The organism is Hungatella sp., assembly GCF_046966825.1.
Genome location: NZ_JBKVCZ010000001.1, coordinates 115,343 through 171,256, shown reverse-complemented (window position 1 = coordinate 171,256; position 55,914 = coordinate 115,343). Strand labels below are relative to the sequence as shown.

Genomic DNA, 55,914 nt, shown 5'->3' with positions numbered 1-55,914 from the left:
GGTGTCATGATGTACACCATCGCGGATACCGTCCTGCCATCCAGTTCCACATCCATCATCTGCTTGTCATAAAAGTTGGGATAGCCCTCATAGCGGTCGAGGGATGCCTCGTCCTGCTTCCGGATTTTCCAGAGAAGCACGGGGACGGAGCTGCCCTCCTTGGGTTCCACCGTGGCGACCGCGCCCCGGCGGCCTCCACGGAACAGCAGCTCATAATCCTTCAGTTCACTCTTGCCCACCACCTCGGCGGTGGGGCAGCGCAGTGCCATCTGCGGCAGATTCAGGTTACTGCCATAGGCAATATAAAGCGTGGGTTTTCTTCCCATGATTTCCTCCTTCTCAATGCTTCATGCGGATTTACATCCGCATGACAAAGGCCGGGGCTTCTTCGGAAACCCCGGCCTGTTCTGTCTGTCCGGTTGTCTGTTCCTGCGGGGCGGCTTCTGCGGCGGTTTGCGCCAGCCGCGCCTGCTCCCGTTCCTTTTCTCTTTTCTGCCTTAACCGCTCCTTCTGTGCTTCCGCCTGCGCCGGGTCGCGCCATGCGATGCATCCGGGCAGGTTGGCCAGCAGATGCTGGCGGGCGGTGGCAAATTCATCGCCGTTTAGACCCAGCCGCAGCAGCCATGTGCGGAAGGTATATTTTTCATTGGTGGTCTGGGTTTTCCTCCGGCTGGCGCAGCTCTGGTTCAGCGCCTGCGCCCCAATGGCGAGGCAGAACTGGATGTACGCCTTAATCTTGCCCGCGTGGAGCGTACCGTTGAACAGACGAAACTCCACCGTACCTTTCTGGAAGACAGAGTGCAGGTTCAGGCAGTGGTAGCGACTGCTGTCATAATGTTCATCACTGCGGCTCTCCCCGTCATACCAGATCCGCTCCACATCCTGCATGGTTCTCGGCCTGCGGGCGTTTAACTGGTCAAGGAACCGCTGCTCCACCGGCTGGCACCAGCGGTCCTGACGAGCCACGGAAACGCCCAGCGCCTTATAGATCAGATCCTCCTTGGAGGCCATGATGTTCGTGATGTTGCGCAGCGTCCGGGCGTCAAAGGGGGAGGCATCGATATGCACATGGATGCCGCAGCTTGTGTTGGTGATGGCTCCGGCCTCTTTCAGCTTGCGGATAATCTCCTGAATCGGCGCGATATCCTCATACCGGCAAATCGGGCTGACCATCTCGGTTCGGTATTCGCCGCTGGCGGCAACCTTGCGGCTTCCGTCCTTCCGTTGTGCGGAAATGCTGGAATCGCTCATAAATTTCCATTGGCGTCCCTGGCTGTCCAGAGCGGTGTAAGTGTCATAATAAGTTCCAAGATAACGCGCGGCAGTCCCAAAATATTCAGCGGCAACCCCGGCCGCCCGCTCCCTTGTGATGCCGGTCATCTCAATCTCAATGCCGAAGCGTTGGTCTTTTAAATCCATGCACAGTCGCCTCCCTCCTTATCTGCCGCCCGCCTTACCGAACAGCTTCGCCTTATATTCTGGGGCGTTCACCATCAGGTTGTAGCGTTCGTTGCCGCATTTGTAGAGGCACACGCCGCGCTGGGGATAGCGAATCAGGCTGTACTCGCTGTCCTCAAGCTGCAGGGTGTCCGTGTAAAACTTCGCGTCAATGTTGCCCGCGTTGAACAGGAACTGGTGCGTGGGGATGGAGAACAGGGGCTTGGTGTACTCCCGGACGCCGTCCAGATTAAAGTCCTCCAGATTCTGGCTGGCGATAATGACCGCCGAGTCCTTCTTGCGGACACGCTTCATGAAGTTGCGGACATATTCCACGGCAGTCAGGTTGGAGAGGAACAGATAAAATTCATCCAGGCTGGCTGCGGTGTTCCCTTCGGTTAAAAGTTCATCGCTCATGAAGGACAGCACGTTAAACAGCAGGGCATTTTTCAGGCTTTTGCTGGCCTGCAGCAGCCCCTTTACGCCAAAGGTCACAAAGCTGGAATCCGTGATGTTGGTATGGCCGTTAAAGAATTTACTCTCCGCGCCCACGCACATGGAGTTTAAGCCCAGCAGGATGTTCTGTAGCATTTCGGCGGTATAAAGCTGGCGCTTATCCTCGTCAAATGCCTTATACTCGGCTTCTATGAAAGCGTACAGATCGGACAGGATCGGGTAATCCTCCGGCTCCAGCCGGTCGAAGTCGCTCCGGTCGCTGACGCCCCATTTGGCGTACAGCTTCTGGAGCATGATTTCAATCACATCGATCTCCCGGTCGGTGAAATCCTTATAGGTGCGGAAAAAATCCTTCAAAAAACTGATGTGCTGGGAGAGCCGGGAACGGATACGGAAGGTCTGGGGAGCGTCTAAATCCTCCGGGCTGCCGGAGTCATCCCATGTTTTCGGCTCTAAAGGGTTGATGAGATATTCGCCGCCCATCAGGTCGATGAAGCAGCCTCCAAGGTTGTCCGTCAGATCCTCGTACTCCATTTCGGGGTCTAAGCAAAGGATTTTCATCCCGGATTCCCGCAGGTTGGTCAGCAGGAGCTTTAGCAGATAGCTCTTGCCCTGGCCGCTGTTGCCGAGGATCAGGATATTGGCGTTGGTCTTGTCATCGGCACGGCGGTTAAAGTCCACCAGCACGTTGCTGCCGAATTTGTCCCGCCCGATATAAAACCCTTGTGGGTCGGTCTTGCCGCTGTAATTGAACGGATACAGATTTGCCACACTGCTGGCAGGCAGGACGCGCTCAAACTGATCCCGGAACAGGTTCCATCCGGTAGGCATCACGCACTGGAAGCCCTGCTGCTGGCGCAGCATGAGCCGGTCAACATTTAACTTGGAGCGGATCAGCTCCGTCAGCACCTCGGTCTGCAGGAGTTTAAGCTGATCGAAGTCATGGGCGCACAGCTCCAGATAAACCGCCGCGTGTAGCAGCGGCTCCCGGTTCCGGTGCATCTGCGCCACAATGGTGGTCACGTCCTGCAGATTGGATTCCGCCAGTACCGTCTGCTGCAGGTCGTTGGTGTTGCTCCTGTCCATGCGGTTTTTATTGGCGGCGTTGCTGATGATTTTCTTTTCCTCCACCGGGGTGACATGGCGGGTGTAGATCCGCAGGGTGACGCCGTCTTTTTCCCCAAGGTGGGAGAGGATGGCCTGCTCATCGGTGGCGGTCGGATATTCCCGCAATGCCCAAACGCAGCGGTACGTGTTGCCGCAGATGAAATGGTCGGTTTCAAACTTGATGACGGAGGGCGCGATCATGTCCAGAAACTCCTGGATACGCACATCCTCCGCAGCCGCCGCAGGGGCGGATTTTGCTCTTTTCAAATGGATACCTCCTTCTTTCGGGCAAAAAGAAAGCACCGGAACCTGATGTGTCCGATGCCTGCTTGTGATTATTCTGTTTCTTTTTCTGTATTTTCCCTCTGGCGCTCGTCCGCGAGGATTGCTTTTATTTCCTCCCGCGTCAGGGTACTGCCGGACAATGCCAGAGAATCATAGGTAAACTGATTCTCAAATTCCTGCTCCATATGCGCCAGCAGTTCCTTCGGCATTGCGGCTTTTCTCTGCTGCAGCAATGTTTTTTTACGCTGCAGTTCCTTATAATCCATAGGCCATCCCGTCCTTTCGGACACAACATTACCACAGACCGGCGCACAAGGGAAGTGCTAATCCTCCGGGATGATCCAGCGTTCCCCATCGAAATCCTCGAACTTTTCCGTGGTCACGTTCTGCTCGTAATACACGGCGAGGATGCGCTTGATGTCCTCCCGGTCCGCCCGCTTTACGGAGAAGCCCTGCTCCTTGAGCGACTTTTCAATCCGGGAAAGGTAGGGGAATACTTCGGATTCCTTTTCCTCCTTCAGGCGGATCATAATCAGGAACTCACGGGCGGTCGCCATCTGCACCTGTATCCGGTCAAGGTGTGTCTGGTCTTTTTCAAGGAGCCTGCGCACCACGGGATTGTCCTCCTGCTCCATGCGGGAGCGGAGGAACCGCTTGTTGTCCTCGAAGCTCTCCCGGCTGTTTAAGCACAGCATCTCGATCTCAGCCACGCCCTTCAGCACCGTCATCAGGGCATAGATCCGCGCCCCCACGCTGGCCTCGGAAAGCACGGAGATGTTCGAGGGCTTGACGATGAAATACACCAGTTCGCCATGCCCGTGGGTGACCAGGCTGTACTCCGTGACAGCCTCCGCGCCGATGAGCTGGCGGGTGGAGGCTTTTTCGCGGGCTTGTTTTTTCTCTGTCTTTCTGCTCATTCCGTATACCTCCATTCGTAGAACTGCTGTCTGGTAAAAAAGAAAGCGCAGGCATACCGGATAAAATCCAGAATGCTGGTATCCTCAAAGCGGATCGTCAGAAAGGCAAACACCGCCGTCAGGACGATGGGCGGGAAGAACCCCGCCTGCGTCAGCGCCAGAATGGACACCACCGCACACACGCCGATGATGCCGATGTCCTTAAGCTGCCAAAGCCACAGCGTGGCCCTGGATTTTAAATTGTCAGGGTAAATATACAAAACAGTTCACCTCCAAGTAAAAACCGCCGAGGCTCCAGGGCTTCGGCAGTTTAATGGTTGTTGTTTATTTTACTCACTTTCCTTTGTGGTATCAGCGGCCTCCGCTTCGGTCAGCGCCTGCTCAATCAGGCCGATCACGAAGTCTTTCTGGCTCAGTCCGGTCTTTTTCAGATGTTCCTTAATCTTCCCGAAAAGTTCCTCCGATACCTGAAACGCCAGCGTCCTTGTCTTGCCATCCATCGTTTTCCCTCCCTTTTCAAAGTGTTCTTTTAACACCATCTCGACATACTGGCTCAGTGTCAGTTCCAGTGTTTCCTGCTCCGTCCGCGCCTGCGTGTGCAGGGATTCCGGGATCATGGCGCAGAGGTTTTTTCGTTTTTCCATATGCCCGTTTCCTTTCTCTTGATTTTACAAGCCAAGTATACCGGCAATGTGAGGGAATAGCTATGACGATACCCAACAAGAATTCTTTCCAAAGGGAAGCAGATGTACCAATGTTACATGACAGTCATCCCTCCCTGATTTTCCGCAGAAAATAAGCGATTCCATGCAGGACAAAGTCCACGCACGGAATCGCCACGCTGTTCCCCAGCGCCTTGTAACGGGCGCTGTCCGATGCGCCGGGAATGTCCGTCCAGTGGTCGGGGAAGCCCTGCAGCCGCTCGCATTCCAGCGGCGTCAGGCGGCGGATCAGGTTCTTTTGCTCCACCACACATTTATCCTGCCCCACATACTGATTATTGATCCCTTTTCCATCGTCCCGGCATAACGTCCCCACCACCTCCTGATAAGGCTGGCTGATTAAATCCGTGGCGTCTTTATACTGGCGCGCGCTCTGGGTTGCCGTCACATCATTTTCACGGAACTCATCGTTTCTCTGGCGGGAGAACACCGCGTGGCGGTCCATTCCGGTCAGGGTATAGGCAAGATCCGCCTGATACCCAAACCCGTTGCTTCCGTTTTCCGGCTGACGGTCTATGATATTCCCCGCAATGCAGAAGCTCTCCGATTCCTGTGCAATAAGCGGCACGTTATTTCCCCCTGTCCCATACCGGGCGGACATGGTCGGCGCCACCGGATGCGGACCGGTATAGCGGGAATCAATGCCATGGTTTTCATACAGCACCGGCTGGTTGTTGCCGCTCATCCCGGCGGCCGCCGTGATGGTCGGACAGATCCCCACGCCAATCTCCGCGCCGCCCTGCTGGGTTGCCATAACCAGCGGCTGATGCCCATGTTCCTGCGCCCGGAGCGTTCCGGCCACATCCTCTGAACACGCCATCGCCCTGCCGCCCTGATCGTTTAAGCACAGCACCGATGGGGCTGTCCCTGTTTTCAGCGTGGGGGAGCATTCCGGCTGGAACCCGATCCCTCTGGCATCCGCGCCGGCGTTTCCGCAGAACCCGGCTGTAAACACACAGGGATACCCCTGTCCGGCCTGACCGCCGCCGCTGGTAAGAGAAGGTGTACCTCCGGCGTAAGAAAACAATCGCCATCCCCCTTGCTCACCACGCCTGCCGCAAACAGAATCCCTGCCGGATTCCTGCCGCCGCCCCCGTCCGCCCCGGCAAGCATGGGAGAGACACCAGCCGGCGTGAACACTCCGCTCTGCTGGGTATCCCAGTTGGGCTGTGCAACCAGGGGAGGATGCCCGCCCATACCGGCGCGCAGGGTGGATGTGACTTCCTCCGTGATATCCATACGGTCCCCTCCCTGGTCATTCAGGCACAGCATAGGGGTCTTTTCCTGCTCCGCGATAAAGGTTTGCATCTGCATATTGCGGGTGGCAAGCAGAGCGCCGGAAACGCCGCCCAAATCAATGGTTTCCTCTCGCTGATTGATGTGAAAAGCAAAAATTTCCTTTGTTTTTTTCTCTGTTTTTATATATCCATGCCCGCCCCCTTCGCCGCCATACAGGGCGGGCCATGTGCCGCTTTCCTCAAAGATGCGGCGGCTCTGCACATCCCAGGGCGTCAGGCAAGCCCCGCCTGGAGCATCAGCGCCTCCCTGAGCTGGGGCGGCAGCTCCTTGCCCCTCGCCTCGGCCCTGCGCAGTATCCCCAGGCAGGCCGTCCTGCTTAAATAATATTTCGGGAGCGGTGAGTCCTCCAAAATCCGCGACAAGGAAGATTCTCTTGCGTCGCTGGGCGACTCCCCAGAACTGAGCGTCGAGGACCCTCCAAGCCATGCTGAATTCATCTCCCAGTATGGCAGCCCCAGCAGGTTCCCAGCGCCCGGAGTCAGGTCGAGGCACATGACAGGCGTTGTCCTTAATGCGGGCGATTTCTTCGAGTACCGCCCGGAAGTCCTCCCCGTTTGCGGAGGAGAAGGCTCCGGGGACATTTTCCCAAACGAGGTATCGAGGTCGGACAAGGTGATCTGGTAGGTTTCTTCGTTCATCCGCATCCCTCATTTCTTTCACAATCCTTACCTGCTCCATGAACAGGCCGGAGCGTTCCCCCGCAAGCCCCCGGCGCTGCCCGGCCACGGATAAATCCTGGCAGGGCGAGCCGCCGCAGATGACATCCACAGGAGGCAGCTCCCCTCCTTTTAGTTTCGTAATATCCCCCACGTGTTCCATGTCCGGAAACCGGATTTTTGTCACTTCGATGGGAAAGGCTTCAATCTCGCTTGCCCATACCGGCGTGATCCCGTTGTGAGTGCCTGCTAACGGAAACCCTCCAATCCCATCGAACAGGCTCCCAAGCGTCAGCATTGCATCACCATGCCGCGCCGCGGTTCCGGCTGCGGTCCCGGTGTTTCCTGTGGGATATCCGCAATCCTCCGCGCCGGAATGCCGAGCCGCTGTGCCGCCGCCAGTTCGGCCCGCATCCCTTGTGACATCCGGCTGCCGCACAGCCACAATTCGTCACAGGCTTCCAGCACCCGCATCCCCATCCGGATTCCGGCCTCGCGCTCTGCCGGGATATGGTCCGCAAGCATTTGCGGATAGAGCAGGTGGACCGCCACCGGGGTGACGTCCTGTTCCATCGCATAGCGGCAGGCCGCCTTGGCAAAAGCCACATTTTCTTCCACATCCCCGGCATAGGGGGATGCGATATACACCAGTTTATTACTGCCCATTTAGTTGCCCTCCTTCTTATTTTGCCACCGTCTGCACGATGGTCCGCGTCAGGTTGACCGCTCCCTGCGCCGCGTACACGGCTCCCATCACGTTGGCCCGCGTGCCGGTATCCAGACCGAACTGTCCGGCGATGCGCGGGATTTCTCCGGAGGAGAGCATCAGCCCCAATCCCAGCAGGGCATGATCCTTTACCACCATCAGTCCGGCAATCAGTATGGTTGCCTGCAGGAACGTGGTCAGGCACAGGCCGATGACCTGTTTGCACCAGCTCACGAAGCCATCGATATACCCTCGCGGGACGCTGAACATATACAGGCTGCCCACCGCAATCTGGATCAGCAGGATGCCGCCGCGTTTTAAGTTGGCAAAGAACACCTTGATAACCGCATAGCCCATCATAATCAGGATAAAAATCATGAGGATGGGGCTGGTGATGCTTCCCAAACCGCCCAACACCCCGGAGGATGCCGCCTGTTCCCATGTCCCCGCGTCCTGCAGCGAAGCCATGATTTCCGAGGCCACCGTACCGAAGTCTGTTCCCAGACCGGTAATCCCCGCCGTAAAGCTGCCCTGCAGGGATACGCAGAGTTTATACAGTTCCACCGGCACCGTGGTGAACAGGCTGACCGCCATAAATCCCTTGATGGCGTTTAAGGCGCTTTCCTTCACGCTGCCGCGCCCGGTCTGGTATTCAATGCCGCATTCAAAGGCCGACACCACAAGGCCGGTCGCATAGAGCGCCCATGCCAGATAGGAGAAAAATAACACGATGGACTGTACCCAGCCCATCTCGAACAGATCAGCCCCCATGTTGCCCATCTGCATAAAAAAGTCGCCGAGGAACCCTACGATTTGGCCGTAAATCCAATCGATGATCTGGCCCAGTACGGTGTCGGCGACAAAGTCCCATATAAACACGTTTTCTTCTCACTTCCTTCCTTGATTGGAATTCCCCATTCTGTTGTGTCCGTGGAGAAAATACGCGCCACGTTTGTAAAGACTGCAACAGAAAAACAGCAGCCGGAGTATCAGTACATTTTCTGCCCCATCTGCTGCTCCTGTACCGGCTCCTGAAACACCGACAAATAGGTTCCAACCGCCTCGGAGAGCTGCCTGTAATCGGTTTTCGTTGGCTTGTAAACATACCAGCCAGTTTTTCCATAGTCATCCCAGATATAAGGGCTGACTCCCTCCCGGAAGTTGGGGTTGCTGGTCTGTTTGATCCCCCATAAATCCTGAAATCGCAGTACCATGCTGTCGATTGGCCCTTCGTTCCGGTTGAGAAGCGTTACTTTCAGCCGGTCGTAATGGCCGGCGGTCCCGCCGGTCTGGAAATTGATTTTGACCCGGATATTGTCGGTCAGCCTGCCATAACAGGCGTTGCCCACGAACCGCGTGTCCGCGAACACCGCGTCATGGCCAAAGAGCTTTTGCAGCTCCTGTTCAAAAAAAGTCATCCTTTGAATTCCCTCCTTTTCACAGCGTCTGCCCCAGTTTCCAGTCTGCCGGGGCAGGCGGTTCGTTTCCCTCTGCATACTTCACTTCGCTGATTCTTTGCCGGGCATCATTAACATCGTCCATAAGATCAAACACTTCCTTATACGGTGTGTAAAGCATCGAACCTGATTCATCTACCTGGGCTGCCAGTTTTCCCTTCAGGTAAAGCTGCAGCAGGCCATGCTCCACGCCTTTATCTTCAAAACCCTTTGCTTCAGCCAGCCTTGATACTTCCTCAAAAAACTTACTTTTCATGCCCGAAACCGTATTGTTATTTTCTGTTTTTATGGGGCTGTTTTCCTGTTCCTGCGTTGGGATCAGTTCGATGCGGTTTTCGGGAGAGGCAAGAAGCACATCAAGGCGGCCGGCCAGACCCTCCATATGCTCCTGCCAGCCGACCCAGTCCTTTTCCTCAAACCAGCCGCCCCGGTTTTCGCCCTGTTCCGCTTGAAACTCTGCGTTCTCCTTTGCATACCGCAGCGTATCGGAGATGTAGTCACGGAGCCATTGAACCGATTCTTTGGATGCGGAAAAAGAAGTGACGGCGCTGAACTTCTTATCCTGCGCCGCCCATTCTTCCCCGTAATCCAGACCGTCCATATCCCGGTCAAGAAATTTTACCATAATCTCTGCCAGCGCCATCGGGCTGGTGTGGGACTGCCCGTCACATACATCCGGCGGTGCGTTCCAACTGTCCCTCTTTAATTCCGCAATCAGTTTTTCAAGCTCCAGCCTGCCGTCCTCCGGCAGATTTTTTCTGATCAGCCCCACGGCATCCAGTCCCGCGTCCGATTCAAACGCGGTAATTCCCCAACATCCCATTGGTTTTTCCTCCTTTTTCTCATAAAAAATAAGCCCTCCATATCCGGAAGACTTGACTTGACAATATCTGTATTCAGAGTTTACATACAACTGGCGGGGTTTCCCCGACAATAAAAAACGTCATGGCAGACTGGTGCGCTTGCAACACACCAGTCCTGCGCCAAGGTGGCTTCAGCACCCGGCACAACCGCAAAAACAGCGCCACAACAAGATTATTATACTGTATTTGTTATGGTGTTACAAGAAATAAATGCAGCGCGTGCATGGGTACGGCTTACAGCCTTCGCCTTTGTATGCGCTTTTGACGATACGGGAAATTCCCGACCATTTAAGGAAAGGTCGGGATACGATGAATATTTTTCAACACAGGGGCAGCTTTTACGGCTGCCCGGAGGACGGGGCTTGTGCGGATGCCCTGCGGCCGCTTTTCAGGCTGGCGAAACAGATCCGCCTGCGGCTTGGCAGACAGGGATATCTGCTGGATAACTACCTCACTCTCTTTTTTGAGGGGATCAGCGCCGGGGTTTCCCTGGACGCCGCCCTTCAGGGAACAGAAATGGGCGGCGAAATTCAAAAGCTGCTGTATCAGGTAATGGATGGCGCGGAAGCCGGACAGCAGCACCCTCTATACCAGAGAATACGGGAGGTATACGAACAGCAAAAAGACGCCCTGTCTTTTCAGGAGAAGCGCACGAACTCAAGCCTGCTCCTGTTTTTTCTGGCGGATGATATCATGGAATATTACACCTCCCTGTTTATCAAAGAGCTGGAAAGCGATCTTACAGGCGTGGATGACATGGTGCGCTTCCGGAGCCTTTATGAACAGATTTCCCGGCTGGCTGGCGAATCCTGCATGGAGGAACTCAATAAACTGCTTCAGCAGCGCTTTTTGACCGCGCCGGCGGCCCGTTCCTTTACCCAGGGACTTGCCTATGATCTGGCCCTCAGTCTGGCCTCCCGCGACCCGGAAACCAACAGGCAGATGTTCCAGCTCCTGCTGGATGCAATGCCCGGAAGCTGGGAGGAACCGCACACATGAAGGGCCGTGAATACCTTACAAAGGAGCAGATTGATATCCTCTTGAAATGCTATTATCTTAAGAAGTATACAAAGGCGGCTGATGCGGAGGGCCTTACCGTTTCCCAAGTACGGCGAATCCGGGAGAATGCCCTTCGCACCATCCGGCTGGCCTACAGCAAATCCCATATGCAGGGACTGCGGTTCAGCGGTGAAACGGTGTTACGGCACATGGCGGAACGCTCCGGCATGGAAACAGAGGAACTGTCAAACATTCTTGACGGCTGCATCGCGGAGGGGCTTGCCTCCGAAAGCAGGAAGTATTGGGAACGGATCCGTAAAAAAGGGGACGTGCCAACTGCCGCTGAACTGCTTGATTTTCTGTATGATAAGTTTGAGATAGAGATTGAAGGCTTTCTTTAATCGGGAACAGAACCGCAGGGGCAGCATCCGTTTTGGGTGCTGCTCCTGTTTTACGGTTCCTGAAAAACCTTGTGATTCCTCTATACCACTACATCCCAAGTATCTGCCACACATAAAGCGGGGCCGTCAGGGTAAACACAAGGCAGGCAAACAGGATGGCCGGAGCCGCCCATTCAAACTGGCCGTGCTTCCTGTAATCAAAGTACGCCGTGCCGAGCTTGGCAAAGAAAAACACGGCAAGGATCAGGTCGATGGCGGGAAACACCACGTTGTCCACCACGGTCTTGATCTGCTGGGATGCCGTTGTCCATGTCCCTTCGATGGCGCCGGCCACATCCCCGGAAGCCGCATAGGCAGGCACACAGAACACGCAGGCCGTCAGAGCGGCCGCACAGGCACACAGAGCAATTCGTTTCATTTTCATTTGATTTCTCCCTTCATTTTACGGGTTGTGAAAAAGAAAAGACCGCGAAGCCGGGGAACCGGTCTTGCAGCCCTTGTTCTTTTTCTGCTGTTAAATTGTTACATGGTCAGACTATGCTGTGGAGATTGCTCCAAAAGAAGCGGCGCCACCTCTATGATTTCCGGATGCTCCCGGAATTTCAGATCGCCGCGGTACCCTGCCTTCAGGCGGCTGAACACCCGCCCCGCCTCCAGAAGTTCTGGTGGCGCGCCGGGTGGAAATTCCTGATTCCAGCGCACCCAATCGCCGCTCTGAAAGCGCGGCTCCAGTTTGAGGATCACATAATCCTCCGGCACAAAGGCGGGGTAATGCTTCAGCACACCGCCAAGCCCAAAGTAGGGCTTGCCCTCCATCATCACCGTATTCCGCATCAGCGTCAGGGTATCTTCGAGCGAGGTACAGAACCAGCACTCGGTATCGCCCATACGCCGGATACGCCCATCCCGCAGGATGCTGTCCAGATGGTCACGTTTGGTGTAGTGATACAGGCTTCCCTCCGGTCTGGCAATCCGTTCATAAGACATTTGAGATACCTCCTTAGTCCGGATTCTGCGGCGCGATATGCCAGTCGCTCCACAGGTTGCCGCTGACTGTCACTGAGTCGGTGAGGTTCATGGAAAGCATCCCGGCAGGGGTCCAGCAATCTATCAGCCAGGTATAAGGCGTGTAGCTGCCGTCCGGATACCAAATGGGCAGGAAATGCGTTCGCCGGTTGTAGGTGCTGTAACGGTTTTCTTTGAATTCATGAGTCATGTTATAGCCGCCGCCCATCCGGTCGAGCAATCGCCAGAAGCCTTGATACTGAAACTCCGGGAAGTAGGTGACCGCATTCTGCGCCGCCGTGACCGCCGAACTTTGGCTGGTGCTGACACGGGTGGTGACCTTTTCATTGATTCCGTACCCGGATTTCAGGGTTCTGCCGCTGGCCGTTGGAGCCTTTTCATCCGGCGTAATATGCATGGATCCGCTTAGGCTGGCGGAGTAGCGGTCAAGATCAAATTCCCACCAGCCGTGGTCGCACCAATAACCATCATCATCGTCATCCCCGCTGTGCCATACCCAATATTCATACCACCAGGGCCTCCAGACGCCCCAGCTTGCCGAAGTGACCTGTGCATTGTTCGGTACGGATGGTCTTGTAAAACTGTCGTTCCGGTCATCCGCATTGGGGTCGGGCGGTGGGTTTTCATCCAAATCCACGATATTCACGTTGATGGTTCCTTTGCCCACGGAACCACCGCCGTGAACGCGTACCGTGATCGTCATGGTCTGCGGCTCATCCGGCGTTGTCCAGCGAATCCATGCGAGCTGGCTGTCGCCCTCCGGATAATAGACGTTATCCACCGTATAGCTGCGGCCCGCAACGTTGAAGGTGACAGACACCGCATGGTCCGGATCGCTCTGTCCGCCGCTGACATTGACCGGTGTGATGACCTCGGTATTGGTGCGGTACTCATAGTCAAAGGCGCTGACCTCCGGCGCTTCCGGGGGTGCTTCATTAAAACGTACCACGCCCAATCCCAAAGCTGTTTTGACTTCGTGGTTAGACCGGATTCCGGATGTCGGGCCATCCCATGCTGGATACCCTAAGTCCGGCACTTCCAAAAACATAGCCAGGGGCAGGTTCTGGAATGCTACAGACGGAAGTCTGGACCGGACTGCCCCGCTTGTCTGCTCATCGTATAATGCCGCCTCCGTGGCGGTCATGGCAATTTTTACTCCCTGAAACGTCACATAGGCAACAGGCTCTATTAACAGCCGGTATTCCCCATTGATTAATACATTGAAATCCATCCCCGTTAAATTTGCAATACTGCGGATGACCTGTTCATCTGTAAAGTATGACTTAATCTGTGCAATGCTTGCCTGTCCCAGACTTTGCGAACTCATGATTTTGGGCAGGGACTGCGCCGGATTGACATAAGTATATCCAGTCATGCTGGGAGACAAGACCGCTCCGTTGGTATACTCCAGCTTAGACACCTTTTGAAAATGCCCCAATCCATCCGGGTGTTTATTTGTTAAATCAATGGGAGCCGTCACAACAGCGTGATCGCTTAGCCTTACTACCGTTACCCTGACACCATCGTTCCCCGGAGTCCATTTGTTGGAATTGGTTCCCTGCCCCATTCCTCCGCCTCCGTTATCCACATTCCCTTCACCTACCGCATAGACAGGCTGACACGGCAGTACAGAAAGAAACAGTATTGCGGCCAAGAGGATTCCTCTTAATTGTTTCAAACACATCCTCCTTCCCAAATAAAAAGGCATAGTCCAAAGACCATACCCTTTTTTCGTGTTCTGTTATTTAATTGCCCATATCACCTATTTTATTCCCATTTTCATACATATCATTTGCCGTTGTCCCCTGTGCGTCCCCGGTTCCATCTACCCAGCCAAATCCCGGAAAATAAGTCTGCCCCTCTGAATTGGTTTCCCCGCCTTGAGGCTGACCGGGCGCAGGCTCCGGTTCGGTAGGCGTTACAACTTCTTCATGCTCCACCGGCGTGGGCGGGGTATCCACCCTGGTTCCGTCCGGCTTCTGTGTGGCATCCTTTTTCACTTCCTCGCTGGGTTCAGCGGGCTTGGTGGCCTCCGGCTGGATGCTCTGCTCCGTCTGGTCGGTCTGCGCCGGCCGGGTATCCACCGGCTGGCTGGACTCCGCGCCGCCTGTCGCCGCTTCCGTGTTCGGCTGAACGACCACCTTTTTTTCTTCTGTGGTTGTTTCTTCTTTTTCTTCCGTGCCTGATTCATCCGTGCGGGTGGCGAGGCTGCTGGGATCGACCACAATCTCCGAGGATGTGGGGCTTTTCTGCGGGAGCGTGTCCTCACCTGCAGGAGCTTTTCCAAACTGCAGGCTGATGGCTGCGATCAGTCCGATGCAGATCACCGCGCCGCCGCCAATGGCAAGATATTTCTTCGTTTTCTCTGTTAGTTTCATATGGGATTCCTCCTTTTCCGGTTGATGGTTCCTCTTGTTACGTCACAACATACTATACATTTTTTCAGAAGTCCAGCGATTTCCCTGATTCTTCCCGAAGTTTTTTAAAACACCTCGATATATCCGGCCTGCACCTTCAGGGTGATGTGCATGGAGGGCAGGAGCCTGCCGCCAAACCGTACCGGCGCCTCCAGCCGGATGACAGCGTCCGCCTCAAACCGCTGGGCATTTTGGGGATCAGATGGCGCCAGCGGCGCATTGCGGATGGTGACCGTCAGGCTGTCCACGGCGAATTCCATCGCCCCGCCGGAATCCCCAACATATTTGATATGTCTGCCGCCTCTCGATTCCGTACCGATGGTGCTGTCAAGGTAAGTATAGATATCGCTTTCGCTGACCGCAGTTTCCCAACCAGTATCACCGTCCGGCAGATAGCCGCCCGAATAGCCCTCGCGTACTCCGTGGTAAACTCCGGCATAATTGTCGTTGACCGTGGAGATAATGGCGTCCTCCACCGCTTCCTTTACCCCCGCCGCGATAATCTGGAGACGGAAATATTCACTTAAACCGCACAGGAGGATGACAAGCGCCAGCGTGACGCCGATCACCAGAGGGAAAGACACACCCCGCCGGTCTTTTATGATCTGTCTGATTTTTTCAGCCAACTGCATCCTCACCTCATTTCCAATAGACTTCTGATTTTCCGGTGGCCTGAGCCTGCAGGGTAATGGGAAAGGAGCCGAACCCGCCGAACAGGCCGATGTTCCGGCGCAGCGTCAGGGTGACCGTCACTTCCTCATTAAGCTGAATCCTGCCGCCCGTTGACCATGAAATATCCGGATCAATGCCGGTTTTCTCCCGTAAAACAGCGGCGCGGCGTGAGGTTTCCGAACCAACCCGGCCCGTAACTTCCGCCTCCCTTACCAGTTCTGTGGCAAAGGTGTCAAGCTGCTGTTTGGCTACGAACACGGGCAGTATCCGGATTGCCAGCGCCAGCATCAGTACAGCGCACAGCACCAGCACAACAACATCAATATATCCCTCGGCGCGCCTGTTTTTTACGATTCCACGGAAACGCTTCAGCACATGGTCACCCCCTGTTCCATCGCGGAGTTTGCGGAGCCGTCCTCCAACATGGGATAATCGCCCACGCCGAATCCCCGGTCGGCCATTTTCCACAAGGCATGATCCAGTTCTTCGTGATGGTCGTAGCTCTGTTCTTCCAGCCAGCCGTCCCTCAATACCTCCAGCGGATTTTCAAATTGGAGGAGATAATCCGCATAATCACCGAACGCGCCCTCAACGCTCAGTTCCTCATAGATAAACTTAGCGGCGGCAATTTCAGACGCCATCTCAATAAGGTCAGGCGCAGGTTTTGTTTTTAACTGCTGGATATAGGCTTCATAGTTTGCCTTTACCCGCTCCTTGAGTTTCCGTTCCTTTTCCATTTCCTGCAATCCATCCGCCTCCTTTTGCCCCGCCTCCAGTTCCTCTTTATCCGGGTAATCCATGAACATATGGCAGACATGGTTCTGATGCCGGACGCTCAGTATTTTTTGTGAGAGCAGTTCCTCCGCGTCCAGCCGCATGGAACACTCCGGATCGCCCGGATGCGCCAGGACACTTTCCCCGGCCAGCAGCCCCTTGGCCTGCTCCGGTGTGAGATATACAAAGCCGCCCGGCGTCATCATGTCAAGACAGTCATCCGGGTATTTCTGAATAAATTCCCGTAAAAACATTGGAATCCCCCTTTCTTAAAACATCCCGCCCAGGCTGGTCACCGCCACATAGCAGATAATCGCCAGATAGGTCAGCAGAAAGCACATCAGCATGGCAAAGGAAAACACCCGGATTTTCGGCGGGATCTTCTGCGCCTGCGCTTTCAGCCGCTGCAGTTCCATCTGTTTGAAGTCATGGGACAGCATCTGGAAATACACCGCGCTGTCATCGCCCCGCAGCACGCCGATCAGCCCCCGCACCACATCGGATAACATGGGGGAATTGAGCCTTGCCTCAAACCGGGTGAGCGCCGCCTCATAGTTGGAGGAGCGCATATCCGCCAGCAGGATATCCAACTCCCCGGTCAGAGCAGCCCCCGCGTTCTCTTTGAACCGTTCCAGCATCCCGATGACATTGCGGCTGGCTTTCAGTTCCTGTTCAATGGTAGCAACGAGCCGGGGCAGTTCGCCTTCAATCTCATCCCTCTTGGCTTTTAAGCGTTCATCCGCTTTCTGGCTCTCCTTAAAATAAATCAGCACCGCCATGATTACCACTACCGGCGATAATAATGGCAGAAGAAACACACAGGGGACGATGCCCAAAAGGACAGCGCCTGATTTGACAAACGCATATGCCTGATAGACCTCCGGGGTCAGATTCATTCCGCTGGCTTTCAGCACGTTGTTCATCCGGCTCCGTTTGTACTCATCCATCCGGATGTATTTTGCCAGCCGTACCGCCACCGTCATCAGGCAGGTTTCGATGGTTTTGGCCGCTTTCTTTTCCTGCTTTACCGTTCCCAGCATGGCTTTGGCCGCGCCGATGGTGGGGAGCCGTAGAAGGGAGGCCGCCAGAAAGAACAGGCCGAGGGCAAGAAACAGCCCGAATAAAAATAACAGTCCCGTCATATCCTCCTATCCTTTCCCGAAGCACATTCCCATGTCAGGGAACTGCCCGTGTCCTTCTGAAATCCTGCCCTGCCGGGGAACCTCTCTGTATTCCGGATATTTTTCCAACCCTGCGATAATGGCGTCACGGTTTTCCGGCGTATCTATATAAACCCCATCCGGGACACCTTCCATTCCATAAACCAACCGGATGCCATCTTCCTCAGCCAATACTGACGCCGCCTCGTCATCCTCACAGAGCATCCGGCTGTCATCACGTTCCACATGAAGAACGCCGGGAATATAAAAGCTGCTGTTATCGGCATAGGCAGGCACATAGCCTTTTTGTTGTTCTCCCATCCTGCTCACCTCCTGTACTCAATGGGACGGGTCAGCTTCACCACAAAGCCGGCCGAGAGAAAGATCACCGCCGCCGTAATGGCCAGAATAATCTGTCCCAGCGGCGTGTGCATCAGGACATGGTACCAGTCCTTGTTTAACAGATACATAAGCGGGATATTGCCTACCACAAAAATCACCATGATTAAAAATTCCTTGCGCGGCTCGGCAATCATATACTCCAGTTCCGCGTTGACATTGCGCATATCGGAGAGTTTTGCCACGATGGGAGTGAGGGTGGTTTTTAGGCTCCGGTCATGCTGGCAGTCGCACAGCGCATCGCACCACTCCCGGAACACCTCGTTGTCGATTCGTTCCCGCATGATTTTCAGCGCCGCCTCAATGTCCGGATTCACCAGCTTAATCTGCATCAGGAAATCCTGAAACACCTTGGAAACAGGCGGATTCAGATAGGCGGTGTTTTCCTCCACGGCGGTCACGATGTCCTCGGTACGCAGGTAGGCCGTAGTAATAACGGACAGCGCCGTTTCCAGCTCTGCGGAAATATCCCGCTTATAGTGGCTGGCGGTCAGCTTCACATACCAGAACGGCAGAAACAGAAAGCCTACCGCCATCACCGGGGCAAGAAAGAAATTCCCCAGCAGGATGGCAAGGGAGCCGCCCGCGCAGAACAGCGCAAGAGAGACCGCGCATACCAGTGAGAAGCGCTTTCCCCGCCCGGTCATTTCCAGGACGGCCTGCGCCTCCGTGATTTCCCGGCGCAGGGGGCCGGGTTTCTTCCTTCCTGCAGATTCCTTGATGTCATCCCGGATGCTGTGCTTTGGCCGGAGCAGGAAAGCAAACAGGCTGTCCGTAAACTCCACCGGCTTTAGGCCAAGCAGTAAAAATGCGCCGGCAATCAGTCCGGCGCAGGCTAACAGTTGAATGGCAGTCATGCGGTTTTTCCCTCCTTCCCGTCATTGGACATCCGGCAGAGCTGAATCAGCATTTCCTGCGGCATCCCGTTTTCCATCAGGCGGCGGGCAAGGCTTTCCGAGATGGGATTGACCTGCCTATGTTCGCCGGTGATGATAAATTTTCCGTTCTCCACCCGGTTTTCTTGAATCTGGTACTGGAACAGCGGGCGGAAGCTCCTTGTGCCGTCCGGCAGGATCTCACATTCCATGATTTCCATCAGGCGGCGGTCTTTGTTTTCAAGCTGCTTGCAGAAGGCCACGATGGGGTACGCCTCCGTCACAAAGCCCATCAGGGTGTCATCGCTCATGTCCACGGCCCGTTTGCACAGGGAAACCATGCGGCGGTAGGTGGCGTCGCAGCTCATGGAATGGATGGTGGTGACCACAGCCACGCCGGTCCTTGCGGCTTCCTGTGCCGCGTTGGCCTCCGGGCCGCGCATCTCGCCCACCACAATCACATCCGGGTTAAACCGCAGCGCCATGTCCAGCAGGGCAATCTGATCCACCCGCTGGCGCTCGTTCTCGGAATCCCGCGTCAGGGTATGAATGACGGAGTTTTTCACCCGGCCCTCCGAATCCCTGCGCACCAGCGCCAGTTCACGGGAGCCGTTCTCAATGCTGTAGATGCGCTTGCCGTCCGGGATGGTGGTTAACAGCCAGCCCAGCAGTGTGGTCTTGCCGGAGGAAGTCGCCCCGGCCACACAGACCGAGATACCGTAGCGGATGCACTCGGACAAAAAGTCCAGCATCTGCCCGGTGGCCGTGCCGCCCTTTACAAAGTCCTCTTTCTTCATGCTCTGGGGGTTGACGATTCTGATGGATGCCGCCACGCCAACATCCTCGTCCACGATAGGGGATTTCAGCACAGCGATACGGATGTTCTTGCTCAGATGCCCAAGGACGCTGGGACTGGCATCATCCAGCACCATGCCGCTGATATGCAGCATCCGGCGCACCACATTGATGGCGTGTTCCGGGCTGTCGAAGTGTTCCGTAAGTTTCTTGGTAACGCCGCCCGAATACTGCACCTCCACGTCATCCCATGCGTTGAATAGTGATAGGTAATCCTTTGAAGTTATCTCCGGATTTTCCCCCACTCCACACCGTGCATGAAACTTTCATTTCACACGGCGTTCCATCAATATTTACTTATTCTCACTAATCTCACAATTTCCAACTAAACGTCTCAAGTTATTCAGCTTCACGAAGTCTATTGATTTTCGTTTCAACAATTCAAGGTATTTTTCAATGGTTTCTACTTCTTTTGTATGAATCAGCTTATGCACTGCTCCAGTAACAAACACCAGATTTTTATATGCATCTGTGCCTCCCTCCGAACGCATGGTTTTATGATGTACTTCCATATCTGATATTTTCAGTTTTTCTCCTGTAATAAAACACCTTCCACGTTGTCCAACGTAAAGTGATATCCGGTTATCATTGTATTCCAGACTTTGGTTCTGAACAGGATTCTTCATGATATATTGCAATGTATCATAACTGAAATTTTGCAGATATTTATGGATTTTCTCCCTGCCGTTCACCGTGTAATTGCATATATCCTGCGAAAAACATACCGGTGGAGTTGTCTGCACGTAATGGATTGGATAAAGTGCCACCCGCTGTATAAATAGGGGCTTTACCTTACACTTTCCATAAAAGCGTTCATATGCCCTGCTTTTATTACCTCGTTTACTTCGTATACATTTCGTTCTGCAATAAAGGCTCTTATTGACATGAAAAGCGATTTCTGCAAAGTCTTTACTGATATGACTGGCTATCTTATAATACCCATGCAACCCCAGTACAGTAGCATTAAACTGCTGTACCCGTGCACCGATAGCATCATGTTGTAATACTTTGATTTTCTGTTTTAATTCTTTCTTGCATTTTTCTTTGCTTTTCTTTGTCATGTGGGATTTGACCACATATTTCTGACCTTTCTTCCAAAGCTTCAACTTAAATCCTAAAAATTCAGAATATCGTTTTCTTAGATTTACTATCTTGGACTTTTCCGGGCTGATTTCTAAGCCCAGTCTTTCTTCAAGCCACTGTTTTGTGGCTGCAAACATCTTTTCGGCAGTTTTTCTATCTTTACAGAGTAACTTAAAATCATCGGCATATCTGACGATAAATACTTCTTTTAAATTACCCCTTCTCAACAACTCATATTTTCTTGTCGGATTTTTATATGAGTGGTGGGTTTTATGGTTCTCCCACTGGCTTGCAATCCACCAGTCTAACTCATTAAGAACGACATTAGATAATAATGGACTGAGAATTCCGCCTTGCGGGACCCCTTTTTGTGGAACCCCTATTCCTTTAATTTCAGTCTTTAGCATCTTGGATATAATACATAACAATTGTTTATCCTGAATCCCCAGGCTCCATAACTGTTTCATGAGTTTCCCATGATTGACATTATCGAAAAATCCTTTAATATCAATATCTACTACATACTGAAAGTTATGCCGGTTGGTCAGTGCCAACACTCTGGCAATGGCATGATGAGTGCTCCGATTCGGACGGAAGCCATAACTATGTTTATAAAATTTGGCTTCACAAATCGGCTCAAGAACCTGCTTAATACATTGTTGTATCAGCCGGTCTTCCATGGTCGGAATCCCCAGTGGTCGTACTTTCCCATTATCTTTTGGAATTTCTACCCTACGAACTGGCATTGGTTGAAAATTTGACATTCTATTTCGCACATATGAGATTAACCTCTCCGGATTGTCTTTTCCAATATCCAGAATCGTAGTAGCATTGACTCCCTTGGTCTTACTGCCTTTATTCTTTTTGATGTTACGATATGCAAGCAATATATTTTCTCTGCTTACAATCAGGTCATATAGATTTGTAAATCTCCGATTTTCTTTTGCTTTGGAATACAGTTCATCATAAATCGCCTGAGTATCATAATACTCATTGTTTCTCAATCGCTGTTTCTTCCTTGATTTTCTAGTTGCCATAAGTCGGCTTTCACTTCCTTAATTGCGGAAATCCTGCCTCTCTTAGTCATACTCGAACCTTATGCAGTTTCATAACTGTTTGTAAGTTGTGTTTTACTGTAAATACTGACTTGTGGCTATCCCTCCACCGCTTATTATCACGGCTTCATCGGTACTGTGCCACTACTTTCATCAACATAAAAGCAGGTTATACAAAATGTTTTCCCTGCTAACGCTTCATAGGGATTAAGCCCTCCACGTTGCTGACTTACCACGTTCCGATAATCCTATCTTTACATATATACCCTTAGGTTCCTTCTTTAAGCCTGTCTGCTTTGACACCGCCTGTAACGGTGTAAGGAGTTTCATATCAACAAGTTTTACTAATCCTCACAGACCTTGCATTCTGCAAGCACAGCCGTTAGACTGTTTAGAGATTTAGACCCGTACACTCAAAGGTTCGCCGTCTACTGCCTTTTTACAGTAGAATTCTAACCATAGGTATTTTATAGACCCCGCCCTATCACTCCCAGCCACCTCTGGCTTGGTTTTGCTGTATCCTTTTTGACCTTAGCAAGTGCATACAGGCGACTTCAGCGAGCTTTATGACAATCTTGTGCTTAATCACAATCATGCCATTCGCAGTTTTAGGCAGGCGTTTCAAGGCGTTCCCCTATCATTCCACCTATCGGATTATCAGTTCTCCTAAACCGAACTTTGTTACATTCTTACGTTTAGTGCCTAACCTTTTCAGCTAGGAACGTGTCGCACCGTCGATTTCCTCAATGCCCTCGCCGTAGATGTATTTGGTCAGGAAGCCGAACTCCGCCATCTCGGAATAAATCCCGTCAATCAGTTCATCGGTGGTCATCCCCTCGACAGCAATCCGGTGATCCAGAATGTATTTGCCTGCAAAGCGGCGGATCTGTGCCTTGACTTCCTCGCTGCCATCGCCGGTGACCAGATTGCTGTATTCTTTGGAAAGGTATGCCTGCACCTCCCGCAGCACGGAGGGAAAATCCCGGCTGCCATTTTCTGCGGCAAAGAACAGGTCGTGGGTACGCAGTGTCCGGGCCGCCCTGCGCTGCGGGGAAGGATTCTCTGCCCCATCCGGCTGTTCTTTTTCGTTGGTTTCCGGATCTGCAACGGATTCCAGCTCATCCATTCCGGATTCTTCTTTCTGTGTTTTCCAAGTATCATCCCCCACAGGGTAGTCCGAGCCGAACTGCAGATTGGAAAATTTGTCCGTAAGTTCCGGAGCCGGTTCACGGCTTTCTGCCGGTGCTGCTTCATGGCTCATCCCAGACACTTTTTCTTCCTGAACACTCTGGCCGGAATCCCCAAAGAATGCGGCTTTGCTCCGCTTTTCTCCTAACATCCGAACACCTCCCCTGTGATGGATTCGATTGCTTTTCGGAATCCACGGCTGTCCTTCAGGCTCAGTTCCCGGAACAGATTCCCCTCCAGAACCTGCGCCGCCACTTCCTCCGAATGGGGAAGCTGGAACGCCACGCTGCCCAGCACCTGTTCGATGTGTCCGCTGGCCTCATTCGGGCGCACATTGCTGGCCACCTTATACTGCTTCTCCGCGTCCCATTTGTTTTCTTTCAGAAGCGGAAGCTGGCTGGACAGGTAGCTGATGGATTTCAAGTCGCAGTTCACCAGCCGCAGCACCGCGTCCGATTCCATCAGGGCTATGGCTGAGAGGATGTCGTTGGCGATATAGCTGCCGCAGTCAACGATGATGTACGGCGCGATGTTCCGCAGGCAGTTTAACAGTTCCTCGGCCTGACTCCGCTCATAGGGAGGATAGGTGTATTCGTTCTCACCCTTACGCATCCCAATCAGTGTCAGGTGTTTGAATTTCTTATGGGTGATGCAGTTGTGCCGCACCAGCGATTCCGACACATGGCTGGCGGCAAGGATACTGCCAAGGGAATGTTCTTCCTCCAGTTCATTGGGCGGACAGATGCAGGGGAGCATGGGAGTGTTCATATCACACAAAAGCAGCGCCACATCCCGGTGCTGCTGTGCCAGCCGCGCCGCCAGTTTGACCGCTGCGGTGGTCTTGCCGGAACCGGGACTGCCCCAGACGGCCAGCATCTGGTTTTCGTTCTCCGGCTCCAGATCCGGTTCATCTCCACCCGTATTCCGGCTGAAAATGCTGCGTTTCAGGAAATTCACCGTCATTCCACCTCGCTTTCCGGTGCATCGGTGGGTTCGGAACCCTCGCTTTCCGTAGATTCCGGCTCGGTCTGCCCGTCATCCGTTTCTTCCTCGGCAGGCGGATACAGTTCCAACAGCACAGATTCCTGCGCCGTGATAAACGCGGCGGCATTGGCCTGATCGCCGCGATAAACAAGAGCCAGATGCAGCTTGCCGTCCGCTTCCAGCTCCGCGAGAACCTTGGCCTGTTCCGGAGCTGCCAGCAGGGTAACCGTACCGGGAAGTTCCTTTTCCGCATCCTCATCGCCCTGTTCGCCGGTGTTAGCATCATAGCCGCTGTTGGCCGTGACCGCGATGACCTCCATATACTGCAGTTCGGCGGGAATCACGGTAGCGCCCTGCTTCTTATAATCCGGAGCGATGACGGAAACAATATCGCCGCTCTGCAGCTTGCCGGAGAGGCCGTTGGCAAAGGCTTTCACCGATACGGAGATTGCCTGCTTTTCTCCGGTCAGGCTGTAAAGATAGGCGTTTTCGGCGGCGGGTTCGTCCGCAATCTTGGACGCGATGATGTAATCGCCGGGAGCGAGATCCGCGGAAGCAAACTTTCCGATGGCGGTGTCGAGGTTTTTGACCACATCGTCCGGCAGGTTGTAGCCGCCCACTTCCACGGTTTTCACCTTGTCTGCAGTGATTTCTTCGCCGGTCTTTACCGGCTTCACCACCCGGACGATCTCGGTCTTTTCACTGATGCTCTGATTGAACAGCGGCGTGACGGCAAAGCAGATCACGAGGGACAGCACAATGCAGATTACGCCGATGACCGTTCGATTCTTGATAAATTGCATATTGTTTTCCTCCTTGTTTAGATGCCCTGCATTTGAAATCCGGTCTGTTGCTGCTGATTCTCAGCCATCCGTACCTCGCCGGTAACCTGCTGCAGGGTACACATCGGTTCCTCGTCAAAAAAGTGCAGAGACCCTAACCCCATCGATTCCTTTCCCTGAAAGGGCAGAGGCTGTGCGGATAAGACCGCGCCCACACAATCTTTTTCCACAGGCTCCTTTGAGATAAAGTTATGCGCAAAATCTTCAGGCTCTCCCGTACCGTAAAGGTTATAACAGTAAAGCCCGTCCGGGACACTGCTGTGATCCAGGGCGGCTCCGGTTCCCCAGACTTCCATTCCATCCAATTCGGCCCGTTCATAAAGCCATTGACCGGCATCCGTGCGTTCTTCCATATGTCCTCCTTCTTTCCCTTTCAGACAGGCGGGCCTCGCTTGGAAGCCCGCCCGGTCTGGTTACTGTGCCGAATACTTCTTATGGCTGCGGCGGTAGAAAAAAGCTGCCAGCGCGGCCACGGGAATAGCAGTGCAGAGGGTAACGATGATTTTCTTTTTCATAGGATAAGTCCTCCAATCTTCATGAAATAAGCGGCGGCAGAGCCGGCCGCGAGAAACGGTCCCACGGGGAAGGCGGTTCTTCCTTTCTGCCCGTGAAGCCTTCTGATACAGGAACAGGTAACGCCAAAGGCTGTAAAAGCGGCCAGTCCCAGCAGGGAAGCGGTCAGGCTGGCGGCCAGGCCAAACACAAGACCGGTGGAGGCCGCCAGCTTGATATCCCCGCCTCCGATGCCATCGGCGCCGCCGAAAAACAGGGCAGCCACAAGGTACGGCAGTGCGCCCAGGATACCCAGCAGGTTTTCCGGTGTAAAACACAGGATTGTCAGCGCCGCGATGGAAAGCTGCAGACTGTCTGGAATCTCCCGGCTGCGGATGTCACAAAAGGATACCGCCAACAGCAGAAGGAGAAATAATCCCGCCTGCACGGACAGCAAAACCGGGGCGAATGCCGCTGTACTTTCCATCAGCAGGACTGCCGGATTATCCGGCATAGTTGAACATTTCCTGAATGCGGCGGGTCAGGGTGGGGAGGACAGTATCGTTGAACAGGGCGTAGAGACCGGCCAGCAGCAAAGCGCCCAGCACTACGCAAAGCAAAATTTTGACAGCGGTGTCCACATACCCCTCCCCGGTATTTTCAGAGAGTTTCTCCTTGGCCTGCAAGGCTTTCATCGTGACAGCGGTGCGGAACTTGATAACCTGATTTCTGATTTTCTTCATTGTGATTTCCTCCATAATTTAAGATTTTTGTTTTTGAAGTTACATTCCGGTCATCTGCTGACCGGGCTGAGGCGCTTCCTGCGCGGAAGCTGTCTGCGCAGGCGCATCCGCCTGCGCCATCGCAATGGCCTGATGGTAGGCATCCAGCACAGCTCCATGGAGCTGCTCCCTAAATTCGGCGGTTACGGGGAAACAGACTTCCTTATAACCGTCCTGTGTCTTACGGCTGGGCATGGAAACGAACAGGCCGTCTCTACCGCCCTCGACGACTTTGATTCCCCGGACGGCAAAGCAGCCGCCGATGGTTGCCGAGGCATACGCCCTTGTTCCTCCCTGTGAGCCGGGCGGGTACATGGAAGTGATGCGGATATCCAGTTCTGTCATGGTGGTTCCTCCTTTTTTTCTTCTGCCTTTTCATGGGAAAAGCGTCCTTTCTGTTTCTTTTCAGTAAAAACAGGTGGACAATGCCGCCTGCTAAAACTGCATGATTGGTCCTTGCGTCATCGACTGTCCAGGCGGTTCAAAATCTACCTGCCTAAAGCCGATACGGTCAACGTAGTGGAAGGTGCTGCCGGATTCATCATAAAGCTCCAGCACATCGCTCATGGAAATGATGTGTCCGGTATAACTGGCCGGGTAGTCAAGGTAGAACTTGGTATAAAGCGCGGCCAGGTCATTGGTTTCTACCGCGCCGTCATACACCTGCTGGTAATTTTCCAGATCAGGCGAGCCGAAGTTTTTGCACAGTTCGTCATAGCTGACGAATTTCATCCGGATATCCACATCAGGCTTGAGCTGCCAGATACGGCAGTTCTTTAATACCTCCATTTCGCGGGCGTCCCTGGGGGCGCTCATCAGCCGGTCAAACATCCCGTCTGTCCACTGGACCTCACGGATATTCCGCTGCTTTGTAAGGAAATCAATTAATTCCGGCCCCTCAAACATGGGATCAACCACAGCGCGGCCATCCGACACACGGCCCACCCGGTTTCCGTAGTAGACGATGATGCCGCTTTCAATGCGAATCGGTTTCATAGCCGTTCCCTCCCTTTATGTCATGGTCATGCCTCCGTTTTTTTGTCCCTGACGGAATGCTTCGAGTTCTTCCTGTGATGGATAAACCAGTTCTCCCTTTACCACCTCCATAACCGCAAAGTCATCCCGGTCACAAATCAGCACCCGGTACTGATAGGGCTTCTGCATTTCCATATAGCCCATGACCTCCTGCGGGGAGCACAGCCAGACGCCCGCAGCATACCGTCCATCGGGCAGAAAACTGTAACCGGAGTATTGCGGCGCATGACTGGAAAGATCTAACGCGCCGGATGGGCGGATCTGCGAAAGCTGCAGCTTGGCCTCATCGGGCAGAAGCTCCGGCTTCAGCGTCCCCATCACATCGCCGCGCAGGAACCGGCACTGCTCTCCGGTGGACAGGGAAACCAGAAATACCGACCGCCCAATGGGATTGGGATTCGCCCCATTGCCGCCTGTGCAAAAGAAAAGCTGCCCCGGATGATCTTCGGGCAGCACAGACTGTGGCAGGACAACCACCTTATTTTTCAGGGAAAATCCAAAGCCGGTCTGGTCACAATCCTCATGTGTAAAGATTCGCATCGGTTTATCCCTCCTTTTTCTGGAGCAGAGTGCTCAATTCGCCAATCAGTTCCAGCCTTGTGGCATCCGGCATGGATTTGAACGCCGCCCGCACATAGGCTTCCACGGCTTCCGGGGACTGGTCGCCAGCTTCCACGATGTCCACCTTGCGCACCGTCACCCTGCCGTCCGCAAGGCCGAGACGCACAATGTCACCGTATTCCATCTTTGCCGCGTCCCGCAATGCCTTGGGAATCAGCACACGGCCTTTCCCATCCACCAACTTATAAATCGGTTTATTTGTCAAGATATCCTCCTTCCTCCAGCGCCTGCCTGACATCTTCAAACGGAATCCCCAAATCCTCCAGCAGTCCAAGCAGGGGATGGGTTACCGTTTTAAACGGTTCCTCATGGCCTATTAGCAGGACACCAGGGAGTGTTTCCACTGTCAGGTCGCTGTCTTTGGGAATCCCCGCCGCTTCCAGCATGATGTTCGGGATGGAAAGGACGTTCCCTTCCGGCGGTGCCGGTGTCATTTTCTTTTCTGACTGATTCATATTGCCTCACTTTCCGAGCCGGTCGGCTCTGCTATCGCATAGCGGTCATCCTCGTCCTCATCATATAGGGAAAACAGATGAAGCTGCCTTGGCTCTGTCCGTTCCTGTTCTCTTGGATCGTAATTGGTGATGATGACCTCCGGGAATTCACAGCCCCCGTCATAACGCTGGGCCAGGTTGTTGATGCGGGTGACGGCTGTGATGGTATAACCGGCATACAGTTCCCGGATAAATTCGCAGTCGTTGTAGCTGACCATCCATTTCCCCTTACTCACAGCCAGCGCATCCCTAAGCCGTGTGTGATCCTCTTTCCGGAACACCACGGCATAGTGACCCTCCGTTTCATAATAAGGCGGATCGCAATAGAAAAAGGCGTTCTCCCGGTCATACTGCCGGATCAGCGCCTCAAAGTCTTTGTTTTCCACCACGGTATCCGAAAGCCTGCGGGATGCCTGCCAGATGGCCGCAAAGCATTTCCGCACATCAAAGGGCTGGCAGCCATACGAGGTACATCCGCTCCCATAGCTGTAACGGATGAGCTTAAAAAATGCCGCCGCACGCTTGACGTCCGTCACCTCCGCATTCTCCTGCAGAATCGCTTTTATTTCCTCGTACTCCGGCGGCGGCAGGGAAATCTCGGCCAGCTCCAGTTCCTCGTTCAAGAACCGGGTGTCGAATTCCTGTTTGTCGAGGAAGTTACGGATTACGGTAAACTCATCACGGCTGTTGATGGGCAGGAACCCCAGTTCACGCAGGAGCGATCCCGTCCGGTTCTTCACACAGTAGAACAGGTTGGCCAGATTGGAATTGTAATCGTTGTAGACCTCCATGCACCTCTGGTCGGGCGGCTTCCCGAACAGCACCCAGCCACCGCCGCCGAATACCTCAATATAACGGTCAAACTTAGCCGGGAACATGGTATAAATCAACTTGCGGAGGGCCTTTTTACCGCCCACCCAACTAATAAAGCTGTTGATGCCGCATCACCTCCTTTGCCTGCGGCGGTCGTTATCTGTCATTTCATCTCCATGCCGGAATAGGAAGGTTCCTTCTTCATAACGCCGCAAGCTGTTCCAGCGCTGCCTGCTGAAATTCCGTAAGGCTCATATCCCAGTCGATAAATCCCCAGTCATCTGGATAATAACCGCCATGTTCATCCAACGGAAACGGCCCCCGGCACAGGATGGTTCCCCAGTGGTTGACCATCACAGACCGTTTGATCTCGGCAAAGCTGCCGTCCAAATCATCAGAATCCCGTACATCATAACAAAAAAGCCCCTCCGGGACAGTGTCACGGTCGAGGCGCATATTGGTGAAAAGGACGGGCTTCCCGTCAATCTCCGCCAGCATATATCCTTCTTTTGTCGCATCAAATACTGCCATCGCATATTCCTTTCTCTGCTTTTACTGCATGGTCATTCCGGGAGTCGGTCTGGTATACTCCGGCACAAAGGGTTTCTCATTGCGGGCGATGGAGCCGTAGGGTGTGGCGACAAAACCATTGCCCTGCAGGTAACGCTCCCCATAGCCTTTAAAATCGAATCTGGAAAATGCCGGATCGTTTACATCGAAATCGGCTTCTTTCAGGACATATTCCGCATAGGCTTCCGGGGAGAGAATAATGGGATCGTAATCATAACAGTCCAGATTCTCTGCAATATCCAACTGCATATCGAGGTCATTGCAGACCTCCAGCTCCAGCACAGCCTTATATTTCACCAGTGTCCGCCTGTCCGGAAACGCCTGTATCTTCCCTGCTAACGTGTTCAGCCTGCCAATGTCCTCGTCACCAGCAAGCTGGTATTTCAGGGAGGGGAGGATGCTCTCTGCCTCGGCAATCACACAGGTGTCAAAGGTGCTTTCTCCAAGTGAAGCAAGCGCCAACCGCATGGCCTGCTCATCGGCGGGTAATTCCAGCCACACGCCGCTGTCCATAACCGGAACGTTGTTCACGCTTTCCAGCCGCAGGGAAATCAGACCGCTGTGTCTGTCCGGCTGTTCCGGCAGATGAACGCCGTCATAGACCTCCTGCCAATCCTTCGAGCTGCAGTATACATAACCCTGCGAGGTAAAGGTACCCTGCTCATTACGGCGGAGTGCCTGACCGACCTTTTCCTCATCCAGCAGGTCGAACACCTCGTCAGGCAGGTCCTGAATCAGATCCAGCATTCCACTCTGCATACAGATTGCGCCGAGATCATAATCATTGATGACGCCGGGATGAAACTCAAAACTATCCACGTTGTAGGCGGCATTGATCAGTTCCTTCATACTCATGGGGTGGTCGATATCGGCGTCCTGCCGGAGTTTCAGAATCCCTTCATAGGCTCCAAGCTGCGTTTCATTCATCCGGCCTGCCTTAACCGCCAGCAGATTTAATTCCTCCAGCGTTTTACTGCCCGATAGAGTCAGGGCGGATCTGACAAAACTGAGAAACCCTCTGAAGCCATGCAGTTCATAACCGCCGCCCTCCGGCACATGGGCGCGCTGCAAGGCATCGTCTACCTCATACCGGCTGGCTGGCAGTTCTAAATCCGCGCCGTGATAGCCACGCCGCCCCCGGTATTGATTGGCTATGATAGTCACCTGCATCTACATTCCTCCCATTCTTATCCCAAATCCCTGTGACTGGCCGGATTTCAATTCCTGCTCTGTTTGAATCACAAAATTGTTTCCAGGCTGCCAAAAGCACACATACATCTCACCGTTGTCCACTTCGATGGAACGCTGTTCAAAACCCTCTCCAAACCCATCACTGCATTGTCCCGCCCATTCCTCCTTCAGTTCCTCTAATTCTCCCTCCGACAGTTCCCCATACGCCTGCACTTCCAAAACTCCCCACAGCTTTCCGTCCCATTCCTCGACCGTGGGAGTCATGGAGTAAACCTTCCGCTCCAGCAGCTTATTGTTCAGATAGGGGGCAAGCACCCGTTCCCCCTCGAATTCCAGCGACTCCTTCTTCAGGAAATCCCGCAACAGTTTCTCGTACTCACATAAATCATAAGCATCTATTTCCTGTGGCTGGTCAGAGTACCCCCATTCATGTCTGGTAAACAGGTTCGCGGCCAGAGGGCTGAACAGCTTAAAGGAGGACAATTCCTCCGGAAGCGGCTGTATCGTATTCCGCTCATTCACCACCAGCCCGCAGGTGGTCTGTATGGCACCTTCTTCCTTCATCATGGCTTTTCCAAGGGCGGTAAAATTTAAAAACCTTGCTGTGAATTTATCAACATAGTAACTGTCACTAATCTCCAGCGCTCTATGAGCGAAGTCCGCCGGTTCTTTAAACTCCTTCGGTTCCATAACAATCCGATAATCCCCCAGAGTCTCCACAATCTGAATCGCTCTTTCCATTGTGCTGGGGGCTTCCGCTTCCAGTGCTGCAAATAGTGTTTTTTGCTGCGTTCTTGTACCATCTAATTTCATATTCAGCGCTGCGGCAAAACGATTCAGTTCCGGTATGGAACTGCCACAGGGCAGACGTTCCTTCAGCCCCTCCAGCTCATCCAGAACATGAAATTGCCGGAAGTCCTCCAAACTGGATATTCTAAGTTTATTCCTTAAATAATCCAGTCTCATATCCGGCACAGGCAGATAGAATGAATCCACTTTTTTATCCTTGTAACAGGACACCTTCAGCAGACTGTTTTTCTCATAATTTGGATCAGGCAGGCATTTTCCATCATAGAGCGGCTCCAGCGCCTCGCCGGTTCTGAAGGCATAGCCTGATTGTGTGAATTGTCCGGCGTGATTTTCCGCATACGTCCGGCCAAATACCTCATAATCCAAAGCGGCGGCGAGTTCTTCCGGTATCTGGTCATAATCCTTCTGAATCAGATATTTCCCCAGCTCTGCCTCTGTCCGGACATCCGGATAAAACGCAAATTTATTCAGGTTGCAGGACAGGTTCACAAGTTCCATCAGGGTATACGGCTTTTCAATCTGCACAGCGGCTCCGAAGATTTCCCGCTCCTGTTCCGTCATGCCCTCCATCCGTCTGGCGAGGAAATCGAGTTCCTCCAGACTGTGGTATGTGGCTGGTTTCCCTGTCAAAAAGTCCGCCAGACCATCTACGGGGGACTTTACATCATGGATTTCTATTTTCGGGTATTCCTTCGCTTCCTCCAGCTTGGCATAGGCTTCGCCAAGTTCAGCGGATGAGGATGGCAGCTTTAACCACACGCCCTGATCTTCGCCATCGGTTAAATAGATTTCAAGCATTCTTTACCCTCCGTTTCCTTCAAAATGACAGCCGGGCCATAGCGCCGGATCAGGAACGCGGTGATAATCAGCCAGAAGGCTTCATCACTCACCAACTCCGGATCGGTCAGTTCCGAAAGGCTGATGTGTTTGGTTCCTTTGTATAAGTCTTTTGCTGTATGAAACAAAACATAGCCGTCCAGATCCACACCGTGAATATGGATGGATGAAAAATCAATCAAATCCGGACGCACCGCCGCCTCGGCTTTGCTCCAGAGGAACATATCTGCGGTCAGAAGGTACAGGGCGGCGCACCACGCAGACTCATCCTGCATCTTTGTACGTTCCTTCCACTGTCGTTCAAAGCATCGGAAATGCCTGCGGTCAGAGAATAACGTCCGTGGTCTGGCCGACAGGCGCGACACGCGGCTCACAAAGGGGCGTTCCCGTACCTCTGCGGTAAGTACGCCCAACAGCTCATGAAAGGGGACACAGCCCGTCACAAGCCGTTCACGCAGGCAGACGCAGCCAGCAGGGTTTGTATCTTTTTTCTTTCTGCCTTGCTGTGAGCAGCAGCTACCGTCATCGCCACAAACGCTGTATTCAAAGCGGCTCACCGTCATTCCGCTTCTGCGGGGTGTGAAGCCAGGAATCATCTGCATCTCAAACTCGGTATTGGCATATGGTGTACTGGCCATAAATTTTGCAGTCATGGTTCTCAGTCCTTTCTCTCAAAATAAGTGTTCACCTTCAATCGCTTTAAAAATAAAAAAACCGGTTATATTCTCACATGAAGAACATAATCGGTCTTACTTATTTCTCTTTTTTATTCATTTGCAGTTCCATCATCTACTGCATTTTCATGCCCCGTGTAAACAACGCCTGCATGGATTCTTCCTGAACCATCCGGCATTTTTCCTTTGCCTGCTGAACCAGCTCCAGCGCTTCCTCCAATGCCGCTTTTTCTGTTTCCGAATCGACCGTGGATCTCAGCGCTGTTTTTATTGTCTTTTCTGCCTGTGATAAATCGGTTCTCACGCGTTCATAATGCATCATTGTATCAGCCTCCCTGAATGTGGTATCTATATCCATTTTACTTTTAGCCGCATCCTGGCGGGCTTTATCCAAACCACATAGTTTCCAGCCGATCCAGCCACGCCATATCCATCTCGCCTGCCTCACAGGTGACTTTCTCCATGGTGTATCCCTTTTCCTGCAGTCCTTCCCGGATATTCTGCAGACAGTAATTTGAAAAACTTTCCGCTTCAGCCTCGTTTTCGTCATGGCACGAGAACGTATACTCCACTTTTACCTTGTACCCGGAAAACGTAAAATCCAGGTTACTGGTGATATTTTGGGAAAGTGTGCTGTCTTTCTCGAATGCGCTCCTGATGTCATTGACTATTTTTTCTTTCATCCCTTCAAACATCAGGCGATTGCATTCCCCGTCAGCAAAACCGGTATGGAATAATACGGCGGTGTTTACTTCGTAATCTTTCATTGGCATAATTCCTCACTTCCATCTGGTATTACCCTTCATTTTGGGATATAAAAATAAATCCTCTTAGATTCGTTTCGGTATAAAAACGTCTCTGTTCCTCTTGTAATCTGTTATTCCATTTTCATCTGTGTGGTCTGGATGTCTGGAGCCTCTAAAAGCTGGGCATCTAAAAAGAAATATCCTGTCATCCGCTTCATACTTTCAAAATCCTCAAACTCCGGCATGCACACGGATACCGTCATCGCATCCAGAATCCGGTTCTTGCCCTGTTCACGGGAAAGCTCCAGATAATTTCCCCAATAACCGTCCGCGCCAGTATGGATTTCCTCATAGCGCCCATCCACATTGATCAGGTATTTTGCGGTATCAACTCCAATTTCTTTTTCCATGACATCCTGACCCTTGTACATACAGCCGTCCACATAGGTGTCGATTGTTTCCTTCGGCGCCATATAAAGCGTCATAGTACGGGACATCTCATCCGGGTATTCCTCTATTGGTTCTTCCGTTAAAACAACCTTTGCCACAAAGTTGCGCGGCGGTTTGCAGTCCGCCACCAGACTTGCCAGCTTCTTCCCCTTAAATTCTTCAAAATACATTGGATCGCCAAATTGAAATCGTTTCGGGCATGTCACAGAATAGATTTCCTTTTTCATGGATTCCGTTCCTCCTTCTATGAATCATCAACAGAATTTGACTACAACCAGATAAAAGCCATGTTCTCCAAAAATGAAGAGCATGGCTTGCTATCAAGTGAAATCCACCATATAGGCCGTCCTGCATATTTTCCGGTATTCATTCCCTTTCAGCGCATCTCCTGAGTAACGGCGAACCTTCCGGTTCAGATACCGCCTGTTCAGGGAAAGTCGGTGTTTCAGTTCTCCCCTATAGCTGTATGATCCGTTTCCTCTCGACCAGCAATTTCTTTTCTCTCTGGCTGTCCCGGATCTTGGTTTCTGTAATGGCATTGTTTCCTCATTCCTCCTTTTTTGATTGTCAGTACAGCATTATACCTTTTTCTTTCGCAAAAGCTACCCCAATAACCAACAAACAATTGATGACTTTCCATTAAAAATGGACAATAAAAAAACTGGCCTCCAGGTCATCCCCAGCCTCCAGTTACAATCCTAATCTATGTCAACGCTATACACACTTTACCTTTCTATCTGTGTATGCAGTTTCTATTTCCCTCACTTTTTAACGCTATGCACATGATACACATAAAAAATCCTTACTCCATTTTACGTCCAGAAGCAGGACGTTGGGCGCTTCCATCAGGATGCGAAGCAGGTATAACCGCCGTTTCTCTCCTCCCGAAAGTTTGTCGATCACCGTATACTGCACACTGGAGGGGAAGAGAAAGCGCTCCAGCATCTGAGACGCGCTGATGCTGCCGTCCTTTGTCTTCACATACTCTGCGGCACCGCGAATATAGTTGATTACCTTGACGCTTCCGTCCATAGCTTCATTTTCCTGGGAGAAATATCCCATCTTGACAGTCTGTCCGACGGTCACATTACCCGCGTCCGGCTCCAGCCACCCGGCTATAATCTTCATCAGCGTGGATTTTCCGCTTCCATTGGGACCGATGATGCCGATGCGGTCATTTTTCAGGAAAATATAGGTGAAATCCTTCATCAGAACCTTGTCGCCATAGGCCTTGCTGATGTCCTCCAGCTCCACTGTCGTGCGGCCCAGCCGGCTGGAAACGGAGTCCAGCTCCACGTTCTGATCCGCCTCCGGCCCCTTCTGGTCCCTCAGTGTTTCAAACCGTTCAATATGGGCCTTCTGCTTGGTTGACCTGGCCCGTGCGCCGCGCTGCATCCATTCCAGCTCCACCCTTAAGAGGGACTGGCGTTTGCGTTCCGTGGCCTGTTCCATATCGAGGCGCTGGGCCTTCAGTTCCAGATAGCCCTCGTAATTGGCCTGATAGCTGTATAATTTGCCCTTGTCCAGCTCCACGATCCGGTTCGTCACACTGTCCAGGAAATACCGGTCATGAGTTACCATTAAGAGCGCTCCGTTAAACCGGCGCAGATACGTCTCCAGCCAGTCCGCCATGGCGCTGTCTAAATGGTTGGTCGGCTCGTCCAATACCAGTAAATCCGCCGTGGAAAGAAGGACGCTTACCAGCGCCACCCGTTTTCTCTGGCCTCCCGAAAGGGTCTCCACACGGTCGTCAAAATCCGTGAATCCCAGCTTTGTAAGCATCGTCTTTGCCTGGCTCTCTAAGTCCCACACATGAGCGTGTCCCTCATTTTCACGGACAATGCTTTCCAGGATCGTATCGCCGTCATGAAACTTCGGATTTTGAGATAAAAACCGGATATCCAGATTACGTCCGCGCACCACGCTTCCGTCGTCCGGTTCCTCCAGCCCCGCCACAATCTTCAATAGCGTCGATTTCCCCGTTCCATTGATCCCGATAAGGCCGATCTTCTCACCCTCATTGATGCTGAAGCTGGTATCGTCAAAGAGCAGCCGCTCGGTGTATGATTTTGTCAAATGTTCTATCGTTAATAAATTCATCTTTGTAATTCGTCTCTCCGTTCCTTATTCATCGCTGTATAGAATCCACGCTTCTATTCAATCACCAGTTCCACCGGGCAATGGTCGGAGCCAAGTATCTCCGTATGGATATCCGCACTGACCAGCCTGTCCTTTAACGATTCTGATACGCAGAAATAGTCAATTCTCCAGCCTGCGTTCTTGGATCTGGCGCTAAACCGGTACGACCACCAGGAGTAAATCTCCTCTCTGTCCGGATAGAACCAGCGGAAGGTGTCGATGAATCCGGCCTCCAGAAGATCTGTAAACTTGCCGCGCTCTTCGTCTGTGAAGCCCGCGTTCTTCCGGTTAGTCTTCGGATTCTTCAAGTCAATCTCCTTATGTGCCACATTTAAATCACCGCAGAAAATAACCGGCTTCTTCTCTTCCAGCCCTTTTAAATACTGAAGAAATGCATCCTCCCACGTCATACGGTATGGCAGGCGCGCCAGCCCGTCCTTGGAATTGGGAGTGTAGCAGGTGACAACGTAATAATCGGGAAATTCCGCCGTTATTACGCGGCCCTCATGATCGTGTTCCTCTATTCCGATGCCGTACGCAACAGATAGCGGCGCCTCCTTCGTAAACATGGCAGTTCCCGAATAGCCTTTCTTTTCCGCGTAATTCCAGTATTGATGGTAGCCCGGCAGATCCAGTTCAATCTGTCCCTCTGAAAGCTTGCTCTCCTGTATGCAGAAAATATCCGCCTTCACTTCGTGAAAATAATCTAAAAAACCTTTACCTACGCAGGCGCGAAGGCCATTAACATTCCATGATATCAATTTTTTCATTTAACAGTCTCTCCTTAGACAATAGATAATGTAAGTATAGCATTTTCCAGGACAATAGAAAAGATTAATCTTGGTGGAAATTTTCACATGAGGTCTTCCGCCAGATCTGATCCATAAGAATCATTCTCAAGTTGATTCCGCTCTGTCGGAATGATATACTGCCACTGAATACATGAAAAGGAGGACTTATCTATATGAGGCATTTAAACAGGCTGGCTGCGCTCGCGCTGTCAGTATCCATGGGCATTTCCGGCTGCGCGTTTGCACCGGCATCGTCTGCTTCTTCCGAGACAGTCTCTTCTACATATGAAAAAGATATGGATAATGGAGAAACCTTCTCCGCCGAATCAGCAGATAGCGAAGAAACTTCAATTGATGATACCGGGGCAGCTTCTCTATCGCCTTCAGAGCAGTCCAGTGAAACGGAGGAAGAAAACGATTCAGAAACAGACTCTGAGAGAGCGGCCGCATTTGCTCAAAAAATAAAAAAGGCTGTTGCAACAGCTGATCTGGAAGGTTTTGCAGATCTCTGCGGCTATCCGGTCTACATATCCCTGGAATCAGGGGACGGCCGCGAGCTTGAGACACGGAATGACCTGATCGCCCTCGGCTCAGAAACGCTGTTCACCCAGAAGATGAAGGACACCATCGCCGCCGTACAGGAATCGCAGCTTGACTCCTACGGCGCTGGCGTGATGATGGGCGAAAACGGAACGGTTGTGTTCAATGATGTAAATGGAACGATGATGATTACGGGAATCAATTTGTCTGACTGATGTGAGAAGGAACAGGGCGCGGGGCACGCTGTCCCCCGGAGATTTTTCATTCATAGGACTAACTTTCCTATGGATGAAATAATGGGTGCTCAGATAACCGGCACCCATAACTGAATATCACTTTCTCCCTTTTCGTCCAACCGTTCCCCATACCTTGCAAAATCATACCGTCTGCCGTCGTCAAACCGACAGGTGGATTCAGGAAACCACTCCCCATAGATGTATTCCACTACCGGCTGAAGGCTGTCCTCATTCCTTCCGCGGAAGGAAAACACAGCATAACGGCCGGCCGGGAGTGTAAATTCCTGCATTCCCCTGGGAACCGTGTGTTCTTCGGCGACCTCTGCTCCCGCAATATACCGGAACACCTTATCCATTCCCTGGCAGGGATAATAAGAGTAGTCATTTACCCCAATCAGAAATTCCTCGTCCGCGCGGCCGGAGATACGGCCCTTTTTTGCATGAAGCCGCCTCCAGCACCTGCCGATTACAGAGAAACCGCCCTTTGTGGAACCGCAGAAGCCGACGATGGATATCGTCTTCGCCTCCGTCATGGCTACCTCGAGTATCCTGTCCCCCCGCAGTTTTTCCCGGCGGGAGGTATCGTATTTCAGCTGCAGCGGGAAGAAATCACCCTTCTTCCGGTATTGGGATGGACTGTGTTTAAAATACTTCTGAAACGCCCTTGAAAATGAGCGCTGCGTTTCGTATCCGGAAGCCAGCGCAATTTCCAGAACAGGCTCTTTCGAAAACACCAGCATCCTGGCCGCCTCAGTCAGCCTGCGCCTCATAAGATAGGTATGCATGGGAAAACCGGTAACAGATGCAAACATGCGGTGCAAATGATATCTGGAATAGTTGAAAGCCGCAGCAATACCTTCTAAATCCAGCCGCTCCTCCATCAGATGTTCTTCGATATAGTCAATGACTGCAGCTATTTCTTCTATATTATTTGGTGTGTGATTCATCTCGTCACTCCATTTGTCACTCAATTTGACCCCCGTTCTGCTCCCCATCTTACCATTCCTGTCGACCGTCTCATCGTAATTCGCAGCCCCCAATTCACTTGCCATAATCCCCGCCTCCTGTCTTTTCTCTATCATACCAGAAAACAAGAACATTTTTGTCACATTTCTTGCTGCCTGCATGCTTTCCGACAGTCCAGTTTTTTCCATTTCCCTTCCTTTTATCTCCCGTTCACGCCTTCTGGCTGTCGGGCTTGCAGCCGGAGGCAGAAAATAAGCCGGAAAATTCTATCAGAAGAAATTTACCCGGCTCTATAAAACTGCTTGTTTTATTTATTTTCTTTTTTTGTCATCCATTTCTTCCGCTCTACGAAACGTCCCATGACAAAGGCCATGATGCCGACGCCGATCCCGGTCTGAATGCAGAACAGCAGGCTTTCCACCTCGCCCGGGAGTTCGCCCTGAATCAGGGTTTCCATTACCGGAGTGAACCACGGCTCATACTCTTCTCCACGGATTTCAGCCACCATCTGGCTTCCCGCATCATCAGATCCGCCGAATTCTGCGCCTTTTAACGCGAACAGCGGAATAATTGCGATCAGGCAGGCAATGACCAGTAAAACGATTACAATGATTTTTTTATTCTTATCCATCTTATTTTGCCTCCTTTGCAAATCCGATACTGGAAAGCTCCGGCCCGGCGTAGGATTCCAGCGCTATGATGATAACAGTAGTGAGAAGTCCTTCAATGATGGCCAGCGGCAGCTGTGTCGGCGCAAACACGCCTAAAAACTTCGCCGCAGACAGAGCCACACCGCCCTGCTCTGCAGGATAGGCAAGCGCCAGCTGAAGGCTGGTTACGCAGTATGTAAACAGATCGCCAAGGGTAGCCGCAAGAAATACGGATACGTAGCGGTTTACCTTTAACTTTCCGCATAATTTATAGATCCCAAAAGCCACGAACGGACCAGCAATCGCCATAGAGAAGGTATTGGCACCCAGCGTGGTGAGTCCCCCATGTGCCAGTAAAACCGCCTGGAAAATCAATACGATAATTCCAAGGATGCTCACTGCCGACGGCCCAAACAGGATCGCCCCGAGACCGGTTCCGGTCATGTGGGAGCAGCTGCCCGTAACAGACGGAATCTTCAGGGACGAAATCACAAAAATAAACGCCCCGGCCATGGCAAGCACAGTGATGTTCTTTCTGTTTTCACCCAGTGTACGGCGGATGGAAAAGAATCCGGCGGCCAGGAACGGCACACAGACAGCTCCCCATACCAGGCAGTAGCCCAAAGGCAGATACCCCTCCATAATGTGCATCGCATACGAAACCGGCATAACGCCGAACGTAAATGCAAATGCCACTGCAAGTGTCATGATTCTTTTTTCTTTCTTCGTCATCTCTATTCTCCCTTCAAAAAAAATAAGCACCTCATCCGATGATTCCCACTCATCAGACCGGTACTTTGACGACAGCCTCTTCTTCGCTCTTATCCCCTGTCTTCACAGAGATCCCCGGTTTTCCGGACGCAAAAAAAGGCTTCGGCCTCCGGTCATCGCTCGTAACCGGACGCATCGTATCGCAACAGGCAGGTCTTCTGACTCAAGGTTCATCACAGCAGCTCATCTTCCCGGTTACCCAGTGATTTATCGAGCCCTGCTCCTCTTTTACAGCGGCGGGACCGTAAGGGATTTTCACCCTTTTCCCTATTATCCTGCGGAGAATTTCACAGGCACCTCTTGCGTAATTCTATTGTATTGTACACGAAAACAGCTCCGGCTGTCAAATACATTTGACTCCGTCTGCTCTCATTTTCAAACTGCCTGCTTCCTGCTGCCGGCACAACAGCCGTTCCAGTTCCTCTGCATCTTTTGCATATGAACCGTCAGGCACAAGCCCATGGGCCGCCAGCCGGCTGCACACATCCATCAGGACCGGCTTTCTTAAGTTCGCCTGCGATACCACGCTTTCATCCTGAAAAATGCGGCGCGGCGAGTCGTCCGCAATCAGACGGCCTCCGGCAAATACCAACGCCCGGTCCGCCCATCTCCAGGCGAAATCCACATCATGGGTTGAAATCAAAAGAGTTTTCCCCATATTCCACAGCTTATCCAGAACCGCCTCGAATACTGCCGTATTCAGAGGGTCCAGTGAAGCCGTCGGCTCATCAAACAGGAAGAGTTCCGACTCCATCGCAACAATATCCGCGATACAGACCCGTTTCTTCTCACCGCCGCTAAGATAGTGAGGCGGCCTGTCTTTCATCTCTACTAAATTCATACAAGCAAGGGCCTCATCCACGCGCCGTTTCACCTCCACGGCCGGAAGCTTTAAATTCATGGGCCCAAATGAAACCTCCGCGGCCACCGTTGATGCGATAATCTGATTATCCGCCTCCTGAAACACAATTCCAACGTGCTTTCGCAGCTCGTTCCGGTTCTTTTTTGTAATTTCGGTACCCCGGTATAAAATTTTCCCGGAATCCGGTGACAGCACTCCGTTCAAATTCAGAAAACACGTGGATTTTCCTGCTCCGTTGGAACCCAGTACCGCGATCCGCTCACCCTTTCTGACCGATAAGTTCACATCCTGCAGGGCCGTTTTCCTGCTGTCATAGGAATAGCAGAGATGCTCTGTCTCCAAAATCACATCTCCTCTGTTCTCATCCACATACTCACCACCTTTTCTCTCATTTTCTCTGTATCACTCCGATGTCGGACTACAGTAAGATCCACACCGCCGCAATCAGCAGTAAGTATCCTGCTGCCGCTGCCGCCTGGCTTCCCCTGATCCGCTTCTCTTCCTCCAGGAAACAGAGATCCCCGTCGTAGCACCGGGACAATAGAGAGTCATAATACGTGTCCGCCTTTTTCAACGATGCCACCAGCAGATTGCCGGCGGTACTTCCGAAGGTACGGCAGGATGTCCTAAAATCGCAGGTTCCCAGCCGGGAAACAGCGGCCTGCTTCATCTGACTGTGGGTGTCGCTCAATACGAAAATAAAGCGGTAAATCAGATACATCAGTTCCACAATCATTTTCGGTACGTGTATGCGCTTTAAGACTCCGATCATCTCACTGGCCGGCGTGGCAAGCGTCATCATGTACATGGCACTGACCGCCCCCAGCGCTCTGGTAAACAGCAGCACAGCCTGCAAAAGCCCGGCCTTCGTCACATAGAGCGAAAACCATGGAACGCTTATATACCAGTCGCCGCAGGGCCTGCGTGAAATACCTATGGCAATCGCCACAGTCCCCATAAAAAGAAAGGCGAGAGGAATCGTAAGCAGCTTTAAATACCGTGCAGGCGATAAGCCTCCCGCAATAACCGTAATGCAGGCCATGGTAAAGATTACAAATACCGACACCGACAGCTTGTCCGCCGCGATGCACAGACAGAGCGCCGCCATCCCCACCGCCATCTTAAGCCCCGCATTCCAGCTTCTGAGCCGCGACTCATAGGCATAGAAATCAATCGAATGCGCCGCATCGTGTTTATGACCTCTGTAAATTGGTTTCACCTCCCTTGATCTATTTACCGGCATTGGCCGATATGACCCATTATATAACGGGAGGAGGCGTATGGCAATTGAATCGCTCCTATTTTTTCAGCAGTAAGACACATTAAAAAAGGAGCCTTTTTATTTCGGCTCCTTTTTTTGCAGTCATCCTATTCCCCCAAGATATTATAAAAACGGCATTTTGTTTCTATAAAATCTATAGATTGAAGAAGCATTTCATTTTCCTTCTCCAGATTCATACCTTCTTCCAACTCTCTCCATAAAGCTACGCTGGCAGCCACACTGCCTCCCGGTGTCGTAAAAGCTTCAATGTCAAATCGTCCGGAATAGCCAATATCTTTTAAAGCAGAAAAATACTCTTCCCAATGAAACTTCCCCACTCCCGGAAGCCTTCTGTTATTTTCTGCAAGGTGAAGATGTCTTAAATACTTACCTGCTGTTAGAATTGCCTCCTGAATAGAATTTTCCTCTACCGACATATGGAACCCATCCAGCATCAATCCAACATTTGGATTCTCCACTATTTTGCAAAACCGAACGCCCTCTTCAGCAGTGTTAATCAGGTAACCTTCAAACCGGTTTAATGGTTCAATGGTCAGTATTATTGAGCTGCCACGAATCTCTTTTACCGCATTCTTAAAGCAAAGTGCTGTTCGTTCAAAAATCCGCCGCTTTTCAGTCATAGGAAGTGTCTCTACCCTGTAAGAGGGCCATTTCGTATAAAAAGTTCCTCCCAACAGACAGATATCCGCGCGCTCCATCATTTCCAGAATCTGATGCATATATCTTATTCCATTTTCCCTGACTGCACAGTCATCGGAAGCCATATCACAATCTTTAGGAAACCCACAGCTAAAAACAATTTCCACGCCCTTCTCTCCAGCATACTGCACCAGATCACGAAGCCGCTCATAATCTCTTAAAAATGGGTCCGGTGGCAGTTCCACACACTTAAATCCCAAAAATGCAAACCGTTCAATAATAGGATAAAAGTATGTCACCGGCTCACTTTGTCCAAACAGAAAATGAATGCCCGTTTTTAATTTTACCAATATACCTTATCTCCTTTCTTTCAGCATATTTAAACGCTTAATCGGAAAGGCCAAAGTTCTCTAATCCATTTTCCTTAATAAAATTCCGATACCATTCGTTCATTGTGTCTTCACTCTGTGCCCGATTCTTTAATTCATCCGTCACCTCGCCAGAGGTTACAATCTGGCCCTCATAAAGATTTTCTCCGCCTTTCAGTTTCTTTCCTTCTGTCAGCATTCTGGCCGCCGCCTGTACAGGGAGATAGCCTTCCATCCATACATTCTGGAATGCACATACATCAAGATACCCCTCTTCCAGGAGATTTAAGGCTTCCGCTCCTGGATCATAAGCCGCCATAACAGTTTCTCCACCACTAGCCTGTTTTACTTTTCCCATATTAGTTGTTTCCAACGCAGATAATCCAACCATTGCCTTTAAATCCGGGTTAGAAGTGTAGATATTTTCCCAGTTATTATAATTTAAAGTTGTATCCTGGTCCGTTTCGTATACACCAATAAATTCCATTTTAGTTCCGTCATACGCTTCTTTTACCTTCTCTGCCCGAGTAGCATGAGATGCCGGTCCAAGTACGCACACGCCAAGCGCAACCACTCCTTCTTCTCCGGTCTTCTCCCTTACAGCAGATCCCAGGTCATACGCAAGTTTTGCTGTATCTACTCCAAAATAAGCCGCTCTCTGTGAAGTTGGCGCATCCGTATCCGTCACAATTACAGTAATTCCCTTTTCGACCGCTTCTTTAATCGGTTCATCCCACACAGTAGGATCTCCAGCAATGATAACAATTGCATCGCAGCCTGCTGCCACCAGAGACTCAAACATAGAAATCTGCTCTGTATTATCAGTATCAACCGGCCCTGTGTAGGTAAGCTTCACACCATAGTCTTCCGCGGCCGCCTTAGCCCCATATTCTATGGAAGACATAACATCACCGGAGGTCGTATGGACAACAAAACCAATATGGTAATCATCTGTTTTCGGTTCTTTAGCTTCAGACGCCTGCTCGGTTTCTTTTGACTTTTCACTTGTCTCTTTTGCTGATGTATCTTTCGCAACACTCTCTGTTGTCGATTTTGTATCCCCTTCAGTGGATACAACGGAAGTACACCCCGTAATACCTAAAACTACTGCCATACATAACGCTGCCGCATTTCTCTTTTTCATAGTAAATCTCCTTTCCCTCTGCATCTTTTGTTTTCTTCCTCTATAAAACTCTTTCCTTCCTACCTCTCCGATGAGCCTGATTTCGCGGGCCTCCTTTCCACCATCGTATCAATAAAAATTGCAAGAATCATGGTAATTCCAATAAATAAGGACCGCCAGCCAGACTGCATACCCAAAAATACCAGACCATTCTGAATAACGGTAACCAATATGATTCCTATAAGGGATCCCCACATACTGCCGCTTCCACCGCCCATTTTTGTTCCACCAATTACAACAGCACCAATTGCTGACATAGCATAATCGCCTCCTGTCGTAGTATCTGCGGAAGTGAGATTTGAAAGAGTGAGAACTGCTCCCAAACCACTTAAAAAACCGCTGAGCGCCATAACCTGTATCCGCAGCATTCGGGTTCTGATTCCCATTTTCCCCGCAGCCGATTCATTATCGCCCATCAATATCAAATGACGGACGAATCTGGTATTTTTAAACAGGAATAATAGTATTCCAAATACCACCAGTGAAATCCATGCAATCATAGAGATACCAAACACACGGATTCTGGCCATAGTCAAAAAGGAACCTCCCGGCAGACCGCTAATAGTTTTTCCCCCATTTAAAAGCAAAGACAATCCCCTATAAACCGATACCGTTCCTAGTGTAACTACAATCGTGGAGAGCCTGAATGTTACTGCAAGAATCCCATTCAATGCACCGAGTGCTGTAGCTGCCAACAATCCAATTATTACTGCAATCCAAGGGTTCACGCCTGCCTTTGTCATGAGAAGCGCCATCAGTGCCATAGTTACATTCAGTACCATCCCTACGGATAAATCAACTTCGCCAGCACAAAACACAAATGTCATACCGTATGTCAAAAGTCCCAGAATACTCATCTGTTTCAAAACGACAGCAATATTCTGTCCTGACATAAATGACGGGATAAAAATAGAAAATCCCAAGAGTACAGTGAGCATCGCCAGGAAGACCCCGACTTCTTTTTTTATGGCCTTCTTATCTGTCGTTTCTGACTCTCTTCCATCCGCTGTATGGTTTTTAAGTCTGATTTTTTCAGTTTCATTTGTTCCCTGGCTGCCTGCAATATATTTTAGAATTTCTCCTTTCGTTGTACCTTCCCCTACAGTTTTAATATGTCTGCCATCACGAAACAGTAAAATCCTATCACTTAATGCAGTCAACTCATCAATCTCCGATGAAGTCAGGATAACTGCAAATCCCTGGGCTGTCAGACGGTCGATCAGTTGATATATCTCCTGTTTTGCCCCTACATCGATCCCTCTGGTGGGATCGTCCAGTATAAGAAGTCTGGGTTTTGTAGCCAGCCATTTAGCCAGCAGAACTTTCTGTTGATTGCCGCCAGAAAGTTCAATGGCAGTATCTTCCACCGACTTACACACAATATTTAGCTTTTCTACATATTCTTTTGCAATTCTACGATTGTCCTTATGCTGGATCAATCCACGTCTGGAAGTTATCCGGAGAAGACTCTGTGAAATATTATCTTCAATAGACCATTCTGTCATCAGACCTGTATCCCGCCTGTCTGACGGCACCATGGCTATATGCCTGCTCATCGCCTCCAACGGTGTTTTGTTGACAATCTCCTCTCCCTCCAGAATTATTTTCCCGCTATGAAAACGTCTTAGACCAAACAACACTTCTAAAAGAGCTTCATACCCGCATCCCGCCAGCCCGGAGAGCCCCACAACCTCACCTTCGCTTACAGAAAACGATATGTCATCCAGTTGTCCATTTACTGATAAATGCTCTGCCTCTAAAACGAGTTTACCTGCCTTTGCTGGATTTCTACTGAATACACACTTTGTATCACGTCCAAGCATCAGCGCTATGATCTCGTCAATTGATGTATCTTCTTTTCTTAATGTCTGCACATAACAACCGTCGCGCATTACGGTTATCCGATCCGCAATCTCAAATACCTCATCCATTCTGTGAGATATATAAATTATGGTAATACCTTTTGCAGTTAGTTCCCGTATCAGCTTAAATAATATCTGAGTTTCATACATATTAAGTGCAGAATTCGGCTCATCAAGAATAAGTATTTTGGCTTCTCCTGCCAATGCCCGGGCAATCTCGATCCACTGACGCTGCCCGATTGACAGTTGTTTTACCGGTACATTAATATTGATGTCCAGTTCCATCTCTTGCAGAATTTCCGCTGTACGGTGACGCATCCGTTTATGTTCCAGTATACTGCCTCTGCATTTTTCTCTTCCGGCAAAGATATTCCGTTCTGCATCTTGAAGGGAGAACAGGGATAGTTCCTGAAATACAATATTTACACCGCACTTTCTGGCTTCCGCAGGATTTCTGGGTTGATATTTTTTCCCTTCCAGATACATATCTCCCGAGTCATACCGATAAACTCCAGCAATCAAATTCATGAGCGTTGATTTTCCGGCACCGTTCTCCCCGCAAAGCGCATGTACTTCCCCCTTTTCAAGAGAAAAGCTGACATTATTTACTGCTTTCACCTGATGAAAGTTCTTACATACATCTCTGAATTCGAGAATTTTATCACTCATAGTCCGCCTCCTCTCATCTGGCCCGTTTTCGGGTTATCATCTGCATTGCAATCGCCAGAATCAGAAGCAGCCCTTCTGTCGCCTCCTGCCATGCTGTACTGATGCCAAGAAGCATCAGCCCGTTCTTGATGACCATAATCAGCACGATTCCTCCTAATGTTCCCCATACAGATGCGCTTCCGCCTTCTGTGGACCCGCCTCCCGCCACAACAGCGGTAATTGCCAGCATTTCGTAGCCACTTCCTCCTTCTGACGTAGCTGATGCCATAAAAGCCAGTGATAATACTCCAGCCAAGCCTGCAAAAGCTCCCATGAGCGCTTCGTTCTGTATTCTTCTTTTCCTAACCGGAACTCCGGTATACCTGGCGGCATTTAAATTGCTGCCAATTGCCAGGAACTCACGACAGACTACACTGTGTCTCAGCCACCACGCAGAAAGAATAACCACTGCAAAAGATACATATACAGTATTGTTAATATGAAAAAGAGTGCCCGTCCCAAAATTAAAGAAGGAACTTTTCCCCAGGTTTCCCACACTGTATCCACCGGTCAACACCAATGTCAGTCCCTTATATACATAAGAAGTTCCAAGCGTAATAATAATGGCAGGCAGTCCTAAAAGCACTCCGACATACCCGTTAAAAGCACCGCACAAAGCCCCAATAAAAATCCCAATCAACGCAGCAGCCCACGGGTTAGTCCCTCCTCGCAGAATCATTAAAGCCATACAATTCACAACCAGGTTATAAATTGCACCTACTGAAATATCCATCTCACCTGTGGCGACTACAAATGTCATTCCTGTAGAAATAACAATCATAATTACCATTTGACGAAGCAGTCGAAAGAAATTGGCACTTGTAGCAAATGTTCTCGTGGTACATGAAAAAAGAATACATACCAGAAGTATGCCGGCCAGAACCATCATAGCGCTTTTATTGCGGATTTTTATTTGTTTGGTTTTCTTTTGATTCACCTGACATCTCTCCTCGGTATAATCCCCTTTTTATATTGAATATGAGTGTAACCACAAGTTTGAGTTCTTGTCTTCAAAACACTTCCCTTACAGGTAATAAAGAAATCTTTTCCATCTTTTCCGCCCCAACAGAAATTAAGCGCTGTGTCGATCCCACTTGTTACCAGAATCCCTAATTGAGTACCATCTGCTGCATAGATATGAAGTCCATCCGGCCCACAGCAAAATACGTTTCCTTCTTCATCAATCTTCATTCCATCGGGCACAGTATCATCACTTCCCAGCTGCGGCGTTCTGGCAAATAATCTCCCGTTAACAAGCGATCCATCATCTTCTACATCAAACATCATAATTTGATAAGTCGGCGAATCGTTCACATAAAGTGTTTTTTCATCTATGGAAAAGCACAATCCATTGGGATTTTTAAATGTATCTGCCCCTGTCCGGATTTCGCCTGTATCAGGATTTAGTATGTATACCGGCCGTTTATCTGATGGTATCGGCCGTCCGACTCCAGCCGGGGCATCCTGCCTTCCATAGTCTGGATCGGTGAAATAAATCAATCCGTCACTGCGGCACACAACATCATTGGGGCTGTTTAACTCAACTCCGTCACAAGATACCGCCAACGTCTCGTATCCGCTTCCATCCGGATTACATCGGCTCAAATGGCTTACCGCATGTTCACACACCACCAATCTTCCCTCAAGATCAAAACATTGGCCATTTGCTTTCTTTCCATTATAAAACAACACTTTTGAACCAGCCTTTTCATTCCACTCCATAGTATTGGAAACAGGGATATCATTAAACAGAAGCATGTCCCTTTCGTAGTCCCATACGGCGCCTTCCGTAAGATGCATCCCAGAAACAATCGTTTCAATGTCCTCCTCAGAATTAATCAAACGATATATTCTCTCATCCATAACATTTAATGTTACTTTCATGTTTTCCCTCCTATCATCTCGTACGTTTTTTTGACGGTATCGCCTTCTCATATTCAGGCCACAGTTTCATAATAGCCTGAGATATAAAAAAGGAGTCTTGCGGAAAGCCAAATAAAGAAGCACCTTTCTGTTCCCACTCACGGAGACTCTGTTCTGTCATGGAAGGCCATGCAAGAAACGGTTTTCGACAACTCACACATACGGAAGCTGCATGATTCATCATTTCTGCGATGCAGGGATCATCCTGTTTCCCTTTTAGACCCATGCCAACTGATAAATCTCCAGGTCCCAAAACAATTAAATCCACACCGTCTACCTTTACAATCTCCTCAATATTATGAAATCCCTCTTCTTGTTCTACAATCATCATCTTAAGTGTTTCCCGATCAGCCTTGTCCACATATGCACTCTGCCCCATTTGTCCATAATGACCAGCTCTCTGAGGATTCCAGCCCCTCACGCCTTTCGGAGGATAGGTGCAAGCCGCCACCGCTTTTTTTGCATCTTCTGCAGTGTTAATAAACGGAAAACCGATGATATCCGGTCCCATATCCATCACCGGACGGACCAATGCCGCATCCGTATAAGGAAGTCTGATCATGGCTGCAGCTCCGCCTGCATGGGCACCGATCATCAGGTTCTGCATCTCCGTTCTTCCCATAGCACCATGCTCCCCTTCGATCCATACAAAATCATATCCTGCCATTCCAACCAATTCACTGACAGCCGGATCATTCAAAGAAACACATACACCGCAGACGATTTTCCCTTCTTCCATTTTTTTAACTAATCTTTCCAAATGCATTCCCATTTTCCTCATCCTCTCCTTTTCACCTGTGACGTTTTTAGCTACATTTGTTATTTTGTACTATTTACATACTAAAATTATAATGATATTATTATAATAATTAAACAACTATATTGCCTATTATTATAAATATCCCGCCACTTTGTACAATATATTTGTTTTTTCTTTTATATTAGCCACAGAAAGGATTTTTTATGATTTTATCCCATATTCAACTGAATGAAAATCTTGAGGAAAAGATTCTTCACATGACCCCTGACTTTCCCTATATTTGCTGCTATGTCGAGATGGATAAGTATCCGGGGGGATATATTCCATGGCATTGGCATGATGAAATTGAGTTAATTTATGTACAGAGAGGTACCGTCGAATATCATATCAAGGAAAAGACCGTAACGCTTTCTGAAGGGGACGGCTGTTTTATGAACTCCAATGTACTGCATTTGCTGAAACCTTCTAAAGACTGCCGTGGCAGCATTCTGCTTGCCCATACGTTTAAGAAACTGTTTCTGGGCGGTTTTTATAATAGTGTATTTGAACAGAAATACTTAAACCCTATAGTCAACTGCAAGAACCTGGAATATTTTAAATTCTCCCCTGATATTCCCTCACATACAATCATTCTTGAAAAGCTCAAGACCTCTTATGTTCTCGCAGAAGCCGAACCTTTTGGATATGAATTCATGGTTCGCGACTTGCTCTCCTCCTTCTGGCTGCTGCTCTTAAAAGAAGCCCAGCCTATCGTAAATAAGAAAAAAATAAAATCCAGTGTTGAAAACGAACGTATTAAGGCAATGATTTCATATATTCAAAGCAATTATCAATATAAGATTACCGTCGAAGACATTGCAGCTTCCGCAAACGTCAGCGAACGAGTCTGCTATCGCTGTTTTATGCGCAATATAGGTATGACTCCTGTTGAATACTTACTTCAGTGCCGTATACGGGCTGCGGAAGACCTACTTACAGGAACCTCAAGATCAATTACTGAAATTGGTACTCTGGTTGGCTTTAATAATGGCAGTTATTTCGGAAAAGCCTTCCAGACAGTATTACACTGCACACCAAGAGAATATCGCAAAAAACATCTTTCTTCCTGATTTGAACAAAAGATGCAGGAAAGGACCGGCGCGGATTCATCCGCTCCAGTCCTTTTAGCATTCTTCATTTCTTTTATTTTACTATGATAAAGTTAAAACACTCTTGGGAAAATATGGTATATTATATTTTTTTCCCTTCACGCTTCCGATACCACCCATACCACACCGTAAAAAACACAATCCCATACACCGAAGCCAGCGGAACCGCCAGTCCAATATCAAACAGGCTGGCCCCTTCTTTCAGGCTGAACACATACGACAGCGGCACCCTCACGAGAAACGACGCCGTTATTCCCTGCAGCATAACGGGAAGCGACATGCCATGGCCGTTAAAGTAGCCGATATAACTGAATACAATACAGGTAAGTATGGCCTCCGGGCTGAATCCCTTTAAGTACTCCGCTCCCCGCACGATATAAGACTCATTGGAGGTAAACAGCGACGCTGGGATATCCCCTCTGAAAAACGTAACCGCAAAGATAAACACACCGACGCAGACGCCGAGCCCCATTCCCGTGAGCATCGCCTTTCTGGCCCGTTCCTCTTTGCCGGCCCCCACATTCTGGGCCACAAAGGCCGACATGGACTGCATCAGCGCAGAAGGGATCAGCATGACAAAGGAAATGACCTTTTGGGCGATTCCATACCCGGAGGACGCCTCAAGGCCGATTCCATTTACAATCGCACAGAGAATTAAGAATGATATATTTGTCAGCATTTCCTGAAGCGCCAGCGGTATTCCCAGCTTTAAAAATACCAGAATCTCACGGTTAAAGCGGATATCACTTTTCTTAATGGTAAAAGGCAGCTTCTGCCTGCGGATGATAAACAGAGACAGGACCACGCTGACCGCCTGGGCCAGAATCGTGGCCAGCGCGGCGCCCGCCACATTCATGTGAAAAACTGCCACGAAAAGCAGATCTCCAATAACATTTACGATACAGGCGATCAGGACAAAAATCAGCGGCAGCTTCGAATTTCCCAGTCCGCGGAAGATGCCGCTGATCACATTATAAGCTACCACGAATACAATCCCCACACCGCAGATTCTCACATACTGCACCGTCAGGTCGTAGGCCTGTTCCGGGGCATTGAGCAGTGATGCAAAGACGGGAGCCAGAAACAGAAGCAGGGCCATGATAACCGCTGTAAAAATCACAAAAAAACAGACCGTCCCTCCAATTACGCCGCCGATCCGTTCGTTCCGCTTCTCTCCGAGGTAACGGCTGATTAAAACCGTCACGCCCATCACAAGAGCAGTAATCACAAATGTAACCAGATTGATGACGTTGCTCCCCGTCGCCACCGCCGAGATACCAGCATCGGTTCCAAACTGCCCCACGACGAGTAAATCCACCGCTCCGTACATCGCCTGCAGGATCAACGCTCCCAGCACCGGTACCATAAATTTGACAAGCTTCCCCACGATACTTCCCTGAGTAAAATCGTCCGATAATGTATTATGCTCTGACATACTTCTCTCCTTCCTAACGTTCCAGGTTCTCCAGCATTTTCTCTGCAACCTTCATAAATGTATTTAATTCTTCCCGGGAGATTCCCTCAACGAGCAGTCCCTCCGTCTTCTGGATCTCCTGCTGCAGCGCCAACCGGATGTCCTCAGCCGCCTCCGTAAACTGAATTTTCTTATATCTCCCATCCTCTTCACTGCTGACCCGCTGTATCATCTTTCTGCTCTCCAGCGTCTTCAGCAGCTCCGTAGCCGTCGATGGCCGCAGCCCGAACTCTTTCTCAATGTCTTTCTGATACAGCGGCCGGTCTCTGCCGTCAACCAGGATAAAATCCAGAATCCGCCCCTGAACCTCTGTAATTCCGAGATTTTTCCCCATCTTTTCCGATCTGCGCCTTAGGCGTATGGAAATTTTATTGATCAGTTTTCCTGTATCCATTGTGCGTCCCCCTGTACTTGGCTGAATTTGGAATCTATATAGTTCGGTTCCTAACTATTAGGTTATAACACATTTTCGGTAAATGTCAAGTGCAAGATGGATTCAAAAAAAGCGCCTCTCCCGCGAGTCAGGCCCGCGCCGGAGAGGCGCACACAATGCGAAGCACCTAAGCATTTAAATTCTTCACAGTTTCCCGTATTATCAGTCTGTTTTCCAGATAGACCCGCCGGTTATCGATGATTCCGTCCTCCAGACGGCGCAGCAGAATCCGCGTCCCTTCCCGGGCGATCTCGCCCATGTTCCGCTCCACGGTAGTCAGCTTCATATTCGCATAGCCCGACAGATCCCAATTGTCGAAGCCCACCAGCGACACGTCGTCCGGCACCTTTAGGCCGACCTCGGTGACTGCCTCCCGGGCGCCGAATGCCATCTCATCGTTAAAGCTTAAAATTGCCGTCAGATCCTGTTCCAGAAGCCGCTTGGCCGCCTGATATCCGCTGGCATAGCGGTATGTACCGTGTTCCACCGGCAGACTGTCTGGATCCAGACCGTGTTTTGTCATGGAGGCGCGCCAGCCGCGGTGACGCAGCCTGGTGGAATCCAGATTCGAATTCCCTTCGATAATGCCGATCTTCCGATGCCCGTTTTCCAGAAGGCAATCCATGGCTTTTTCCATGGCTCCGGCCTCATCCGTTGTAACGTTGGGTACATCCAGAAATACCGTACGGCAGATGGCTACCATGGGAATCCCCTTATTCAGGACTTCATCCATGAATTCCAGATCGTCGTCCTTCTGCGTAAGCACGATAATTCCGTCCAAAAAGGAGGGATTCAGCGTTCCCGGCTCATGCATATCGATACCTTTGACAATGACATTATATTTGCTCCCCACCACGCTGTAGACCCCGGTCAGCACATCGTGCAGAACAAAGGGGGAACTCATCTTGCTGATGGTGGAGAAGTAAAGACCAATCACGTAGGACCGTGACATCTTCAGCTGAATCGCCGCCTGATTCGGCACGTATCCCATCTCTTCCGCGATTTTCAAAATACGTTTCTTTTTATCGGACTTGTCCGCATTCGGATCATTTAAGGCTCTGGATACCGTAGAGTAAGACACTCCCGCTTTTTTTGCCACATCCTTGATCGTAACTGCCATATCCCACACTCCCTGCCACAAATACGTAATAGATTTAGTATACCTTTGACGTCCGAAGATTGCAACACCTTAATTCTCTGAGTTTTCCTTTAAAAGGGAGACCGACCAGGCTGTGAACTGCACCAAACAAAGAAGGACGGAGGTACAGCAGCCTCCGCCCATTCACTTAACCCTTTACGCCGCCTGCCGCGATACCGTCGATAAACTGATCCTGAGCCAGCAGGAACACGATCAGAGACGGTATAATGGAAATCAGGGACATGGCCAGCACACGATTCCACTCAAAGCCGGTATCTGCGTCCATGGACATCTTAACAAAGATGGACGCCGGGTAGCGGGCCGGTGTGTTGACGTAAAGCAACGGTCCCATAAAGTCATTGGAAGACCACATAAACTGAAATAATGCACACGAAACAATAGATGGCTTTAGCATTGGCACGATCACATACCATAAGGTCTTGACAGAACCGCAGCCGTCGATGGTAGCCGCTTCCTCCAGCTCCTTGGGAATATTTCTTAAGAACTGAATCAGCATGAATACGAAATAGGTATCCGTCGCAAACAGTGTCGGTACGATCAGCGCCAGATAAATCGGGGAATCGATCCAGCCAAACTTATTGAACAGGACGAACTGCGGCACATTTAACACGACCTGGGGAAGGAACAGTGTGGACATCAGAACTGCAAAGAGCAGCTTTTTGCCCCTGAATTCAAACCTGGCGAAGCCGTATGCCGTTATGGTGGCGGATACAATCGTGAATACCACCTTCGGCAAAACGATAGAATACGTATTAATCATGGCTTTAAAGATATCAATATCACCGCCATAGCTTTTCAACGCGTTCTTATAACCGTCCAGCGTCGGATTCTTCGGGATGAAACCAATCCCGCTGAATATCTCATTATTCGTTTTAAAGGTAGCCCCAACCATCCAGATCAGCGGATAAATCATGATGAAGCCCACTACGATCAGCACTACGTAGCGCACGATCGTATTGACAGTCTTTCTTGTCTCTCTCGTCATCTTTTTTACCTCCCGTCCTCATCTGAATAGTAGACCCAGTGCTTCTGGCTGAAGAATGCAATGGCTGTAAACGTCATTACAATCAGGAACAGCAGCCATGCCTGAGCGCTCGCCAGACCCATCTCGTAGCTCTTAAACGCATTGTTATAAATCAGCATGGAGATCAGCATGGTTGAATTACGCGGTCCGCCCTGGGTAATGATGAACGGTCCGTTGAATTCCTGGAACGCCTGACACAGCTGTGTAACCAGGTTATAGAAAATAACCGGGGTAATAAGCGGAACCGTAATGCTGAAGAACTGTCTCCATTTCCCCGCGCCATCGATGGCCGCCGCCTCATATAAATCCTCCGGGACCCCCTTTAAGGCCGCCAGGAAGATCACCATGGCAGAACCAAACTGCCAGACTCTCAGCAGGCAGATTACAAACAGCGCGTGAGACGGACTGGCCAGCCAGTTCGGTCCCTCGATGCCCATGTAGCTCAGCAGCATGTTGATAATACCGTCATCCTTAAATACTGCTTTCCACAGTACAGCGATGGCGATGGAGCCGCCCAGAATCGACGGAATATAGTAAGCCGTACGGAAGAGATTGACTCCCTTTAGCTTAAAGTTCAGAATATATGCAATAAATAACGCAAAAACCAGTTTCAGCGGTACGGTCATGAAAGCGTATTTCATCGTAACCACAAAGGCTTTTACAATCTTCTTAGTATGGATAATCTCGTCATAGTTCATCAGGCCAACTTTGGAAACTCCGTCAAACAAATGATAGTCCGTAAAACTGTATACAAGTGATGATCCAAACGGATATACCTTAAAGATAAGAAATCCGATCAGCCATGGCAGTATGAAGAAAAAGCCTTTGTTTTCTTTTACGATCTTT

63 protein-coding genes, 4 pseudogenes and 1 riboswitch (2 of these 68 only partly in view) are annotated in these 55,914 nt (G+C 50.7%); of the genes and pseudogenes, 4 read left to right on the top strand and 63 right to left on the bottom strand.

Translation table 11 applies throughout. The features are described from left to right. The 13 genes and pseudogenes from ACLTD4_RS00870 to ACLTD4_RS00810 all read right to left on the bottom strand — a co-directional run. A protein-coding gene (locus ACLTD4_RS00870) for a gamma-glutamylcyclotransferase family protein (RefSeq protein WP_302820128.1) crosses the window boundary here: on the bottom strand, positions 1-326 show its 5' portion. It extends 199 nt beyond the left edge of the window; only the first 326 of its 525 coding nucleotides appear in the window; it begins with the start codon at positions 324-326; the stop codon falls past the left edge of the window. A 31-nt stretch (positions 327-357) separates the two neighbouring features. Continuing rightward, a complete protein-coding gene (locus ACLTD4_RS00865) occupies positions 358-1,419 on the bottom strand; it encodes an amidoligase family protein (protein WP_302820129.1) in 1,062 nt (353 codons plus the stop codon). A gap of 18 nt (positions 1,420-1,437) precedes the next feature. Beyond that, positions 1,438-3,267 carry a VirB4 family type IV secretion system protein gene (locus ACLTD4_RS00860; RefSeq protein ID WP_302820130.1) on the bottom strand — a complete coding sequence of 610 codons (1,830 nt, stop codon included), beginning with the start codon at positions 3,265-3,267 and terminating at the stop codon, positions 1,438-1,440. A 68-nt stretch (positions 3,268-3,335) separates the two neighbouring features. Further along, positions 3,336-3,551, bottom strand: a complete 216-nt coding sequence (locus tag ACLTD4_RS00855) for a hypothetical protein (RefSeq protein WP_302820131.1) — start codon at positions 3,549-3,551, stop codon at positions 3,336-3,338. 57 nt (positions 3,552-3,608) lie between these two features. After that, entirely contained in the window at positions 3,609-4,202 is a 594-nt protein-coding gene (locus ACLTD4_RS00850; RefSeq protein ID WP_302820132.1) for a hypothetical protein, read from the bottom strand. Then, positions 4,199-4,462 carry a hypothetical protein gene (locus ACLTD4_RS00845; protein WP_302820133.1) on the bottom strand — a complete coding sequence of 88 codons (264 nt, stop codon included), beginning with the start codon at positions 4,460-4,462 and terminating at the stop codon, positions 4,199-4,201. The genes ACLTD4_RS00850 and ACLTD4_RS00845 overlap by 4 nt, the downstream gene beginning before the upstream one ends. A 69-nt stretch (positions 4,463-4,531) precedes the next feature. Beyond that, complete coding sequence (locus ACLTD4_RS00840) at positions 4,532-4,846, bottom strand: 4-oxalocrotonate tautomerase (RefSeq protein WP_302820134.1); 315 nt, start codon at positions 4,844-4,846, stop codon at positions 4,532-4,534. A gap of 124 nt (positions 4,847-4,970) precedes the next feature. Beyond that, a pseudogene (locus tag ACLTD4_RS00835) lies at positions 4,971-5,777 on the bottom strand (DNA cytosine methyltransferase); the annotation flags it as partial. Between the two features lie 158 nt (positions 5,778-5,935). Beyond that, positions 5,936-7,177, bottom strand: a pseudogene (locus ACLTD4_RS00830) (DNA cytosine methyltransferase); the annotation flags it as partial. After that, positions 7,171-7,545 (bottom strand): DUF4406 domain-containing protein, encoded by a 375-nt coding sequence (locus tag ACLTD4_RS00825; RefSeq protein WP_302820136.1) that lies wholly within the window; start codon positions 7,543-7,545, stop codon positions 7,171-7,173. The pseudogene ACLTD4_RS00830 and the gene ACLTD4_RS00825, both read right to left, overlap by 7 nt. 16 nt (positions 7,546-7,561) lie before the next feature. Then, positions 7,562-8,464, bottom strand: a complete 903-nt coding sequence (locus ACLTD4_RS00820) for a conjugal transfer protein TrbL family protein (RefSeq protein WP_302820137.1) — start codon at positions 8,462-8,464, stop codon at positions 7,562-7,564. Positions 8,465-8,574: 110 nt separating this feature from the next. Further along, positions 8,575-9,003, bottom strand: a complete 429-nt coding sequence (locus ACLTD4_RS00815) for a hypothetical protein (protein ID WP_302820138.1) — start codon at positions 9,001-9,003, stop codon at positions 8,575-8,577. A gap of 19 nt (positions 9,004-9,022) precedes the next feature. After that, positions 9,023-9,865 carry a DUF4259 domain-containing protein gene (locus tag ACLTD4_RS00810; protein WP_302820139.1) on the bottom strand — a complete coding sequence of 281 codons (843 nt, stop codon included), beginning with the start codon at positions 9,863-9,865 and terminating at the stop codon, positions 9,023-9,025. A 349-nt stretch (positions 9,866-10,214) separates the two neighbouring features. On the opposite strand from ACLTD4_RS00810, the gene ACLTD4_RS00805 reads away from it, so the two are divergent. Both ACLTD4_RS00805 and ACLTD4_RS00800 read left to right on the top strand, forming a co-directional pair. Further along, the gene (locus tag ACLTD4_RS00805; protein ID WP_302820140.1) at positions 10,215-10,904 is read left to right on the top strand and encodes a hypothetical protein; all 690 of its coding nucleotides are present in this window, start codon (positions 10,215-10,217) and stop codon (positions 10,902-10,904) included. Beyond that, positions 10,901-11,305 carry a hypothetical protein gene (locus tag ACLTD4_RS00800; protein WP_302820141.1) on the top strand — a complete coding sequence of 135 codons (405 nt, stop codon included), beginning with the start codon at positions 10,901-10,903 and terminating at the stop codon, positions 11,303-11,305. Before ACLTD4_RS00805 ends, ACLTD4_RS00800 begins: the two co-directional genes overlap by 4 nt. Positions 11,306-11,393: 88 nt before the next feature. Here ACLTD4_RS00800 and ACLTD4_RS00795 read toward each other — a convergent pair whose 3' ends face one another. The 34 genes and pseudogenes from ACLTD4_RS00795 to ACLTD4_RS00630 form a co-directional block, all read right to left on the bottom strand. Beyond that, positions 11,394-11,729, bottom strand: coding sequence for a DUF3852 domain-containing protein (locus tag ACLTD4_RS00795; protein ID WP_302820142.1), 336 nt, complete (start codon positions 11,727-11,729; stop codon positions 11,394-11,396). A 98-nt stretch (positions 11,730-11,827) separates the two neighbouring features. After that, the gene (locus ACLTD4_RS00790) at positions 11,828-12,292 is read right to left on the bottom strand and encodes a hypothetical protein (RefSeq protein WP_302820143.1); all 465 of its coding nucleotides are present in this window, start codon (positions 12,290-12,292) and stop codon (positions 11,828-11,830) included. Between the two features lie 13 nt (positions 12,293-12,305). Then, positions 12,306-13,898 carry a hypothetical protein gene (locus ACLTD4_RS00785; protein WP_302820152.1) on the bottom strand — a complete coding sequence of 531 codons (1,593 nt, stop codon included), beginning with the start codon at positions 13,896-13,898 and terminating at the stop codon, positions 12,306-12,308. 178 nt (positions 13,899-14,076) lie between these two features. Then, positions 14,077-14,709 carry a DUF6550 family protein gene (locus tag ACLTD4_RS00780; protein ID WP_302820144.1) on the bottom strand — a complete coding sequence of 211 codons (633 nt, stop codon included), beginning with the start codon at positions 14,707-14,709 and terminating at the stop codon, positions 14,077-14,079. 104 nt (positions 14,710-14,813) lie between these two features. Then, positions 14,814-15,380 (bottom strand): hypothetical protein, encoded by a 567-nt coding sequence (locus ACLTD4_RS00775; protein ID WP_302820145.1) that lies wholly within the window; start codon positions 15,378-15,380, stop codon positions 14,814-14,816. A 7-nt stretch (positions 15,381-15,387) separates the two neighbouring features. Beyond that, entirely contained in the window at positions 15,388-15,792 is a 405-nt protein-coding gene (locus ACLTD4_RS00770) for a DUF4320 family protein (RefSeq protein WP_412330019.1), read from the bottom strand. Further along, positions 15,789-16,448 carry a DUF3848 domain-containing protein gene (locus tag ACLTD4_RS00765; RefSeq protein ID WP_302820147.1) on the bottom strand — a complete coding sequence of 220 codons (660 nt, stop codon included), beginning with the start codon at positions 16,446-16,448 and terminating at the stop codon, positions 15,789-15,791. Before ACLTD4_RS00765 ends, ACLTD4_RS00770 begins: the two co-directional genes overlap by 4 nt. A gap of 15 nt (positions 16,449-16,463) precedes the next feature. Then, complete coding sequence (locus ACLTD4_RS00760; RefSeq protein ID WP_302820148.1) at positions 16,464-17,336, bottom strand: secretion protein F; 873 nt, start codon at positions 17,334-17,336, stop codon at positions 16,464-16,466. A 6-nt stretch (positions 17,337-17,342) separates the two neighbouring features. Further along, on the bottom strand, positions 17,343-17,675 hold the full coding sequence (locus tag ACLTD4_RS00755; RefSeq protein ID WP_302820149.1) for a hypothetical protein: 333 nt from the start codon (positions 17,673-17,675) through the stop codon (positions 17,343-17,345). A 5-nt stretch (positions 17,676-17,680) separates the two neighbouring features. Continuing rightward, positions 17,681-18,610, bottom strand: a complete 930-nt coding sequence (locus ACLTD4_RS00750) for a type II secretion system F family protein (RefSeq protein WP_302820150.1) — start codon at positions 18,608-18,610, stop codon at positions 17,681-17,683. After that, positions 18,607-19,680, bottom strand: a pseudogene (locus ACLTD4_RS00745) (ATPase, T2SS/T4P/T4SS family); the annotation flags it as partial. The gene ACLTD4_RS00750 and the pseudogene ACLTD4_RS00745, both read right to left, overlap by 4 nt. Before the next feature lie 96 nt (positions 19,681-19,776). Continuing rightward, positions 19,777-21,603 carry a group II intron reverse transcriptase/maturase gene (gene ltrA, locus ACLTD4_RS00740; RefSeq protein WP_006778114.1) on the bottom strand — a complete coding sequence of 609 codons (1,827 nt, stop codon included), beginning with the start codon at positions 21,601-21,603 and terminating at the stop codon, positions 19,777-19,779. Between the two features lie 733 nt (positions 21,604-22,336). Next, entirely contained in the window at positions 22,337-22,960 is a 624-nt protein-coding gene (locus tag ACLTD4_RS00735; RefSeq protein ID WP_302818693.1) for a hypothetical protein, read from the bottom strand. Then, positions 22,954-23,772 (bottom strand): AAA family ATPase, encoded by an 819-nt coding sequence (locus tag ACLTD4_RS00730; RefSeq protein ID WP_412250245.1) that lies wholly within the window; start codon positions 23,770-23,772, stop codon positions 22,954-22,956. The genes ACLTD4_RS00735 and ACLTD4_RS00730 overlap by 7 nt, the downstream gene beginning before the upstream one ends. Next, on the bottom strand, positions 23,769-24,596 hold the full coding sequence (gene cpaB, locus ACLTD4_RS00725) for a Flp pilus assembly protein CpaB (RefSeq protein ID WP_302818691.1): 828 nt from the start codon (positions 24,594-24,596) through the stop codon (positions 23,769-23,771). The genes ACLTD4_RS00730 and cpaB overlap by 4 nt, the downstream gene beginning before the upstream one ends. A 17-nt stretch (positions 24,597-24,613) precedes the next feature. Then, positions 24,614-24,988, bottom strand: a complete 375-nt coding sequence (locus ACLTD4_RS00720) for an LPD28 domain-containing protein (protein ID WP_302818690.1) — start codon at positions 24,986-24,988, stop codon at positions 24,614-24,616. A 158-nt stretch (positions 24,989-25,146) separates the two neighbouring features. Continuing rightward, entirely contained in the window at positions 25,147-25,641 is a 495-nt protein-coding gene (locus ACLTD4_RS00715) for a prepilin peptidase (protein ID WP_302818689.1), read from the bottom strand. Then, positions 25,631-25,870, bottom strand: a complete 240-nt coding sequence (locus ACLTD4_RS00710; protein ID WP_302818687.1) for a DUF6133 family protein — start codon at positions 25,868-25,870, stop codon at positions 25,631-25,633. The genes ACLTD4_RS00715 and ACLTD4_RS00710 overlap by 11 nt, the downstream gene beginning before the upstream one ends. Positions 25,871-25,909: 39 nt before the next feature. Next, positions 25,910-26,254, bottom strand: a complete 345-nt coding sequence (locus ACLTD4_RS00705) for a SpoVG family protein (protein ID WP_002595345.1) — start codon at positions 26,252-26,254, stop codon at positions 25,910-25,912. A gap of 90 nt (positions 26,255-26,344) precedes the next feature. Further along, on the bottom strand, positions 26,345-26,905 hold the full coding sequence (locus ACLTD4_RS00700) for a YodL domain-containing protein (RefSeq protein WP_302818686.1): 561 nt from the start codon (positions 26,903-26,905) through the stop codon (positions 26,345-26,347). Between the two features lie 15 nt (positions 26,906-26,920). Continuing rightward, entirely contained in the window at positions 26,921-27,484 is a 564-nt protein-coding gene (locus tag ACLTD4_RS00695; RefSeq protein ID WP_289582807.1) for a hypothetical protein, read from the bottom strand. Positions 27,485-27,488: 4 nt separating this feature from the next. Then, positions 27,489-27,803, bottom strand: a complete 315-nt coding sequence (locus ACLTD4_RS00690) for an AbrB/MazE/SpoVT family DNA-binding domain-containing protein (protein ID WP_051077490.1) — start codon at positions 27,801-27,803, stop codon at positions 27,489-27,491. Beyond that, positions 27,760-28,020, bottom strand: coding sequence for a hypothetical protein (locus ACLTD4_RS00685; protein WP_002595341.1), 261 nt, complete (start codon positions 28,018-28,020; stop codon positions 27,760-27,762). The genes ACLTD4_RS00690 and ACLTD4_RS00685 overlap by 44 nt, the downstream gene beginning before the upstream one ends. Then, positions 28,017-28,997, bottom strand: coding sequence for a DNA adenine methylase (locus ACLTD4_RS00680; protein ID WP_080633549.1), 981 nt, complete (start codon positions 28,995-28,997; stop codon positions 28,017-28,019). The genes ACLTD4_RS00685 and ACLTD4_RS00680 overlap by 4 nt, the downstream gene beginning before the upstream one ends. Positions 28,998-29,073: 76 nt before the next feature. Further along, the gene (locus ACLTD4_RS00675) at positions 29,074-29,403 is read right to left on the bottom strand and encodes an LPD28 domain-containing protein (protein ID WP_298546088.1); all 330 of its coding nucleotides are present in this window, start codon (positions 29,401-29,403) and stop codon (positions 29,074-29,076) included. 21 nt (positions 29,404-29,424) lie between these two features. Then, positions 29,425-30,612, bottom strand: coding sequence for an antirestriction protein ArdA (locus tag ACLTD4_RS00670; RefSeq protein WP_302818683.1), 1,188 nt, complete (start codon positions 30,610-30,612; stop codon positions 29,425-29,427). After that, entirely contained in the window at positions 30,613-32,241 is a 1,629-nt protein-coding gene (locus tag ACLTD4_RS00665; protein ID WP_302818682.1) for an antirestriction protein ArdA, read from the bottom strand. It lies immediately after the preceding gene. Next, entirely contained in the window at positions 32,223-32,933 is a 711-nt protein-coding gene (locus ACLTD4_RS00660; protein WP_002595336.1) for a hypothetical protein, read from the bottom strand. The genes ACLTD4_RS00665 and ACLTD4_RS00660 overlap by 19 nt, the downstream gene beginning before the upstream one ends. 136 nt (positions 32,934-33,069) lie before the next feature. Next, complete coding sequence (locus ACLTD4_RS00655; protein ID WP_118077245.1) at positions 33,070-33,276, bottom strand: hypothetical protein; 207 nt, start codon at positions 33,274-33,276, stop codon at positions 33,070-33,072. Between the two features lie 64 nt (positions 33,277-33,340). Then, positions 33,341-33,721: a hypothetical protein gene (locus ACLTD4_RS00650; RefSeq protein ID WP_002595334.1), complete on the bottom strand. Its 381-nt coding sequence runs from the start codon at positions 33,719-33,721 to the stop codon at positions 33,341-33,343. A 110-nt stretch (positions 33,722-33,831) separates the two neighbouring features. Then, complete coding sequence (locus ACLTD4_RS00645) at positions 33,832-34,377, bottom strand: hypothetical protein (protein WP_118077212.1); 546 nt, start codon at positions 34,375-34,377, stop codon at positions 33,832-33,834. A 93-nt stretch (positions 34,378-34,470) separates the two neighbouring features. Continuing rightward, the gene (locus ACLTD4_RS00640) at positions 34,471-34,689 is read right to left on the bottom strand and encodes a hypothetical protein (protein ID WP_302818680.1); all 219 of its coding nucleotides are present in this window, start codon (positions 34,687-34,689) and stop codon (positions 34,471-34,473) included. Positions 34,690-34,966: 277 nt separating this feature from the next. Next, positions 34,967-36,250: pseudogene (locus ACLTD4_RS00635) on the bottom strand (ABC-F family ATP-binding cassette domain-containing protein); the annotation flags it as partial. Between the two features lie 53 nt (positions 36,251-36,303). Then, positions 36,304-37,059 carry an exodeoxyribonuclease III gene (locus tag ACLTD4_RS00630; RefSeq protein WP_055660132.1) on the bottom strand — a complete coding sequence of 252 codons (756 nt, stop codon included), beginning with the start codon at positions 37,057-37,059 and terminating at the stop codon, positions 36,304-36,306. 194 nt (positions 37,060-37,253) lie between these two features. Here ACLTD4_RS00630 and ACLTD4_RS00625 point away from each other — a divergent pair, with 194 nt between their 5' ends. Beyond that, positions 37,254-37,835, top strand: a complete 582-nt coding sequence (locus tag ACLTD4_RS00625; RefSeq protein ID WP_117621941.1) for a hypothetical protein — start codon at positions 37,254-37,256, stop codon at positions 37,833-37,835. A gap of 89 nt (positions 37,836-37,924) precedes the next feature. Here the strand turns inward: ACLTD4_RS00625 and ACLTD4_RS00620 are convergent, their stop codons facing one another. The 11 genes from ACLTD4_RS00620 to ACLTD4_RS00570 all read right to left on the bottom strand — a co-directional run bounded on the left by ACLTD4_RS00620 (position 37,925) and on the right by ACLTD4_RS00570 (position 49,842). Continuing rightward, positions 37,925-38,908 (bottom strand): AraC family transcriptional regulator, encoded by a 984-nt coding sequence (locus tag ACLTD4_RS00620; RefSeq protein WP_320995800.1) that lies wholly within the window; start codon positions 38,906-38,908, stop codon positions 37,925-37,927. A 221-nt stretch (positions 38,909-39,129) separates the two neighbouring features. Then, positions 39,130-39,453, bottom strand: coding sequence for an energy-coupling factor ABC transporter substrate-binding protein (locus ACLTD4_RS00615; RefSeq protein ID WP_117621939.1), 324 nt, complete (start codon positions 39,451-39,453; stop codon positions 39,130-39,132). 1 nt (position 39,454) lies between these two features. Further along, on the bottom strand, positions 39,455-40,204 hold the full coding sequence (locus tag ACLTD4_RS00610; protein WP_002605260.1) for an energy-coupling factor ABC transporter permease: 750 nt from the start codon (positions 40,202-40,204) through the stop codon (positions 39,455-39,457). A 169-nt stretch (positions 40,205-40,373) separates the two neighbouring features. After that, positions 40,374-40,559, bottom strand: a riboswitch (cobalamin riboswitch). 27 nt (positions 40,560-40,586) lie between these two features. After that, the gene (locus ACLTD4_RS00605) at positions 40,587-41,474 is read right to left on the bottom strand and encodes an energy-coupling factor ABC transporter ATP-binding protein (protein WP_117621938.1); all 888 of its coding nucleotides are present in this window, start codon (positions 41,472-41,474) and stop codon (positions 40,587-40,589) included. Between the two features lie 49 nt (positions 41,475-41,523). Continuing rightward, positions 41,524-42,324 (bottom strand): cobalt ECF transporter T component CbiQ, encoded by an 801-nt coding sequence (gene cbiQ, locus ACLTD4_RS00600; RefSeq protein WP_320995801.1) that lies wholly within the window; start codon positions 42,322-42,324, stop codon positions 41,524-41,526. A 149-nt stretch (positions 42,325-42,473) separates the two neighbouring features. After that, on the bottom strand, positions 42,474-43,376 hold the full coding sequence (locus tag ACLTD4_RS00595) for a sugar phosphate isomerase/epimerase family protein (protein ID WP_181988643.1): 903 nt from the start codon (positions 43,374-43,376) through the stop codon (positions 42,474-42,476). 37 nt (positions 43,377-43,413) lie between these two features. Then, entirely contained in the window at positions 43,414-44,538 is a 1,125-nt protein-coding gene (locus ACLTD4_RS00590; protein WP_181988644.1) for a sugar ABC transporter substrate-binding protein, read from the bottom strand. 59 nt (positions 44,539-44,597) lie between these two features. Next, positions 44,598-47,108 carry an ATP-binding cassette domain-containing protein gene (locus ACLTD4_RS00585; RefSeq protein WP_117621935.1) on the bottom strand — a complete coding sequence of 837 codons (2,511 nt, stop codon included), beginning with the start codon at positions 47,106-47,108 and terminating at the stop codon, positions 44,598-44,600. Positions 47,109-47,121: 13 nt separating this feature from the next. Next, positions 47,122-48,084, bottom strand: coding sequence for an ABC transporter permease (locus ACLTD4_RS00580; protein ID WP_117621934.1), 963 nt, complete (start codon positions 48,082-48,084; stop codon positions 47,122-47,124). After that, a complete protein-coding gene (locus ACLTD4_RS00575; RefSeq protein ID WP_181991267.1) occupies positions 48,081-49,031 on the bottom strand; it encodes an SMP-30/gluconolactonase/LRE family protein in 951 nt (316 codons plus the stop codon). The genes ACLTD4_RS00580 and ACLTD4_RS00575 overlap by 4 nt, the downstream gene beginning before the upstream one ends. A 13-nt stretch (positions 49,032-49,044) precedes the next feature. Then, positions 49,045-49,842: an HpcH/HpaI aldolase family protein gene (locus ACLTD4_RS00570; RefSeq protein ID WP_117621932.1), complete on the bottom strand. Its 798-nt coding sequence runs from the start codon at positions 49,840-49,842 to the stop codon at positions 49,045-49,047. Between the two features lie 191 nt (positions 49,843-50,033). Here ACLTD4_RS00570 and ACLTD4_RS00565 point away from each other — a divergent pair, with 191 nt between their 5' ends. Then, positions 50,034-50,939, top strand: a complete 906-nt coding sequence (locus ACLTD4_RS00565) for an AraC family transcriptional regulator (RefSeq protein WP_117621931.1) — start codon at positions 50,034-50,036, stop codon at positions 50,937-50,939. A 121-nt stretch (positions 50,940-51,060) separates the two neighbouring features. On the opposite strand, the gene ACLTD4_RS00560 is transcribed toward ACLTD4_RS00565, so the two are convergent. From ACLTD4_RS00560 to ACLTD4_RS00540, 5 genes are all read right to left on the bottom strand, one after another. Next, positions 51,061-52,413: an MATE family efflux transporter gene (locus tag ACLTD4_RS00560; RefSeq protein WP_117621930.1), complete on the bottom strand. Its 1,353-nt coding sequence runs from the start codon at positions 52,411-52,413 to the stop codon at positions 51,061-51,063. 13 nt (positions 52,414-52,426) lie between these two features. After that, a complete protein-coding gene (locus ACLTD4_RS00555; protein WP_117621929.1) occupies positions 52,427-52,846 on the bottom strand; it encodes a MarR family winged helix-turn-helix transcriptional regulator in 420 nt (139 codons plus the stop codon). A 166-nt stretch (positions 52,847-53,012) separates the two neighbouring features. Further along, positions 53,013-54,005 (bottom strand): LacI family DNA-binding transcriptional regulator, encoded by a 993-nt coding sequence (locus tag ACLTD4_RS00550; protein WP_055660118.1) that lies wholly within the window; start codon positions 54,003-54,005, stop codon positions 53,013-53,015. A gap of 166 nt (positions 54,006-54,171) precedes the next feature. Beyond that, positions 54,172-55,029: a carbohydrate ABC transporter permease gene (locus tag ACLTD4_RS00545; RefSeq protein WP_055660117.1), complete on the bottom strand. Its 858-nt coding sequence runs from the start codon at positions 55,027-55,029 to the stop codon at positions 54,172-54,174. Between the two features lie 5 nt (positions 55,030-55,034). Further along, positions 55,035-55,914: the 3' portion of a carbohydrate ABC transporter permease gene (locus ACLTD4_RS00540; RefSeq protein WP_055660116.1), read on the bottom strand. 50 nt of this gene lie beyond the right edge of the window; 880 of the gene's 930 nt are visible here — the last part of the coding sequence; the start codon falls outside the window, past its right edge; the stop codon is at positions 55,035-55,037.

Coding starts and splice junctions, on each gene's coding strand:
- ACLTD4_RS00865 (WP_302820129.1), bottom strand. CDS start 1,419: ATGGATTTAAAAGACCAACGCTTCGGCATTGAGATTGAGATGACCGGC.
- ACLTD4_RS00855 (WP_302820131.1), bottom strand. CDS start 3,551: ATGGATTATAAGGAACTGCAGCGTAAAAAAACATTGCTGCAGCAGAGA.
- ACLTD4_RS00850 (WP_302820132.1), bottom strand. CDS start 4,202: ATGAGCAGAAAGACAGAGAAAAAACAAGCCCGCGAAAAAGCCTCCACC.
- ACLTD4_RS00840 (WP_302820134.1), bottom strand. CDS start 4,846: ATGGAAAAACGAAAAAACCTCTGCGCCATGATCCCGGAATCCCTGCAC.
- ACLTD4_RS00825 (WP_302820136.1), bottom strand. CDS start 7,545: ATGGGCAGTAATAAACTGGTGTATATCGCATCCCCCTATGCCGGGGAT.
- ACLTD4_RS00815 (WP_302820138.1), bottom strand. CDS start 9,003: ATGACTTTTTTTGAACAGGAGCTGCAAAAGCTCTTTGGCCATGACGCG.
- ACLTD4_RS00810 (WP_302820139.1), bottom strand. CDS start 9,865: ATGGGATGTTGGGGAATTACCGCGTTTGAATCGGACGCGGGACTGGAT.
- ACLTD4_RS00805 (WP_302820140.1), top strand. CDS start 10,215: ATGAATATTTTTCAACACAGGGGCAGCTTTTACGGCTGCCCGGAGGAC.
- ACLTD4_RS00800 (WP_302820141.1), top strand. CDS start 10,901: ATGAAGGGCCGTGAATACCTTACAAAGGAGCAGATTGATATCCTCTTG.
- ACLTD4_RS00795 (WP_302820142.1), bottom strand. CDS start 11,729: ATGAAAATGAAACGAATTGCTCTGTGTGCCTGTGCGGCCGCTCTGACG.
- ACLTD4_RS00790 (WP_302820143.1), bottom strand. CDS start 12,292: ATGTCTTATGAACGGATTGCCAGACCGGAGGGAAGCCTGTATCACTAC.
- ACLTD4_RS00785 (WP_302820152.1), bottom strand. CDS start 13,898: ATGGGGCAGGGAACCAATTCCAACAAATGGACTCCGGGGAACGATGGT.
- ACLTD4_RS00780 (WP_302820144.1), bottom strand. CDS start 14,709: ATGAAACTAACAGAGAAAACGAAGAAATATCTTGCCATTGGCGGCGGC.
- ACLTD4_RS00775 (WP_302820145.1), bottom strand. CDS start 15,380: ATGCAGTTGGCTGAAAAAATCAGACAGATCATAAAAGACCGGCGGGGT.
- ACLTD4_RS00765 (WP_302820147.1), bottom strand. CDS start 16,448: ATGTTTTTACGGGAATTTATTCAGAAATACCCGGATGACTGTCTTGAC.
- ACLTD4_RS00760 (WP_302820148.1), bottom strand. CDS start 17,336: ATGACGGGACTGTTATTTTTATTCGGGCTGTTTCTTGCCCTCGGCCTG.
- ACLTD4_RS00755 (WP_302820149.1), bottom strand. CDS start 17,675: ATGGGAGAACAACAAAAAGGCTATGTGCCTGCCTATGCCGATAACAGC.
- ACLTD4_RS00750 (WP_302820150.1), bottom strand. CDS start 18,610: ATGACTGCCATTCAACTGTTAGCCTGCGCCGGACTGATTGCCGGCGCA.
- ltrA (WP_006778114.1), bottom strand. CDS start 21,603: ATGGCAACTAGAAAATCAAGGAAGAAACAGCGATTGAGAAACAATGAG.
- ACLTD4_RS00735 (WP_302818693.1), bottom strand. CDS start 22,960: ATGTTAGGAGAAAAGCGGAGCAAAGCCGCATTCTTTGGGGATTCCGGC.
- ACLTD4_RS00730 (WP_412250245.1), bottom strand. CDS start 23,772: ATGACGGTGAATTTCCTGAAACGCAGCATTTTCAGCCGGAATACGGGT.
- cpaB (WP_302818691.1), bottom strand. CDS start 24,596: ATGCAATTTATCAAGAATCGAACGGTCATCGGCGTAATCTGCATTGTG.
- ACLTD4_RS00720 (WP_302818690.1), bottom strand. CDS start 24,988: ATGGAAGAACGCACGGATGCCGGTCAATGGCTTTATGAACGGGCCGAA.
- ACLTD4_RS00715 (WP_302818689.1), bottom strand. CDS start 25,641: ATGCCGGATAATCCGGCAGTCCTGCTGATGGAAAGTACAGCGGCATTC.
- ACLTD4_RS00710 (WP_302818687.1), bottom strand. CDS start 25,870: ATGAAGAAAATCAGAAATCAGGTTATCAAGTTCCGCACCGCTGTCACG.
- ACLTD4_RS00705 (WP_002595345.1), bottom strand. CDS start 26,254: ATGACAGAACTGGATATCCGCATCACTTCCATGTACCCGCCCGGCTCA.
- ACLTD4_RS00700 (WP_302818686.1), bottom strand. CDS start 26,905: ATGAAACCGATTCGCATTGAAAGCGGCATCATCGTCTACTACGGAAAC.
- ACLTD4_RS00695 (WP_289582807.1), bottom strand. CDS start 27,484: ATGCGAATCTTTACACATGAGGATTGTGACCAGACCGGCTTTGGATTT.
- ACLTD4_RS00690 (WP_051077490.1), bottom strand. CDS start 27,803: ATGTCAGGCAGGCGCTGGAGGAAGGAGGATATCTTGACAAATAAACCG.
- ACLTD4_RS00685 (WP_002595341.1), bottom strand. CDS start 28,020: ATGAATCAGTCAGAAAAGAAAATGACACCGGCACCGCCGGAAGGGAAC.
- ACLTD4_RS00675 (WP_298546088.1), bottom strand. CDS start 29,403: ATGGCAGTATTTGATGCGACAAAAGAAGGATATATGCTGGCGGAGATT.
- ACLTD4_RS00670 (WP_302818683.1), bottom strand. CDS start 30,612: ATGCAGGTGACTATCATAGCCAATCAATACCGGGGGCGGCGTGGCTAT.
- ACLTD4_RS00665 (WP_302818682.1), bottom strand. CDS start 32,241: ATGCTTGAAATCTATTTAACCGATGGCGAAGATCAGGGCGTGTGGTTA.
- ACLTD4_RS00660 (WP_002595336.1), bottom strand. CDS start 32,933: ATGACTGCAAAATTTATGGCCAGTACACCATATGCCAATACCGAGTTT.
- ACLTD4_RS00655 (WP_118077245.1), bottom strand. CDS start 33,276: ATGATGCATTATGAACGCGTGAGAACCGATTTATCACAGGCAGAAAAG.
- ACLTD4_RS00650 (WP_002595334.1), bottom strand. CDS start 33,721: ATGAAAGATTACGAAGTAAACACCGCCGTATTATTCCATACCGGTTTT.
- ACLTD4_RS00645 (WP_118077212.1), bottom strand. CDS start 34,377: ATGAAAAAGGAAATCTATTCTGTGACATGCCCGAAACGATTTCAATTT.
- ACLTD4_RS00640 (WP_302818680.1), bottom strand. CDS start 34,689: ATGCCATTACAGAAACCAAGATCCGGGACAGCCAGAGAGAAAAGAAAT.
- ACLTD4_RS00630 (WP_055660132.1), bottom strand. CDS start 37,059: ATGAAAAAATTGATATCATGGAATGTTAATGGCCTTCGCGCCTGCGTA.
- ACLTD4_RS00625 (WP_117621941.1), top strand. CDS start 37,254: ATGAGGCATTTAAACAGGCTGGCTGCGCTCGCGCTGTCAGTATCCATG.
- ACLTD4_RS00620 (WP_320995800.1), bottom strand. CDS start 38,908: ATGGCAAGTGAATTGGGGGCTGCGAATTACGATGAGACGGTCGACAGG.
- ACLTD4_RS00615 (WP_117621939.1), bottom strand. CDS start 39,453: ATGGATAAGAATAAAAAAATCATTGTAATCGTTTTACTGGTCATTGCC.
- ACLTD4_RS00610 (WP_002605260.1), bottom strand. CDS start 40,204: ATGACGAAGAAAGAAAAAAGAATCATGACACTTGCAGTGGCATTTGCA.
- ACLTD4_RS00590 (WP_181988644.1), bottom strand. CDS start 44,538: ATGAAAAAGAGAAATGCGGCAGCGTTATGTATGGCAGTAGTTTTAGGT.
- ACLTD4_RS00585 (WP_117621935.1), bottom strand. CDS start 47,108: ATGAGTGATAAAATTCTCGAATTCAGAGATGTATGTAAGAACTTTCAT.
- ACLTD4_RS00575 (WP_181991267.1), bottom strand. CDS start 49,031: ATGAAAGTAACATTAAATGTTATGGATGAGAGAATATATCGTTTGATT.
- ACLTD4_RS00570 (WP_117621932.1), bottom strand. CDS start 49,842: ATGGGAATGCATTTGGAAAGATTAGTTAAAAAAATGGAAGAAGGGAAA.
- ACLTD4_RS00565 (WP_117621931.1), top strand. CDS start 50,034: ATGATTTTATCCCATATTCAACTGAATGAAAATCTTGAGGAAAAGATT.
- ACLTD4_RS00560 (WP_117621930.1), bottom strand. CDS start 52,413: ATGTCAGAGCATAATACATTATCGGACGATTTTACTCAGGGAAGTATC.
- ACLTD4_RS00555 (WP_117621929.1), bottom strand. CDS start 52,846: ATGGATACAGGAAAACTGATCAATAAAATTTCCATACGCCTAAGGCGC.
- ACLTD4_RS00550 (WP_055660118.1), bottom strand. CDS start 54,005: ATGGCAGTTACGATCAAGGATGTGGCAAAAAAAGCGGGAGTGTCTTAC.
- ACLTD4_RS00545 (WP_055660117.1), bottom strand. CDS start 55,029: ATGACGAGAGAGACAAGAAAGACTGTCAATACGATCGTGCGCTACGTA.